Source organism: Shewanella sp. SM74, from assembly GCF_025653725.1.
Classification (GTDB): Bacteria; Pseudomonadota; Gammaproteobacteria; order Enterobacterales; family Shewanellaceae; genus Shewanella; species Shewanella oncorhynchi.
This window is the reverse complement of the sequence record NZ_JAKKRZ010000003.1, coordinates 1-57671: the sequence shown is the minus strand read 5'-3', so window position 1 is coordinate 57671 and position 57671 is coordinate 1. Positions and strand designations below refer to the sequence as shown.

The following is a 57671-nucleotide window of genomic DNA, read 5'->3' as shown; positions in this document are numbered from 1 at the left end:
GAAAGTTTTGGTGATGGATTTGAGCAAATTTGTAAAGCTATTGCTGATAGTGCATTAGCTTTTCCTGACGTTCAATTCGTTTATCCAATGCATTTAAATCCAAATGTACGTGGTCCTGTTAATAAATATCTATCAGATATTCCAAATGTGGTGCTGATAGAACCGCTAGACTATTTACCCTTTGTATTTTTAATGGATCAGTCTTATCTTATTTTGACTGATTCAGGGGGTGTACAAGAAGAAGCTCCTTCATTAGGAAAGCCTGTACTAGTAATGAGGGATACAACAGAACGTCCTGAAGCTGTGGCAGCAGGAACAGTTAAGTTAGTAGGTACCAATGCTTCAAATATTACACATTATTTGAATTCGTTACTTACAGATTCTGTTTCCTATGATGAAATGTCCCGTGCTCATAATCCATATGGTGATGGGTTCGCGTGTCAACGTATTATAGATGCTATTTTGAAGTTTTAATTGTAGCTTATTTATTTAAATATGGTGAAGTTTTGGATAAAGTTAGGATTGATAAAATAATTAGCCCATTTGATTTGGAAGATGCTGCTAGGAGTGTTAACTCAAAGCCAGGTCTATATATCTCTGTTAATTTACAGTCGGTAACAGATCCTGCATTGATGGGGTTATTGTCGTTTGATAACGTTACAGGTTATGTTGATGGTGTTGGTGCTCAATTCTATTTGCGTAAATATGGTGTTAATTTTAATAAAATTCCAGGTTGTGAGTTGTGGCTCAGCTTACTAGAGCAGAGAAGCAACAAGAATTGCTCGATTGCTGTTATTGGTGCTTCTTCTAACGTGAATGACAAAACCGTTAGGCTTCTTAGAGAGCAGTTTCCAATGCATAGTGTTGATTACTATATTGATGGTTATAGTTTTGTGGAAGATGAACTGGTTGATGAGATAGCTAGCCATAATTTCGATTATATATTTATATCCTTAGGCCAACCTAAACAAGAGTTTTTAGGTATGAAATTCGCGAAAGTAAATCCTAATGCTATTATTTTAGGGTTAGGCGGATCATTTGATGTATATTGTGGTAGTGTGAAACGTGCTCCTAAGTTTATGATTTATATGAATTTGGAGTGGTTGTATCGAATTGCATCACAGCCCAAAAGAATACCAAAATTAATCCGAGCTTTTTTAAAAGCAGTTTGAATTTATGTTAAGACATTACTATTAATGATTTTGGACCAACGATTATGAAAATGGCTGTAATTTCTTCAAGATATCCTAGTAAAGGTAATATTTATTCGCACATGTGGGTACATGCGAGAGCTAAAGAATTTGTTAAAGAAGGTGTTGAGGTTTGTGTTTTTGTCCCCTCGAAAACCATTGAAGAATATAGCTTTGAGGGGGTAAAGGTAATAAAAGCGCCAGATTTTTATATTGCAAAACAAATTTTGAATTTTTCGATAGTCTATATACATCTTTTAAGTATTTACCCTTATCCAAAACTAAGTGGTTGGCCTATTTATAAGAGTATAATTAAAAATAAAATTCGTTGCTTTATGTATTTACATGGGAGCGAGGTTCAAAGTACTGAACGATATTCTTTTGATGATACAAAGAGCTTTTATTCTCTCGCTGTTAAATATTACAAGCGCTATATATTCTTACCGAGAATGCGTGAGTTTTGTCAATATGTTGATCAGTCTGGTGGTTTTTTATCCCCTTCTGTATGGATGCGCGAAGAAGCTGAAAATGAGCTAAAAATCAGTTTGAATAATGTGAGTATTTGCCCAAATGGTATAGATACTGATCTATTTGACTTTAACCCAAATTTTGAAAATGTAAATAAAATGCTATGTATCAGGCCTTTATCTAGTAGAAAATATGCCGTTGATACCGCTATTGAGCTTCTTGCATTGCTACCTGAGCATTTTACACTTGATATTTATGGAAAGGGTCATCTTAAAGAAGAACTTCTTACACTTGCTAGAAAACTTCATGTTGAGAATAGGCTTAAAATAACTGAAGAGTTTATAGACCGTGTTGATATACCAAGCTTGATGTCACAGTATGGTACATTTCTGGCTACAACTCGCATGGATGCTCAAGGTGTTATTATGTGCGAAGCTATGTCTGCTGGTTTAGTTACTGTTTCATCAAATAATACTGCTATTCCTGAATTTATTAAAGATATGGAGACAGGTTTGTGTGAAGATAACTTGTTAATTGTTGCAAAAAATCTGGTTTCAATTAGTACGAATAAAGCACAGTTTGACTATATTACTAAATCATCAAGAGACTTTATTCAGACTATTAATATAAAAAATATGACGGAAAAAGAGTTAGGTATTCTTAATTAATTATAAAGGCCCAACATGATTTTATTGGGCCTTTTAATTATAATGATTTATGTCTTTCTTTATGTTCGCAATATACCCAAATCCAATTGTTATAAATTGAATTGGCGATTAATATACATAAAAGCGGTGTGAAAATAGATAGGTAATCTAACTGGAACATTGTTAACGTTGATAGTGTAATAAGTATTCCTGTTATAATGGTTGTTTTAAGGAATGGAATGTAGTTGCTGCAGGAAATAAAGTTCATTGATATAGTTCTTATGCACTCGAATAATGAGTTTATTATGAAAATGAATAGTATTGTATTGGCAGGAAGTTCGATCTTTGAATTTATTAATTTAAGTAGATATGGAGCCAAAGCAACAAAAGCAAGAGAGCCGAATATAAATAAACCTATGCTATAAAAATAAATATTATTTTGTAATTTTATTGCAGATTTAATATCTCTAAGCTGATATAGCTTATTTAATTCGGGTGTTTTTATTGACATATATAATAGGGATAGCGAGATGATAACGCTAAAAATGTTTAGCGCTAGCGAGTAACTTCCGGATATGTTTGGTGGTAAATAATTAGCAACTAAAAGTATTGAAATTTTAGTTGATAAGAAATTGCCTAAACTAACTCCTCCAATTTTAGAAGCATTAGGGAGTATTTTTCTTAAAATTTCTAAGTGAGAGTTATTTTCTAATGCAATAAGATTATTAAATATTTTGTTTTTATATATTTCAATTCTTGCCTGTATGAAATAGGCTGCGGCAGAAGTTAGCCTTGCCACTGCAATAGCTAATAGGCCACAATCCTCCATGATTAGATAAATGGCTATAATAAAGAATGCAATGTTTGAAATGCTGCAGGTTCTATATATGGAATTGATATTGTTAGTGCCAAAAAAAAGTGCATTATAATTTAAGCAGATTAAACTAATCAGAATTGAAAGTGAGTATAGTAGCCACTCCAATGCTATATTCATGTTGGATTTTGCTGCAATTTCGCTTAAATAAAATATGTAGCTAAATAACAATATTCCAGCAGCTAATAATGTGATCGTATTAAATACCATACGTGATGAATAATATAATTCACTAAAAAGTTTTTTATTTACATCTTTTCCTACTCTATCACTTATTCCTTCTTTCTCAATTGTTTGTGCACCTGCTAATATATAATTATATTGTCTGGATAAAGCTGGTGTTAGACCAAAGTCAAATACAACAATAAGTCCAAAGAAAGCTACAAATAGCATCCATATGTTAAACTCCTCTGGGCTAAAATTATGCAGTGCAAAAGGCATAATAATCAGGCTGCTTGCAATGTTTGTGAATCGAGAAAAGTATCCCCAGAAAAGCGTTTTCAATTTTTAGCAATTCCTAAAGTTAATTTATCAAGAGCATATAAGGTAATTCCAGCTATGAATGCTATTGAATAATGGACTGGATATGTAATGTTGGCTTTTAAAATATTAGTAACTTTATTATTTTTCTGATGTAGGCAATATCTAATATAATTACCATAAAATTTGATTTTTGCTTTGCTATCTACCTGAGATAATAAATTTTTATTGTTAATAACTCGTAATAGTGCTAGTGCAGTGCCTATAGGATTTAGCATTGCAAGTTTCGCATAGTTATTACTTATTCCAGAATCTTGATATTCAACAATTTTAAAATTATCATTTATACAATAATAAAAATAGTGTTCATCAAAGTCTAAAGTTACATATCCTTCTGGCATAAATCTTTCCTCACTAATGATGGGGTACTCTTTGTCATGCAAAAGTGAAGTTCTAATGAAGTCAGCTCTATCTCCTTTTAAGTTAAGTTTATAATTGTTATTTAAAATTGTTGAGTAAACAGGAGATGTTGGGAATAAATCGCCTAATATATCGTTGTCGCTGTATTTTATGCAGTGTCCAATAATCCCTGCAATTTTATTATTATCACGTATTGGCAGCCAATAACTTTTAATTTTCGATAATGCATCCGCCGGAAGTAAATCATCAGAATCTAAAATTAAAAATAGCTCCCCTTCAGCCTCTTTGAAAGCATAATTTAAACAACTATGTTTTCCATGATTTTCTTTTTTGATGTATATTATATCTAATCCTTCTGTATGAGGAAAAGACGATACAACTTCTTCTGTATTGTCTTTACTTCCATCATCAACCAATAGCCACTGTATTTTTATTGATTCACTTACATTTTTCTGAAGGCTTGAGTGCAATCTTGATAACAATGGCGCTCTATTGTATGTAGGTGTGCATATTGTAAATAGTAAATCCATTAATAAGTCTCTATCTTAACTTGTGGAAATTATAATTTAGTTGGTATAGCTACAAATTATCTTACAAAATTAAAAAAAGTGGTAGTATTTAGTCTGTAATCTATGCATTTTTACTCTATCTTGCAGCACAATGGGGAAGTTTGTAAAGGATCCGATAAAGGTTATATTTGTTATGGATGTATGTCATACAGTTATGTAATGTCCTGTAAATTTTTTTTTACATTAAGTTCCTTGTAGACTGACCTAAATATTCTATTTTTACCTCTGATAGAGGTTTTCTTACTAGTAAAAATGACACAATGATACTTTTTATTACTCAAAATTACTAATAATACTTTATCAAGACGTTATGAGTGTTTAACTTTTATTTCTGTGCTGAACAGTATATTTATGTATCAACTATAACGCTTTAGTAAAGAAAGAAATTTTGGATACATTAATATTCAAACTATCGTAGAAAATTTAGCATGTATTGGTAATTTTTTTTGTTGCAGTTGCTTTTTTGTATAAAATAGTTAATTTCAAGGCCCGCATTGGTGATGATATTTTTATAATGTATTTGCTTTAATAAAGTTCCCGTATAATTCAATGCGTCTGTTGGAGTGTTTGTGTTTTTTGTGATGAAATGCTCACTCGATGTTGATTTTTTGTAATGCACAAAAGGAGTATTTTAAGAAAGCTAAAAATGTAGAAGTTGGTAAGTTTATTAACTGGTTAATTGTGAAGGGGTTGTTGGAATTCTATTTTTATAGCTATTTTAATTTTTTAAAATAACTTAAAAAGTGATGTTAGTAATATAGTTATATCTCCAAGCTTAAAATTTAAAGAGCTTTTAACTTGCTAGAGATGAAGTTTTTATGACTTATAGGATCTACTTCTAACTCTGAAATATTTTTTTCTAAAATTTAGCGAGCCGACTATATCAATGGCGATAATATTAAGGTTCTCTCATGCAAGGGCGTGACCGTTGTAGAACCTCTTTACTCTTTTTTGATACGGTATCTTTTATGTCGCAACTCACTGAATGTGATGAAATAATTTATTTTTTATACTTTACGACTTATTCTACCTAACTAGCCGTATAATCACAAAGTGTTTTCTTGAATTTTATTGCATTATTTCTTATTTTTTTAGTTCGAAATTGTGTTATATTTTTACAAGAAGACATAGGGTAATAGTAGTGTTGTTAATTGGTCTCTTAATTTTTAATTATTGTTTTTTTCACATTTCTATGTTTTTAATTAAAATTTTTTGTTTATTTAAGTAGAATTAGGATTTTATTGTGGCTATAAAAATACTCATAACAGGTGGAGGGGGATTTATAGGATCTGCATTGCTTCATTTTTTGATTAGACAAACATCATGTATAGTACTTAATTTTGATAAGTTAACTTATGCCTGTAATCTTGACGCTTTAACAGTGCTAGATAGTAACGAGCGATATCATTTTGTTCAGGCTGATATTTGCGATAGAGTAAAATTAGATGCCGTATTTCAGGATTATCGACCAGATGTGGTGATGCATTTAGCGGCCGAAAGCCATGTTGATCGCTCAATTGATGGGCCTGCTGAATTTATCCAAACCAATATAGTGGGCACTTATACATTGCTTGAGGCGTGCCGCTGCTATTTCCAAAGTTTGAATGCGGATAAGCAAAAAGTTTTTAGATTCCATCATATTTCCACCGACGAGGTTTACGGTTCATTAGGGGCTTCAGGATTCTTTTCTGAGACTACAGCCTATGATCCTAGCTCTCCTTACTCAGCCAGCAAGGCATCGGCGGATCATCTTGTTCGGGCATGGCATCGCACCTACGGTTTACCGATAGTTATCACTAACTGCTCCAATAATTACGGGCCTTTTCAATACCCTGAAAAATTGATCCCTTTGATGGTCAATAATGCATTGGCCGGAAAACCGTTACCTGTCTATGGTAATGGTCAGCAAGTACGTGATTGGTTATATGTAGATGATCATGTGCGTGCCTTGTTTCTTGTTATAACACAGGGCAGAGTCGGGGAGACCTATAATATTGGAGGGGCTAATGAGCGTAGCAATCTAGCGGTTGTTTACCAAATTTGCGATTTACTCGAAGAGTTAGTACCCACTCATCCGCAAGCTTTTGTTATTAATGGTATTGGTTTTCGAGGTTTGATAGAACATGTTACAGACAGACCTGGGCATGATGTGCGTTATGCCATTGATGCGAGCAAGATCCAGAGAGAACTTGGTTGGCAACCATTAGAGTCCTTCGATTCTGGGCTCAGAAAAACTGTCGAGTGGATAGTGGCTCGGTATTTTAACGCGCCAAATTGAGTAATATTGGAGCTTAACCTGTAAATACTGTTATAGGGGACAGGCAGTAATAGACACTTTAAGTAGTCTACTTGGTCTTGTTGATTTTAACCTTATACCATCCCCTTGTTGGAAAACGAGAATATCATAGGGCATGATCTTGATAACCTGGCCATTGTGCTCCCATGTCACGGTATCTAAGCAGCAAAGTATTTGGATGATAGGGACGTAAGCTTCAGTTTTTTGCAGTTCATTTGGATAGTTGTTTGAGGTTGCAATCTGTTCTTCGATAAATGTGTCATCAAAGCTAAGTTTTTGCGTATGCGCTTTAAATGCGCCGCGTTTGGTCATGACATTGAAATCAATAACATCACTGCCTAATAATTGACTTGTTATTGAGGTTTCACCAGTAAAGCAGAATGGGCTATCTGTGGGTGTGAGTCGTTTATACTCAGTTGTATCTGTATTTCCTGATATCTTTTCTCCAGCTCCAAGGCCATTTATCTGTTTTGTCCTTTCATGACTATTGATGCTGAGTTCAACACCATCACCTTTCAGAATGACCAGTTGCCTGTCTATGCCAATAAATGATGAAAAAGGTCCGTTGCTGCTAATACTTGCAATGCTGATCCGATAATCAAATTCAGTAAATTCGGCATTGATGGGGGAAATGAGTAGCTGTTTTGTGCTTCCACCACCATTTTTCCATAGCGTTGATGGGCAATCTTGATAGCGGATCAGTTGTATGCTGTTATTCAAAATCACCTCTTTATTGGTTAAGAAGGTTTGATTCGCCTTTCTTAGCTTCACAACTTCTAAAGCATGGCTTTGCGATTGCAGAACATTTCTGTGTGACTTATGGATAACGGTACGGAGGCTTTGCTCTTACGGTCAGTGCAGCGTTCCGTTATCCATAATCTAATACCGCAGCTGAGTGCTAGCTGCCAGCTCTGCTTTTATAGACCTTTCTTTTTCAACACATAATTTGCAGCAAGTTCGCCGGTGATCCGTTTGCCTTCAGTGTCTAACATGATCAACTGATTCTCACCGACCAAATATTGTGTACCATCTTCTAGGGTGATTTTCTGGCCCAGTTCGTCCCATGTCACTTTGCCCATCAGTTTTAAAATCTTTTCATCTTTACCTAAATAAACTGTTTCTTGGACAAAGCTATTATCAGCTTGCAAAGTGATTAGGGTTTGCATTCCTTCACAACTGGCGCAAGGCAATACGCCTTCATAACTACCAGCCCAATCGAGCGAGTTTTGGCTGTTATCACCTACTGGGACGGATTTTGCCGCTTCTGTTTGAGCTTGGGCTGTATTGACTGCCGTTTCTTCTTTTGGGGCTTCTGAGCAAGCCGTGGTGAATAAAGCCAGCAGTGCGATGTAACATAGTGATTTTTTCATAGTAGCTCCAATAGAAATTTTGGGAATTATGCATTAAGTTCACTCATCATACCCGCCAAGACTAGGTTAGGCTAACTTTTGCTATTTCTATTTCTATTTTTATAACAATAACTTAAGTTGTTTTTGTGTGGATTTTAAGTGGCCAGGATGTTAGTTGTTAGTCTTAAGCGGTAATCAACGGGATGATAATTTATCCTTTGAAACTAGTCACTTTCAAGATTGAATCTATACTAAAACGTAACTATTCATCGTAAACGGTGGTTTTGTGGCGTTATTTAAGAAAAGTGCTGATGTTATCGAAGATACATCCCATAAGCCTAAACAAGGCATTTGGAAGGTGGCCATTATTGATGATGAACCTGGGATCCATGATGTCACTCGATTTGCGTTAAAAAATCTGACCTTAGATAATCGAGTCTTGCAGTTCTACTCCTGTTACAGCGCTGCTGAAGGTTTAACATTATTTCAAACTGAATCAGATATCGCCTTGGCCTTTATTGATGTCGTCATGGAAACCGATCATGCAGGTTTAGAGCTAGTCCAAAAAATTCGCACTGAATTAAATAACCACAGTACCCGCATCATTTTACGTACGGGTCAGCCGGGGCAAGCACCTGAAGAGCAAGTCATTCGGGATTTTGATATTAACGATTATAAAGCCAAAACAGAGCTCACCGCGGCTCGGCTTAAGTCTTGTGTGTACACCTCATTGCGCTCCTATCGCGATATAAAAATTATCGAGCAAAGCCAAAAGGGGATGGAAAAAGTGATTGCAGCTTCCACCTCTGTACTTAAGAGCCATACATTGCATAACTTTGGTAGTGCAGTGCTCGAACAGACCTTGCAGCTGCTCAATCTTGAAAGCTCGGCTCTTTATCTCACGAGTTATCATCAAGACCTTTACCTCGATACTCAAATGAATTTGCTGGCTGCCACGGGAGATATGATCAGTTACTTTGAAGGTGGCAGCGTTGAGACTCTGCCAGGGGATGTGCGTGAACATATTATTGAAGCGATAGCGCTAAAAACTTCGCTGATCCGTGACAATATTTATGTTGGATTTTATGAGCTTAGTGGTCATGTCACCAGTATTCTCTATTTACAACACAACACTAAGTTAACGGATTTTCAAGTTAGCATTCTTGAGCTATTTGCGGCAAATGTGAGCTTAACCTTTGAGAACTTGTCGGGCCGCGAAAATGTGCAGCAGACACAAAGGGAGCTAATTTTAATCATTGGAGATGCCATTGAGCAGCGCAGTAAGGAGACTGGAGCCCATGTGCGCCGCGTAGCGCGCATGACAGAAATGCTCGCGATTGCCATTGGTATGAAGGCAGACTTTATCGAAACCATTCGTTATGCGGCGCCTCTTCATGATGTAGGCAAAATCGGTATCCCTGAGAGTATTTTGCATAAGCCCGGTAAACTCGATGCCGAGGAATGGGCGATTATGCAAACCCACGCAGAGAAGGGTTATAACTTGTTGGTTGGCTCAAATCGTATCATTGCCAAAATGGGCGCTAGAATTGCTTATACTCATCATGAACGTTGGGATGGGCAAGGTTATCCCCGTGGGCTATCGCAGGAAGACATTCCTATTGAAGGCCGCCTGATGGCGATTGTTGATGTAATTGATGCTTTGCTTTCCAAGCGAAGTTACAAAGAGGCTTGGTCTGTTGAGGCGGTGCGCGAGTACATCTTAGCGCAATCTGGTAAACAGTTTGATCCCATGTTATGTGAAGCCAGCCTTGATTTGTTAGATGTGTTTGCCTCCCTACATATTCATATTCCGGACGAGCCGCTATGACCCGAATGCTTGATCGAATTTTATTTGATGTCAGTAAGTCTCAGGTTATTGATGAGGGTGATCTCATTCAAGCATCACAACTTATCGTGAGCTCAATTTGTAAGGGATTACTGATCTCTCGGGCGGGCATTTGGTTGTTGAGTCCGGATAATCAGAGCATCACTTGTTATTATTCACTCGACAATCAGCAGCCACAAGAAGCGTTAGTGCTCACTCGCGCGCAGTTTCCCCATTACTTTAGCCTGCTCGACAATGAGCGCACAATTGTCGCCAATAAGGCGCAAACGGATCCCGCCACTAAAGAATTTGTCGAAACCTATCTGAAACCGAATCAGATCAGCTCTTTGTTGGATAGTCCTATTCGTCACCACGGCAAAATGGTGGGGATTATTTGTTCTGAACATCAGGGCGAGGCGAGGGAATGGACTCGGGATGAGAAGGCCTTTGCCTCGGCACTCGCCGACCTTTTTGGTCGAGCCATGAGTGCTAAAGAGATCATTGAATATCAACAACAGCTCAAGCTCATTAATACCGATCTTGAGCATCAAGTTGAGCTGCGCACCGCAGAGCTTGAAACGGCATTATCGACTTTAAAATCAACCCAAAAGCACTTAATTGAAAATGAAAAAATGGCGGCCTTAGGCAGCTTAGTTGCTGGTGTTGCCCATGAAGTGAACACCCCCCTTGGCATAGCTGTCACATCCGTGACCCATTGTTTGGATGAGTTATCCCTATTGAAAGGACTCTTTGAGAAAAACGAGCTCGATGAGGATAAATTTGTCAGCTTTATCAATACAATGCAGGATGGTTTATGCTTAATTGAGCGTAATCTTTCCCGTGCTGCAGAACTGGTGCATAACTTCAAGCGTACTGCTGCAGACCAATCGATACTGGAACGCGAGCGCTTTAATCTGAAGAATTACATTTTTCAAATATTTAGTTCATTAAAACCCTTGATGCGTAAGAAAAATATTACTTTAAAAGTTGAACTTGACGATAATATTTTTATTGATTCTTACCCCGGTGCGATCGCACAAATTTTCACTAACTTAGTCGCGAACAGTTTTCGCCATGCTTTTCCCGATGATTTTGTCGGTGATAAGCAAATTGTGATAGTGGTTGAGAAAATGGCTTCGCAGATCAAGATGATTTATGAAGATAATGGCGTAGGCATGTCCGATGAAGTGAAAGCCAAAGCATTCGAGCCTTTTTTCACCACCGCAAGGCAGAGTGGTGGAACAGGTTTGGGGATGTCGATTATTTATAATCTGATCACACAAAAGCTGAACGGTAATGTGTCACTCTTCTCTGCGCCTAATCAGGGGTTACGTATTGAGATGCTGATCCCTGAAAGTAGTAAGGGTTGAGATGGGTTAGCGTCTTCTTATATGTTTATTAAGTAAAAGACGAATTGAAATCTTACTGAGCCAAAATGGTATTGGCTTTTGCGGTTTACTATTCTGTTGCGTTGTTTTTCCTGCATTAACAGCCAGCAGCCCTGTTATCTGTTCTTCCTGCTCGCGACATTTTGTATGCTACAATCTTGGCACTTCAACATGGCTTATCAATCCTAAATATTTCAATGAGAAAAGGCATTTTACTGGCGGGCGGTACTGGCTCGCGTCTTTATCCTATGACGCAGGTTGTCTGTAAGCAATTACTGCCCATTTATGATAAACCAATGATTTATTATCCACTTGTCACCCTGATGCAGGCTGATATACGGCATATCTTGATCATTTGTACTCCCCACGATTTACCACTATTCCATGCATTACTTGGTGATGGCAGTCATTGGGGGCTTAAGCTGCAATATGCCGAACAAGCCTCTCCGAAGGGGTTGGCTGAAGCACTCATTATCGCCGAGCCATTTTTAGCGGGTGATGCCTGTGCGCTTATTCTTGGGGATAACCTATTCTATGGTCAGCACTTAACGGTAAATTTGCAACATGCTTGGCAAGACCAATCTGGGGCGACCGTTTTTGGTTACCATGTGGCGAACCCTAACGCTTATGGTGTCGTTGAGTTCGATGACACAGGTAAAGTGCTTTCTATCGAAGAGAAACCTCTGCAGCCTCGTTCACGTTACGCTATGCCTGGCTTGTACTTTTTTGACGGCAGAGCTGCAACATTTGCAAAAACGGTTTTACCTTCGGCAAGGGGCGAGTTAGAGATTGTCGATGTTATCACTCGTTACTTAGCTTTGGGAGAGTTACGGGTCGATATTCTAGGACGTGGGACGGCTTGGTTAGATACTGGTACGCCTGATGCCATGGCCGAGGCGACACAATTTGTTGCTGCCATTGAGAAACGACAAGGGCTAAAAATCAATTGCCCTGAAGAGATTGCATTTCGCTGCGGTTGGATCAATGGGCAGCAGTTAGCGCAATTGGCTCAGCCTTTAATCAAGAGTGGCTATGGTGAGTATTTGCTCGGTTTACTCGATAAGCAGGTATTTGATGAAATGTAATGAAACTGAATTAGCCGAAGTGCTGGTGTTTGAACCCCAAGTGTTCGGTGATGAGCGTGGTTTTTTTAAGGAAACGTTCAGGCAATCTTATTTTGATGCTTGTTTTACAGCAAGAGGACTTCAGCCTCCCGTATTTGTGCAGGAAAATCAGAGTCGTTCGCAACACAATGTACTACGTGGATTGCATTTTCAACAGCGTAAGCCACAAGGTAAATTGGTGCGAGTTTGTGCTGGGAGCATCTTTGATGTAGCCGTCGATATACGGGCCGACTCGGCCACCTATGGAAAATGGGTTGGGCGAGTGCTATCGGCAGAGAATCATCTGCAAATGTGGATCCCACCGGGCTTTGCGCACGGTTTTTATGTTCTTAGTGATTATGCAGATGTTATTTATCAATGTACCCAATATTATGATCCTGAAGATGAAAGCGTTTTAGCTTGGAACTGTGCCGAGTTTGCCATTGATTGGCCATTAATCGCCGCACCGATTTTATCCACCAGAGATAGCATCGCCAGCACACCCTCATAAAGCCAATCACTGTTTGTATTAAAAGGAATGACAATGAGTTTATTATTTTCGCCTTTAACCTTAGGTCAACTCGAGTTAGCCAACCGCATTATCATCGCGCCAATGTGTCAGTATTCGGCAGAAAACGGCCAAGCAACCGATTGGCATACGATTCATTTAGGGAGCATGGCGTTATCGGGCGCGGGAATGCTCATTTTAGAGGCTACCGCTGTTCTGCCCAATGGCCGAATTTCCTATGCAGATTTAGGCCTATGGGATGACAAAACGGAGGCTGCTTTAGATAAAACCCTCAAATCTATTCGCAAGTATTCAAGTATGCCAATGGCGATACAACTCGCCCATGCGGGGCGTAAAGCATCAACTCGAAAACCTTGGGAAGGTGGCGGCACTATTGCACCCGATGAACATAATGGTTGGCAGACGATAGCGCCTTCCGCGCAGGCTTTTAACGAAGGCACAGCATTACCGAGTGCAATGACATTGGATGAAATTGATGAGCTTATATTGGCATTTGTCAGTTCGGCGCAACGTGCCGAACGATTAGGGCTTGATGCGATTGAACTCCATGCTGCCCACGGTTATTTACTTCATCAATTTTTATCCCCATTATCGAATCAACGCATTGACCAATATGGTGACAGTTTAGAAAATCGTTTGAGTTTATTGTTGGCCGTGTTCGATGCAATTAAAGCAGTGATATCGCCTAAGATTGCACTCGGTGTGCGGATATCAGCGACTGATTGGGTCTATGGCGGTTGGGATTTAGCTCAAAGCCTAGTATTGGCAAAAGCATTAGAGGCCCGAGGCTGTGATTTTATCCATGTGAGTACCGGTGGATTAAGTCCGCTACAACAAATCCCTGTTGCAGAACACTTTCAAGTGCCTTTTGCCGAAGCCATTAAAGCTGAGGTAAACACACCTGTGATTGCCGTGGGATTAATTACGGATGCCAATAAAGCGGAAACGATTCTGGAACAAGGACAGGCTGATGCTATTGCACTTGCTCGCACTATGCTCTATGACCCACATTGGCCTTGGCATGCGGCAGCAATATTAGGTGCAACTGTGAAAGCGCCGCCACAGTACTTACGTTCATCGCCACATGGGATTAAATCGCCAATAAAGAGTGAAGCGCATAGTATGACTTAGCATGATTTTAGAATGTTAAGGTACCGAATACCTATTGGGAATTTCAGTTATGTCCTTAAGATGATGGATTTTTGTCTAAACCAAAAAACGCTTTAAGTTCATCGATTTTTTCCATGGCATCTTTATAGCCTAAGTCGATTAAAGCGCTGGTATACGTTTTTTCGAAGAGTAGGTAGGACACAATACTTGAGTCTGACTGCCTGTCTATGCCGATGAAGCCGAGTAAGGTTTTAACGGCCCATGGCATGTCGTCATAGAAGCGGGCAGCTATTTTGCTGAGATCTTCGCTAGGTTTGATGACTAGGGCCTTAATTGGATGCAAGGCGAGTTTGTTACGGCTTGACTCAGGAATCAGGCTTAAAGTGTTATTGATCCTTTCAAGTCTCTCAAGGTCGCTGTTTAAGGTATCTGAAAAGATAGTATCGAGTAGATGACCCGCTATGGTTGCTGTTTTTGGGTGATATTCTAGTTCCATAGGAAAGTGCTTGTGCGGGCTCTCTAAGTTAATGACTAAGAGTTTTTCGGCGCCTAAATGAATAGGGCTTGAGAGCGGTGCTAGCTGATGGACTGAACCATCACCATAATAGGCTTGGTTGAGTTTAATGGATGGAAATACCATAGGGATTGCAGAACTAGCGAGTAGGTGCTCGGTATTGAGCATGATACGTTCACCACTGCGACGGGCACGGGTCCAGTTTTCGATTTCTTTCGCGGCTTGGAAAAAGGTCACTGAGCGAGAGTTATTATAACAAGAGGCATCCACACTTAGCGCTGTCAGTGAGCCATTACGGATATTACGGTCGATACGTTTAAAGTCGATTAGCTCATTGAGTAAGCCTCTGAGCGGATCATTATCGAGCAGACTGCCTGCATCGGTATTGACCTTATCATCTTGCATGCCTTTGAGGGCCATTTTCGTTAGATGGCTGAGAACGCCCGTGATCGAAGCTCGGTAGACTTTTCGAGTTTCAAAGTGACGCCAAACCCATTCGAGTTTTCTGACACCAAGGTGAAAGCAAGAGGCATGGGTAGCGATAGCGGTGCCATTGATGGCACCCGCAGAGGTTCCGCAAATAATTTTAAAGGGAATACCATGATTGCGTGGATAAAGCTGGACCAGTGCTTTTAACACGCCGACTTGGTAGGCCGCCCTAGCGCCGCCACCGCCTAAGACTAATGCAGTTGATGTAGGCAATCTTCAGACTCAATTTATTGTTTTAATAGTTTTATTAAAGCAACGCCCCCCTATAAAAAGCAAGTCGGTAGACTCAATTAGTTGTAAATTTCGATTTATCGTTTATTCGATTGCTGGAACATTTCGCTTTAGACAATTAATCCGCAGTAACCTTGGTCGTTTTGCTGAGGCCAAAGCAATGCTCCGATGTTGGAAACTCACCCGTCCTCACTTCTTGGGCATATTGGGCGCAGGCCTTAGTGATCAATGGTCCTAAGTCGATATAGCGTTTAGCAAATTTAGGCGTGTAGTCAGAAAATAAGCCTAAGATATCCTCAGTCACGAGCACTTGACCATCGCAGGCGGGTGAGGCGCCAATGCCTATGACTGGGATTGAGACTCCTGCCGTCACTGTGCGCGCCGCGAGCTCGGATGTGCCTTCAATCAGTATGCTAAAAGCGCCTGCTTGCTCAAAGTCTTTCGCTAAACTAACGAGGGCTTCGATGGCGGCGGCATCCCTTGCTTGGGTTTTAAATCCACCCAATTGATTCACGTGTTGCGGCATTAATCCTATGTGTGGCATCACAGGGATCCCTCGCTGGGTTAAAAAACGAGTGGTGTCGAGCATCTCTGCGCCACCCTCGAGTTTTACCGCCTGCGCGCCTGTGCGTATTAATACTTGGCTGGCATGTCTGAAGGCTTGCTGAGGCGATACTTGATAACTCCCAAAGGGCATATCGATAATAACGCAGGCATGTGCTGCGCCGCGAGTGACAGCAAGACCATGATTAATCATCATTTCTAAGGTAACCCCGAGTGTAGAGTCTTGCCCATAAACCACCATGCCGACGGAGTCGCCGACGATAATCATATCCACATGGGGATCGATAATTTCTGCCATCGGCTTTTCATAGGCGGTGAGAGCAACTATGGGGGTTTTACCTTTCATTTTTTGTAATGTAACGGGCGTTACGCGGTTTTTATCCATGTGGATACTCATGTCATCTCCAATTTATTCAGTCTGATATGACATGTTAGCGTTTGCAGCTTTGGCTTTAGCTCGATAGATTGACTTAATGTCTAGATATAAAGACACTTCTTTGCATAAAGGTACTTCTAAACAAAGAGGCTCGATAATATGAAAAGAAGCTTCGATATAAAAATCACTTTGGGCGATAACACCTTGAATCAAGTCACTGACACGCATTTATCCCAGCAGCATATTACTCAGCACACGCAGGTCGCGCCTTCACGTTTAGCCGCCGCAGGGCTAAGTGCCTCCATCATGTTGCTTAAGCGAACACTCAAGCCGTTTGAACATGTGCAGCGCCATAGTCATTCTTGGGGACAGGTCATTTATGCCAGTCAAGGTGTGCTGAGTGTGATCACGCCTGCTGGGCGTTACATTGTGCCGCCTGAACAAGCGGTGTGGGTGCCTCCCTTTGTCGATCATGAGGTTATCGCGCTAGGTCAGGTGCAATTGAGTAGTCTGTATTTGGATGAAACCCGGATAGGCGGGTTTCCACCCGACAGTACTTGTTTGAGTGTGAAGCCAGTTTTGCAGTTATTACTGCAAGAGGCTAATACCTTAGTGAAGAGTGAGGCTGGGCTAATTGATCCCGATTTTAAGGATCGCGTCATGCGGCTCTTGATGGTGATCCGTGACTTTATGGTACTCGCCCCTAAGGTCGCCTTGGATTTACCTTATCCTAGGGATAAAAAATTACTGCGCATTACCGAGGCTTTGCTTGCCGATCCAAGCGAACAGCGCACTTTGGTTGATTGGCAGCGGGAGGTCGGTGCCTCGGCCCGCACGTTAGCGAGATTATTTAAACAGCAAACTGGGCTGAGTTATAGCCAATGGTTGCAAAGGCTTAGATTGCAGGTAGCGATTCAGATGCTCAGCCGAGGTGAATCAGTGCTCACTACAGCGTTATCCTTAGGTTATGCCTCGGGTTCAGCCTTTGGTTATATGTTTAGGCAGTTGATGGGCGTCGCTCCGAGTCAGTATCTGTTAGCGCAAAATACCTTGCCAAAAATACAGTGCCCAAAATACAGCAGTAAACAGCCACACATAAAAAGTCATGTTGCGAGCCAATGTGAACGATGAAGGTCAATAAAAAGTCCAATAAAAAACGCACTTAAGCTGGGCTCAAGTGCGTTTCGTTTTTGATCTTCAGCTTGTCTACATTTCGCGTTGAGGCTTAGCCTTTAACTGCGTTTTTCAGGAAGTCGAGCAGTTGATCGAATGGAATATCTTGTTTTTCACCTGTGCGGCGGTTTTTGTATTCAAATACGCCAGCATCAATATTGCGATCGCCAATCACCACTGTATGTGGGATACCAATCAGTTCCATATCGGCGAACATCACGCCTGGACGCTCTTTACGATCATCCAATAACACTTCGATACCCGCTTCGTTTAAGTCTTTGTATAACTGCTCGGCGATATCGGTTACGCGGTGCGACTTGTGCATGTTCATTGGCAGAATACCCACGCTAAATGGCGCAATCGCTTCTGGCCAAATGATGCCACGGTCATCGAAGTTTTGTTCGATGGCTGCTGCCACAATACGGCTCACGCCGACACCGTAACAACCCATCAGTAGCACCTGTGACTTGCCATTTTCGTCAAGTACAGTCGCGTTCATCGATTTAGAGTAGTTAGTGCCCAGTTGGAAAATATGGCCCACTTCGATACCGCGTGCCATAGCATAAGTGCCTGAACCATCAGGTGTTGGCTCGCCTTCGACTACGTTACGGATGTCGGCAACTTGCGCTGTCGGCAGATCGCGTTCCCAGTTGATACCAAAATAGTGTTGGTCATCAACGTTAGCACCGGCGGCAAAATCGCTCATGACGCTAACGCTGTGATCGATAACGATAGGGATTTTAAGACCGATAGGGCCAAGTGAACCAGGACCTGCGCCAATGGCGTCACGGATTAGGGCTTCTGGCGCCATTTCCAATGGTGATGCGACTAAATCTAACTTGTCGGCTTTGACTTCGTTGAGTTCATGGTCGCCACGAACGATTAACGCCACTAGCGGAGCGGCTTCGGTTGCACCGACTACGATCAAGGTTTTGACCGTTTTAGTGATATCCAAACCAAACTGCTCAACTAATTCCGCAATGGTCTTCGCATTTGGGGTATCGACTAAACGCAATGCTTCAGTGGCTGCGCCGCGGGGTTCAGTTGGCATAGGTGATTCGGCTTTCTCAATGTTAGCCGCGTAATCGCTGCCCGTTGAGTAAGCAATTAAATCTTCACCGCTTTGTGCTAGAACATGGAACTCGTGTGACATGCTGCCACCGATTGAACCCGTATCAGCTAAAACTGGGCGGAAAGCTAAGCCCATGCGCGATAGAATGTTGCTATAGGCTGTGTACATAGCCTCATAGGTTTCATTCATGGTATCGACGTCAAGGTGGAAAGAGTAGGCGTCTTTCATCAAGAATTCGCGTGAGCGCATCATGCCAAAACGTGGACGAACTTCGTCACGGAATTTGGTTTGAATTTGGTAAAGATTCAGCGGTAATTGCTTGTATGAACTGACTTCTTTACGAATGAGATCGGTGATCACTTCTTCATGGGTTGGCCCCAGTACGAAGTCGCGATTGTGACGATCTTTAAAGCGTAACAGCTCGGGACCAAACTTTTCCCAACGACCCGTTTCTACCCACAAGTCTGCCGGTTGCACCATAGGCATTAGAATTTCAATTGCACCGGCTTTGTTCATTTCTTCACGAACAATGGCTTCGACTTTACGCAATACGCGTAAGCCCGTGGGGAGGTAGCTGTAAAGGCCCGACGCATTACGACGGATCATGCCCGCACGTAACATTAATTGATGACTAATGACTTCTGCGTTGGCAGGAGTTTCTTTTTGTGTTGATAGCAGGTACTTGCTGACGCGCATTACCGATGTCCAAATTTGAGTTGAATGGTCGCCATTTTATCACCTGCTTTGGTGATGTCACCTAGGGATTTAGGTTAAATTCAACTAGCTGGGAGATAAATAGCATTTTTTGATGCTGGATAACGGATAACGGATAACGGATAACGGATAACGGATAACGGATAACGGATAACGGATAACGGATAACGGATAACGAAAGGAAGAGCGCTGTGCTGTTAGAGCGTGACTTCGTCACTGCTAGTATCAAGATTATCCTTACTGCTTACTTATCCCGTCTATCACCAATCACTTTGGCGGGGTTGCCAGCCACTATCGCCCAGTCGGGTACATCTTTCGTCACTATGCTGCCCATACCCACCACAGCGTGATCGCCAATGGTCACACCATCGACTATGCCTGCCTGAGCGCCAATCCACACATCTTGGCCAATAACAATGCCTTTGGAGTTGGCAGCTTGTTGATATATGGGGGTATCTGGCGCCATGCCATGGTTGAAGGCGTAAATAGTGACATTATTGGCGATGCGGGTTTGATTGCCTATCTGAATCCCGACCCTGCCGCCATCGAAGGAGCAGCCATGATTAATCGCCACTTCGTCCCCTAGCGTGATAGGCCCATGCAAAAAACACTCGGCGGCGATCATGCAGCGATTACCCATGCGGATATCACGATTGGGTTCGGCAAATAACTGCGCCTCGGGGGCGATAAAGCATTGCTCGCCGATGTTGATGGTTTCGAGGGCACAAAGTTTTGCTTGAATATCGTCTTGCCAAGGTTTAGCCCAGATTAAATGTTTCTCTTTTAAAGAAAAATACAGCCACGGCATCCAAGAGAGCCGCTTTTTATGCTGGCTTTGATAATCAGGTTTTGATGCAGGCGTTGGCGCAGACATTTAGCCACATTTCCCCGGTTTGAGTTCCAGTACCAAGATGTATTCTTGGTCATTATCATCGACTGCCATTTGCCAAAACACATCTAAATCATAGAGGGCGACTTGGTATAACTTAGGATCGTCCTTGGCTTTTTTATAGGCTGGGCGCGGATCTTGCCCTAAGACTCCGCGGATAAGTACGGCTAAATCTGTGTAGGTTTCCTGCTGGGCGTAACGCTCAATCTGTGTCTTGGCATGGCCAGAATACACCACTGAAATCAGTTTAGGCGCGTCTTGGGCAATGCCACCCACAGCATCGGTAATCGAATCTGAGAAAGGAATGTATGGCTTAATATCAATTATCGGTGTGCCATCGAGCAGATCCATACCGGAAATTTCGAGGCACACTTTGCCCTTGCGCTGCACTACACCGTGCAATTTCACTACAGACTGACCTATACCATTGGGGCGAAAAGTGGAGCGAGTGGCGAACACGCCGAGTTTTTCATTGCCGCCTAAACGCGGCGGGCGCACTGTGGTTTTCCAACCTTGGGCAAGATTCTCATGGAAGCAAAACAGTAACCAGAGATGTGAATATTGCTCTATGCCACGCACCGCATCGATATGATTCACATGGGGCTCGAGCTCGACATAACCACGCGCTTCAACAAGTCCGGGTTGTCTTGGAATGCCAAATTTTTGTTTATAGGGTGTGCGGCATGTTGCCACTGCGATAATTTGGTTGGTAAATGTCATGCAAAAAATTACCTAAAAAGATAAATATAACAACCGCCTAAGCTCATCATTCTAAGCTAATCATTAAGGCCCATCTTTGTGTGCTAATAATGCAGCGTTGGTCATGAAGCGTTAGCCATTAAGCGGTTGATAGGGGCAATCTTAGAACACTATAGGATCACGCCGCGAGCAGTATGCTTAATATGCGTGAGGCTTACTCTGTTGTAGCCGTTTTTACTGCTTGACCAACGCATAATGCGCGGCTGATACAACCTTGGGCAGCTTCTTCAAATATGACACATTGCTTGATGATAATGCCGTTAGCCCCTTTATCTGCCGCATTGCGACGGGCTTCGGTTCTGGCATCGGCAAGCGACGCGGGCGCACCGTTAGCATCGGCCTGACAGGACTCACCTTCGACCAATCCTTTTAACTCATAATGACCTTTAGGCAAGGTATCACCTTCATAAAGGACGACATCGGATGCCTTGAAATAGTCATTAATCGCCTCACTGTCCAAATTACTGTTAAAACTGTAGTCGCTTGCACAGGCACTGAGCAGGAGCACTAATGCACTTGAGAGGATAATTTTCATGGTTTGACCTGAGGTTGAGGAGAAAACTGCGCAGCCTTGGTAGGCTGCGCCGATGCGATATTATTATCTGAGTAAATTCTACCGCTTAAGGTACTTTTGATAAAGCTGCTGATGGCGATTATTCAGATCTATCTGCCGCCCTTCAATCCAGATAGCCTCAATTTTATTGGTCATAGGGTCGAGAATGTCCCCTTCGGACAGCACGACACTGCCTTGGTATCCCACCGCTATCGCACCTAAATCCTCCACACCTAACAGTTTTGCGGCATCTAAGGTGATGGACTTAAGTGCTTGTTCAGGCGTTAAACCATAGGCGGCGCTGTAGCCTGCGGCGTAGGGGAGGTTACGGCTATTCCAGTCCGATGAGAACCCAAGGGCGAAGGGAATACCTGCATTGGCGAGTAAAGATGGGATCTTAAAGGGTAAATCGACTGGCTCATCTTTACGTTTAGGGAGACTCAAGGTATGAGGGTAAATGACCCCAGCTTTAACTTCCCTTAGGCTTGAGTCCAAACGCCATGCATCGTATCCGCCGACAATTACCAGTTTGAATTGGTATTTTTTCGTCAAGGCGATCACTTGCTCAATTTGGCCAACACTGTCGGCATGGGCAAACAGTGTCGCTTTGCCTTGGTATAGCGGCAGCATAGCCTGCCAGCGCAGGTTGTTGGTCGCGGACTGTAGATCTTCATCCTGGTTTTTGTCTTTACCGTTGGCCTTATCACTTAAGAAATAGCGATAGCCATCTTCAAAGGCGATATTGAGCTTGTCGATTGCCTGCTGATTTTTCTCGATGGCCTTGGCTTTCTCTTTTTCATCTTCTGGCATGCGTTTGATTTGCGGCCAATAGACATGGAACTGTCCAGCACTTGGTGTCATCGCATCTTCAATCGTCCATGCATCGAGATCCACCAGTACCGATTGTCCAGCTAACCCATCACCGCTCGGGACGATTTGTGCGTGGGTAATGCCGTTGTAACGTATGGTCGGGATGAGCTCCGAATCCGCATTGTAAGCTGTGGCCGTGCTGATCTGCGGATTGATATAACCTACCTCGGCGTTATCAACCGTTGGGCGGCTCATTTCAATTTCGACTAAGCCTAAACTGGTGTCTAGGGCGATTAAGCCCGGATATAAGTGTTTACCGCTGGCATCGATGATTTGAGTGTTACTGGTTTCTGCGGTTGCATTGTTGATTTGGCTGGTCAGTTGAGGTCCAACGGCCGTGATCTTGCCATTTTCAATTAAGACGTCTGTGTTGCTGAGCACGCCTTGAGTGACTGTGTGCACAGTGGCGTTTTTAATCAGTACGCTGCGGCTTTGTTTAGGCGTAGGTACGATATCATTGGCCATCGCTGGGGCCAGCGTGGTGCAAATCGCGCCCAGTATCGCCACAAACAAAACGGTTTTAGATAAATGTTGCATTATTTGTCTCCCTCATGAGCGTGGCCCCATGCCTGATAGTGAGTGTCGCAGTGCCACTGTGGCTCGTTGAGTGGCGTGACTTTTTCACCCGCTTTAGTTTGGTCATCACTGCTGAGAATTTTTTGGATAAGTGCGGCGCGCTCGTTGACTACTGCTTGCTGGGCGACTTGGTCTTGATCGCGGTCAAAATAGCGTTTTCCTTCAACCCATGCCTGCGTCACTTTGGCGTAAATCGACAATGGCTCTGCGTTCCACAGCACGATATCGGCCATTTTTCCTGGGGTGAGTGAACCCACAAATTCATCGACTCTTAATTGCTTGGCCGGATTAATAGTGACCATGTTCCAAGCATCTTCCTTCGACATATTGCAATACATCATAGACTTAGCCGCTTCTTGGTTGAGTCTGCGCTGCATTTCATAGTCGTCTGAGTTTATGCTGGTGGTCACGCCTTTGTTTTGCATCAGGCAAGCGTTTTGCGGAATCGCGTCGTACACCTCAAACTTATAGGCCCACCAATCGGCAAAGGTCGAGGCGCCAGCGCCATGGGCGGCCAGTTCACTCGCCACTTTGTAACCTTCGAGCACATGGGTAAAGGTTTGCACTTTAAAGTGATAAGCCTCGGCTAAGCGGATAAACATCAGGATTTCTGACTGCACATAGGAATGAATGTGCACATCACGCTGCTGATTTAATACTTCGGCCACTGCTTGCAGACGGTAACTTGGGCGCGGTGCAACGGTTTTTTTCTTATCGCTGGAGCGCAGGTCATCATAGGCTTTTAACGCCTTTTCATAGGCGATGGCGGCATCGAAGGTCTCTTCAAATAACGCTTTGACTCCCATACGCGTTTGCGGGAAGCGTTGTACAAATTTCTCTCCCCAGTTGCTCTGCTTAACGTTTTCACCAAGCGCGAACTTGATACTGGCGGGCGCGTTAGCAAATTTAAGCTGCTCGGCCGTTTCGCCCCATTTCATTTTGATCAGTTGCGATTGGCCGCCAATAGGATTGGCGCTGCCGTGCAGAATTTGTGCGCTGGTGACACCGCCCGCTAAGGCACGATAGATTGAAATATCGTCGGGATTAATCACATCACCAATCCGCACCTCAGAGGTCACAGCATCCGTGCCTTCGTTGGTGCCGCCATTTATGGCGATATGCGAGTGTTCATCAATAATGCCCGCAGTAAGATGTTTACCCGTTGCATCGAGGACTTGATAGCCAGAAGGCGTACTGAGTTGCTGGCCAATTTTTTCGATGCGGCCATTGGCCATCAAGAGATCTGCATGTTCGAGAATGCCTTGCTTATCCGATGTCCACAGGGTGGCATTTTTTATGTGCAGCTTCTCAACCTTAGGCGCTTCGCTCAGTCCATAAGCGACGTTAGGGAAGGTGAGGTGACTCACTAGACTCGTGTTGGCTTCCTCCTTGGGCGCTTGATGGTCATCTTGAGTGGTATTATCAACCGCTGCAGTTTGCGCTATCGCAATACCGGCAACATTTGTGGTGCGACTCTTAGCATCGACTATTCGACCTTGAATACCGTCATCGGCCATCCACAGCGTAAAGCGGCTAAGGCCATTGATGCCTGCGGCGCTCAAATCGGCAGTAAAGCTTAATCGACCGTCATCATCTAACTTAAGTTGGGTGAGCGCGATACTTTGTTCGCCACTGCTTAAGCTGCCTTGGATTTTGGGTTTATCACCTTTGCTCGCATCTTGCAGCGATAAATCCAGTGTGAGGTTATTGAGGCTTAATTGGTAATCCCCCAGTAATCTTGCTTGGGGCAGTGAGCGAAGACTTTGCTGCTGACCTTGCAACCAAACACTGTAGATCTGGCCATCTTTAAAGATATTGCCTTTAGTGATAACAAAGTCTGCCATGTAACCGGGTGCGAGTTTGCCGGTAAAATCTGCGGTGCCTGTCATCTCGGCGGCTTGGGTGGTCAGTGCGGCTAAGGCTTGCTCTTCAGTTAAACCTTGGGCAATGGCTTGGCGCAGTCGCGGCCAGAAGGCATCTGTCTTAATACCAAATTGTGTTAGTGCGAAGGGAATACCCGCTTTGGCAACTTCTGCTGGATTGGTTGGCGCACGTTCCCACTGTCTTAAATCCGCCAGTGATACTTCGCGATCGGCATCATCTGTCCCGACATCAGGTGCTTGTGGATAGTTTAAAGGTAAGATTAACGGGTAGTTCAGCGCCTTTAACTCATTGATGCGTGAGTATTCTTGACCATTACCGAGTAGATTGGCTGGCAATTTATGTTCTTTGAGTAAATGGGCGGCACGTAATTGATCGTTGAGATTTTTGGTTTCAAAGATAATTTGCTTATCGGCCAAATTATCTAAGCGCTCAAAGGCGATATTAAATTCGACTTGATTGTTTATTGCGCCATTGGCAGATTTGTTTTTATTTTGGTTATACCAATTGGCGTCGGCAAAGGTTTGTCTAATAAGCGCAATACTGCCCATTAATGATGAGGGATAATCTTGTTCAGATGAGCCTTTATCAAATGCCATAAAAGGTTGACTACGGGCACGATAAATCACTTCGTTGGTGGTTTTGTCTGCTAATGACAGGCTAACAGCCGTCCCTCGGAAGATTCCGTCGAGTTTGCTACTTTGCACACTCGTAAAGCCATTATTGATCCACTCTTTCGCGCGTTCTTTATTGGGATAAACGTAATTAAACCATTCTTTTTCAGAATGAATTGCGCCATTGTCTGCATTGCCACCTATACGTTTAATATCGTAGACAGGACGAGTGAGCCCAAGTTTTGGATATTCGAACTCAATCCCATAATCGGTGAAAGGATCGATAAATCCAGGGTAAATAGTATAACCATTCAAATCGATTTTAAATGCGCCAGCTGGAATGTCACCGTGCTCAATAATGGCTTTAATTCGATTATTTTCAACCAATAAAGTGGCATCGCTTAAACGCTTACCCGGCGCAATGATTAATTCAGCATGGGTAAAAGCCGTGAGTTTATTGGAGGTTGTCCCTGTATTGATTTGGGCATATGTGGTCGGTGAGACTAAGCTAGCGATTATGCTGCAGCTTATAATTATCTTATTGTTTATCTGCATTATTTTATTCAATCGAGTGAGGGTGAATAAAGAGTAACTGAAAGCAGATGTAAATACTAAGGTTGAATTGTAACGCAATTTGAGCGGGAATGAGGCGTGGGATTTACGCTTGTCGTTTTAGATTGCAGCCAATAATGGATATAAAAAAGCTCGCAATGAATGCGAGCTTTTATGCAAATGTGTGTTGGTTACTCGAACCGCCACACCGAATTGGATTAGATTAAGAAATCTTCCATAGAACGACCTTTGTTGATCTCGTTCTTAAATACGGTTGGCATACGGCCTTGGCCAGTCCATTGAACCATTTCACCGTCAACTTCGATTTGGTATTTAGCTGGACGAGGAGCGCGTTTTTTCGCGGTTGCTTTAACAGCTACGCCACCTAAGTCATCAATGGATAAACCAACGGCTTCCATTTGTTGACGGATTTCTTCAATCTTAGCATTACGAGCTGCCATGGCTTGTTCTTCTTCCTCAGCCATAGACTCGCGTTCTACTAAAATTTTATCTAATTTGTCGGCTAAATCACGTAACTCTTCAACGCTAAGTTCTTTAACTGCTGCTTTAAAACGACGGCCGTGAGTTAATATCTCTAAAAATTCGCTCATATCTATTTTCGTCCCACTCTAATTTTTAATACAGGATAATGGTGAACAACACCTAAATGATAGAAACTAATATAGCTCGAATCAAATAAAATTATGCATTTTAAGTAAATTAAATATTATTTATATTTTGAACTTTTCTTATTTCCTCAAATAAGTGTTCAAAAAAGTAGCCGTTGTTGAGGATTAAAAAATGCAAACAGGCGTTTGACTTTGGTTGACGTTAACGTTAACAGGACGTAAAGTTGCTCTATCCTGCATTGGTATTAACCAATGTTTTGTCCATGTACATGAAAGTGTAGGAAGGAAACCCTATGAAAGTATTGGTGCCCGTTAAGCGCGTTGTTGATGCCAATGTGAAGGTCAGGGTCAAAGCTGACAATACAAGTGTTGACACCGCAAACCTAAAAATGGCGTTGAACCCTTTTTGTGAAATCGCAGTAGAAGAAGCGGTTCGTTTAAAAGAAGCGGGTAGCGCTACTGAAGTGGTTGTTGTCAGTATTGGTAATAAAGCCGTTCAAGAACAATTACGTACTGCGCTCGCATTAGGTGCAGACCGTGCGATCCATATCGATACTGAAGATGAACTGGTGCCAGTATCTATCGCCAAATTGCTTAAAGCGGTACAAGACAAAGAACAAGCTGAACTGGTGATTTTTGGTAAGCAATCTATCGATGGTGATAATAACCAAACTGGCCAAATGTTTGCCGCGTTAATGGATATGCCACAGGCGACCTTTGCTTCAGAAATCAAATTAGAAGCGAATACATTACAAGTCACCCGTGAAATTGACGGCGGCATGCAAACTCTCAAGCTGCCTTTACCTGCTGTCGTGACCGCTGATCTACGTTTGAACGAACCCCGTTACGCTTCACTACCTAACATAATGAAAGCCAAGCGTAAGCCATTAGAAGTCTTTACTGTCGCTGATTTGGGCGTGACGTTAAAGAGTCACCAAACGGTTGTGAAGGTCACTCCGCCAGCAGAACGTAAAGCAGGCATAATGGTAGCGTCGGTAGCTGAGCTAGTTGAAAAGTTAAAAAATGAAGCGAAGGTGATCTAAATGGCCATTTTAGTATTAGCTGAACATGATAATGCCGCACTAAAACTTGATACGGCAAAAATCGTCACTGCCGCTCGCGCCATTGGCGATGAAGTGCATGTACTGGTTGCGGGTCACGAATGTGGCGCGGTTGTCCAAGCTGCACAAGCGCTACAAGGCGTTAGCCAAGTGCTCGTTGCCGATGCCAGCGTGTATGAAGCGCATTTAGCGGAAAATTTTGCCAAATTGCTGGTGGACTTAGCGCCAAACTATGGCCACATTCTGGCTTCTGCTTCGAGCTTAGGTAAGGACACGCTTCCGCGTGTGGCGGCATTATTAGATGTTGCGCAAATCTCTGAAGTCATTACCGTCGTCAATGCTGACACCTTTGTGCGCCCTGTGTATGCGGGTAACGCCTTAGCGACAGTGCAAAGCCATGATGCCATCAAAGTGATGACAGTACGCGCCAGTGCCTTTGATGCTGCGCCAGAAGGTAACAGCGCGGCTGTGACGACACTCGATAAAGTGTTTGAAGCGAGAACTCAGTTTGTTTCTCAATCCTTGACGGTATCAGCCCGTCCAGAATTAGGTAATGCTGGCATTATCGTATCTGGTGGCCGAGGCATGGGCAGTGGTGAAAACTTCGGCATGTTAGAGCAACTTGCTGACAAGCTCGGTGCAGCCGTTGGCGCATCACGCGCTGCAGTTGACGCAGGTTTTGTGCCTAACGATTTACAAGTGGGTCAAACCGGTAAAATCGTTGCGCCAAACTTGTATATTGCCGTCGGTATTTCTGGCGCGATTCAGCATTTAGCCGGCATGAAAGACGCTAAAGTTATCGTTGCTATCAACAAAGACGCGGAAGCGCCTATTTTCCAAGTTGCCGATTATGGACTCGTTGCTGATCTGTTTGAGGCGGTTCCTGAGCTGATTACAAGTCTCGGTTGATTTAATCTGTGATCTAGGTCACATTAAGTGGTTTTGCGGTAGCATCTGCTAAGCCGCTTATGTTTTTATGTGCCTCACGCCCGCGTACGGGCGTTCTTAGAAGTAGAGGCGCGCCAAATATTAGTAGTGATCAGTAGGGTGATTCCGTTGATCGATTGCGAAAGGATTTGGTGCCGAAGTGGTTCGATTTATCACGATCGACTGCTGGGGTTGTACCTAATAGGTGCAGCACTGCCATAGTATTTTCCGATATGGATATTGGGAATAGTTACTATGGAGCGCTACTGATAGGACAGGTGACCTTGGGTATCTATTGCCTTTTCCCACCAGTTCAGTCGCCCTCCATTCGTATTTAACGAAGATAATAATCAATGACTGTTATGAATTATGCCGATTCGGCACTTTCCTTGTTGCCGCCTGCGGTGGCTATCGTGTTGGCGATATTGACTCGCCGTGTACTGCTTTCTTTGGGGTTAGGTATTTTAATTGGTGCTTTATTGCTCAATCAATTTTCACCTTTAGCAACGGGTGAGTTTGTATTTAATGGCGTTAAAGGGCTTTTTTGGACTGATAAAGGTCTAAATTCGTGGAACTTATATATTCTCGGTTTCTTAATTGTATTGGGAATGATCACAGCGTTAATTACCGTAAGTGGCAGCGCGCGGGCTTTTGCCGATTGGGCTCGTTTACATATACGTAATAAACGTGACGCTAAACTATTGACCATGTTTTTAGGTTGCGTAGTTTTTATTGATGATTATTTCAATAGTTTAGTTGTTGGTTCGGTCGCTCGACCTGTTACCGATCGTTATTATGTTTCCCGCGCTAAGTTAGCTTATTTATTAGATTCTACTGCCGCGCCTGTGTGCGTTATTTCTCCAGTTTCGAGCTGGGGTGCTTATATTATCGCACTCATTGGCGGGATATTAACTGCCCATGGTTTTGCTGATACGGGTCATTTGAGTATTTTTATTCAAATGATCCCGATGAACTTTTACGCAATCTTCTCCTTGTTATTATTACTTTTTGTTGTCTTTATGGGACTAGATGTTGGGCCAATGCGTGAGCATGAGCTCAATGCCCAACGTGGTAATTTATACGATGAGTCTAAAGGATTACCGCCTGGGGCGAACGCGGATTTACCTGAAGCCGAAACTGGTAAGATTTTAGGTCTGTTCCTGCCGATTACCGTGTTGGTATTTGCAACCCTCTATTTTATGATTAACAGTGGCGCTCAAGTACTCGCGGCGGAAGGGATTGAATTTAATATTATTTCTGCTTTTGAGAAAACCGATGTCAGTTCATCACTTTTCTTTGGTGCATTAATTGGTCTAGCGGTCTCGCTGATATTGAATTTAGTGCAAGGCGTTGAGAAATTGATGATAGTCAAAGGTATAGTGCAGGGCGCTCGCTCTATGCTGCCGGCGATTTACATCCTGTTATTTGCTTGGACAATCGCAGGTGTGATTGGCCAACTCGAAACCGGTAAGTTTATGGCGAGTTTAGCAACAGGAAATATTCCGTTCGCGTTTTTACCCGCCTTAATGTTTGTGCTAGCAGGTATTACTGCGTTCTCAACTGGTACTAGCTGGGGTACGTTCGGGATCATGTTGCCGATTGCTGCTGATATGGCGATGGGAAGTCACACTGGCATGATGTTGCCTATGCTTGCCTCTGTGCTGGCGGGGGCTGTATTTGGCGATCATTGCTCGCCAATTTCCGACACGACTATCTTGTCGTCTACGGGCGCCAGTTGCCACCACATCGACCATGTGGTGACTCAGCTACCTTATGCACTCATTGCGGCGTTTATTAGCTTAGTGGGTTATGTGGCACTTGGATTTACCGAGTCTGTTGTCGCGGGTTTAGTGGCTTGTAGTGTGGCATTTGTGATCAGTATTATCGTACTTAAAATCAAATCTAAAGGCGCAATTAGCTAGACGTTAATTGAAACCTTTCACTGCAAACGTTCACGACAAATAAGTCAAAATAAATCAGCCAGCATTATGCTGGCTGATTTTTTTTGGTTAAGGCTGAGTTTGTCTTTATCTCTAGCCTATCGCATTAAGGCTATCGACTCTTAGCTTAGCGTGCTTGATCTAGACCGCGGCGTTTAAGTAAGCCTTCTGTGGTTGGCTCTTGTCCGCGGAAGTTTTTGTAGGCGTCCATTGGCGCTATGCTATTACCCACTTCACGAATCGTTTTGCGGTACTTCATGCCGATTTCACGATTGAGCCCGCCTTGGGTTTGTACATAGGCAAACGCATCCGCCGCTAAAATCTCACTCCACATATAAGCGTAATAACTTGCCGAGTAACCGCCGGGGAAGGCGTGGGCAAAATAGGTCGACTTATAACGCGGAGGTACGGCACTAATGTTTAAGCCGTGCTTTTTCAAGGCATTGGATTCAAAGGTTGGTACATCTTGCAACGGCGTATCTGGGCTTAATGAATGCCATTCCATGTCTACTAATGCGGCGGCCATGTATTCCAGAGTGTCAAAGCCTTGGTTGAAGCTGCCTGATTTCAGCAGTTTTTGCAGCAGTTCATCGGGAATGGTTTTGCCCGTTTCGTAGTGTTTCGCGTAGTTCGCTAACACTTTTGGATGGGCGGCCCAATCTTCTTCAAACGTCGATGGGAATTCGACAAAGTCGCGTGAAACCGAGGTGCCCGCCAGACTTGGATAAGTCACTTTAGAGAACATGCCGTGGGTGCCGTGACCCATTTCATGGAACATAGTGGTGACTTCGTTATAGCTGACGAATGTGGGTTGACCTTCGGGCGCTTTCTTTATGTTCATCACGTTGACGACCACAGGTTTAGTGCCTTCGAGGAAGGATTGACCGACGAACGAACTCATCCAAGCGCCACCACGTTTACCTTCACGGGCAAAATAGTCGGCGTAGAAAATGGCCATGCTTGAGCCATCGGCATCAAACATTTCGTAGGCTTTCACATCGGGATGGTAAACCGGTAAATCTGGGCGTGGTTTTAAGGTGACGCCATAGAGTTCTTTGAGTGTGTAGAATACGCCGTCTTCGAGCACGCGGTTAAATTCGAAGTATGGGCGAATGCTATTGGCATCGAGAGCGTATTTTTCTTGGCGGACTTTTTCTGCGTAAAACTCCCAGTCCCACGGTGCCAGTTCAAATTGCCCACCGGTTTTAGTGATCATGGCTTGAATGTCGGCCGCTTCTTTCTCTGTGTTAGCAACTACCGCAGGCACCATTGAGCCAAACATGCTGTAAACCGCTTCGGGTGTTTTGGCCATTTGCGGTGCTAATCGATAACTTGCCCAGTTTTCATAGCCTAATAGTGTTGCGCGCTCGGCTCTGAGTTTCGCTAAACGAGATACGAGTGACGCAGTTTCGTTTTCACCAGTTAAGCCACGGTTCGCTGAGGCTTCCCAAATACGCTGGCGTAGCTCACGGTTTTCCAGTGATGCCAACACAGGTTGGCGAGTGGTGTTGGTGATGTTAATCAGATACTTGCCATCGTGACCTGCCGCCTTGGCATCGTTCGCGGCTGAAGTGATTTCACCGTCGGTTAATCCAGCAAGTTCATTTTTTGAATCCACCACAACGGCGATTTCTTTGGTTAAGCGTAATAAACGCTGAGAGAACTCATTCGTTAGTGTTGATTGTTCTTCATTTAACGCGCGGATTTTAACTTTTTGTTCATCGGTAAGTTTAGCGCCAGCCATGATAAAGCGTTGGTGATATACCTCAACCAAACGCACGGCTTCTGGGGTTAACCCTAAGTTAGTGCGGTCGTTATAGATGGCTTCGATACGGGCAAATAGCGCTGGGTTTAAGTTGATATTATCTGAGTGGGCCGCCATTTTTGGCGCCATTTCCCCTTGGATTTTACGCAGTTCTGGATTGCTGTTTGACCCTGCTAAATTATAAAACACGCTTGATGCACGGTTGAGTAGGGCGCCGCTTTTCTCCATAGCCACAATCGTATTATCGAAGGTTGCTGCTGCCGGATTATTGGCTATTGCGAGAATTTCTTGATACTGCTCTGCCATGCCTTGCTCTAAGGCTGGCGAGAAGTGCTCATTCTTTATGAGGCTAAAATCGGGTGCTTGATATTGCAGGTTACTGGCTTGGAACAGCGGGTTTTGGGTTGGTACCGAGATAACGTTAGGTGCTTTAGTTTCTGTGCTGCTGCAACCTGCCATGAATCCGGCGGTGAGAGTGGCGCCGATGGCGATGGCAATAAAACTTTTACGCATAATTGAGTGACTTCCTTTGAATTGTTGTTTTTTTAGGACTGTAACGTTAGTAACTTAAATAGGACTGAAAATGGCTTGTTATCGGGAATGTCTAAGTAAAAAAGGAGCCTCGCATTAGCGAGACTCCTTTGGCTATTTCCTTGCAGGGAAAATAGGTACCGCTTTTTACTTACTTCTTAATCACGCGATGATGAGATGATTAATTAGCGAGTAAACTTGTGGTATTTATCAATACCAGAACTTCTACCTGTGTCATGACATACTGCACAGGATTCAGAGGTCGGTTGTTTAAACCAGTCAGCAACCTTTGGTATGCTGATTTCACCACCGTTGCTTGCCATATGCGCCTTAGCTGAATCGCTAGTGTGGCAGGCATAACAGTTAGCGGTGACTGGGCTTGTCATTTTGCTACCTGGCTCAGCGATGTATTGATTTGGCACTTTGCTTAAATCAATCGCTTTTTCATGACAGGCAACGCAGCTAGTAGAGGCTTCAATCGCGCCTGCACCGTTAGCGGTTTGCGCTTGAGTTCCATCAGCTTTAACTTCACCGACTTTAGCGCCATTACCCCAGTGCCAGCTGTGCACCATAGGACCAAAACCTGCGCCTAAGGCTGCTGAAGTACGTTCCATGCCGTTGTCATGGCAGGCGATACAAGCTTTACCACCTTCATCGAAGGCACCATTTTTGTGGAACGCAGTGGCATCGTTGTGACAAGTAGTACAGCTGTTAGTACTCGCAATCTCACGACGTTCGAAGCCAGAGACCTTTTGAGTGGTGACAGGGTTAACGACATCTGAGTAAGCCGTAAAGGATATGCCCATAGAACCATCATAACCTGTCGTTCTTAGGCTGCCATTACTTTGGTAGCGTTGCTTACCATCATATTCCATCCAACCAGCGGTACTGAATGTCACGCGGGCAGAATAAACATAGTTAGCATTCACTGCGCTGATATCCGTCAGTAAATGACAGATATTTTTAGTGCCGTCAGTGTTGTAACCATAGTAGTAGTTAGTACGGTTACCTGGGCGACCCACTAAGCTGCCATTTTCATAGGAATGTAAATAAGCGCCCGCATAAACTACGGGTTTCTTAGCGTCATATACTAGCGGGCTAGAATAGTTAAAGTTGTCTTTAATGCTAAAGACGTTACCATCGGTGTCTTTCACTGTCAGCGTTGTACACCAGCCTGGGGCGGTTACTGCAGCCGCAGCACCTGTTGGCGCATAGTGGTCTGTCTTGGTAGAAATATCATCTACTTTAACAGGTGTTGATAGACTCAATTTATACTTAGCGCGAATCGCTTGGCGTTCGGTTATACCCGCTTTGCTTTCGTGCATAATGCGCAGATCCGCACCATTACTTGGGATAATAGCCCCAGGTACGCCACCACTGTCATGGCAATCAATACAACCGGGTCCAGCTACGTTGATGTTTTTAGGTGCTTCAACGTGACAAGATGTACAGTTTTGTACTGAAAAGTCTTTAGTAAAATCTTGGTGATTGATATGACCAATTTTAGATAGGGTGTTTGTCGCATAGCCACCCGTAGAGAAACCTTCAGCATTGACAACTGCGCGGCTAACTGAGCCGTGACACACTAAACAGCCTTCCACGAAGGTGACTTCGCTGTCCATGCCGGTAGCGACATAGCTTGCATGACGACGAGGGCTTGTTGAATAGTCGATATGGCAAGAGTAACAACTATCAGTTGTAGTTGAATGGGTGCCTTCAGGTTTGTTAACGACCAGAGGTTTAGAGGTCGCAATACCATTATTACCACCGACACGTAACCAAACAATACCTTCAGTGCTTGGATTAACCCCTTTCATTGGTACTTTAAATTGGTAATGACCATCAGCTAAAGCGGTCAATTCAGCGCCGACGGTTGCTTGAGTTGCTTCACCGCCAATATGGACGTTATCTGCAACACCATTTTTATCAGCTTCGGTGCGGTTAGTGATGAAGCCTTTATCTGTTAGTGCCGCCACTTTGGCTTGAGCATTTAACAGTCCGTTGATTAGGTTATTGTTTTCATCTGTAATTTCAAATTCGTAAGTGATACTGCCTTCGCCAAAGCTATAGTTGATCACTTTGACGTTAGTCATAGTAGAACTGGTGACAGGGGGCGGTGTTCCAGGCTCACCGGGTGTTCCAGGTTCACCAGGTGTTCCAGGGATACCGGGCGTTCCTGGTGCTCCATCTACACCATCTTTACCATCATCGCCGCAGCCAACAAGGGCGCCAGTTAGTGCTAAGGCAACTAAATATGCCAGTTTTCTAGAGGTGAAAATTCTCATCATAATCTCCATTTGATCCAATATGCGAATAAAGGACGGAGTGGAGCACTAAAGTTTGCAGGGTAGATTAGTGCTTTGACCGTTGGTCTCAATTTGCAAGCTATCGAATACTTTTCTTTTTTTAATTGAGCACGTTTTGTCTCGAATGAAATATTACTGTTAACGCTATGTTTATTTTTTGAGCGCAAGCCCATTTATACCTATTACTTTGGAGGTAGATCGCACTTTTTAAATTTAACTTTTACTAATTTTTCCTTATGAAACAACATTTAAGTTTCAGTTAAGCTTTCATTAACAATTGAACGGCATTGGGGCGTTTTTTATGTTTTTTGCAGGGAAGAGTATTAAATGAAGTGGACTCGAAATATTTCAGGAGGCGATTGGGGATTAAAATGATTGATAAGTTGGTGTCATTGCAGAATTTCATGATAAAAGCTTAGCGGCTGCTAGTGTTCTGATGTGAAGCGCAATGTTAGACTAGCGCTCAATTTGGCTCTGGTAGCAGACGCGTAAGCGCTAACGTTTTTAAAGGGTATAAGTCTTGGCTCAATTGTATTTTTATTATTCGGCAATGAACGCGGGTAAATCCACTTCCCTATTACAGTCATCCTATAACTACCGTGAACGCGGTATGAATACTTTGGTCATGACAGCCTCCATAGATGACAGGTATGGCAAAGGTAAAGTGGCCTCGCGTATTGGCATTGAAACCGAAGCACAGGTATTTAGTAGCCAAGATGATTTAACTCAAATGATTAGCGATGTGCATCAAGCTACGCCATTAAGTTGTGTGCTGGTGGATGAGTGTCAGTTTTTGAGTAAAGAACAGGTTAAGCAACTGACGCATGTGGTCGATAATATTGATATTCCTGTACTCTGCTATGGCCTAAGAACGGACTTTCAAGGCGAACTTTTTAGCGGCAGTCATTATTTATTAGCTTGGGCCGATAAATTAGTTGAGTTGAAGACTATTTGTCATTGTGGCCGTAAGGCTAACATGGTGGTGCGTCTTGATGGTGAAGGCAAGGTGATGCGCGAGGGTGAGCAAGTGGCGATTGGCGGTAATGAAAGTTACGAGTCTGTCTGTCGCAAGCATTTTCGTGAATTTATCTGGGATGCGCATGAATATGTGGGATGAGGCTTCGTTAATCACGTGTGATTATTGAGCGACTCATTCTTTTTATGCGACTTAAATTAGCTCGTTTTGTTTTTAAGTCATACTGTCTGTTGCCTTAATCGCTGAAAATACCTTGATATCAACAAATTAATATTTGGCAAAATGTACTATCAGCTTAACATAAGTATTGATTAGTGGCGGTTGTGGGTCACAGGCACCCTTCTTTACAGTGAAGTTAGGTTTGATAAAGTGTGGAACATAATGGGTACTAAGACTAATTAATAGAGCCGGATAATGGCTAGATGAGTTTGATATCTTGCTTTACTGAGTGGCAACGGATTTGCTGAGTTGCATGAAAGATGAATATTTTAGTGTTTTTTTGGAGCTGTTTTGCCTAATTCCACATCAGAGATGAAGTTCGAAAATTATCGTCCTCGTCCACCACAACCTGAGCCTAAAGCTAAGGTTAAGCCGCCGCGTAAAGCCAGATCAAAGGGCAGGGTCTGGTTCTTATTTTTTATTCTGATTTGCTGCGCTGCATTGCTGATTGGACTTGAGGTTAAAACTTCGTTTTACCAAGCAAAATTCATCAATCAATATGCTAAGACGCTCACCTATGAATTAGAAAGCTCACCGAGCCAAGCGGTTATTTATCCTAGTTATGGTCCTTTTGATGAGCGCCATGGCTACAGTAAGTTACCTCAGTATATTGATAGGTTATTGCAACGGAATTTTCAGGTAACGCAACAAGTGGCGTTTTCGCCAGCGTTGCAGGAATACGCTCAACTTGGATTTTTTCCGCCTTACCATGAAAAGGCTCAATCTGGGTTGACGCTGCTCGATTGCCGCAATACTGATTTATACGAATTTGCCTATCCTAAACGGGTTTATCAGGACGACGATAAGATCCCCAATGAAATCGTTAATACTTTACTGTTTATTGAAAACCGCGAGTTATGGACGACGGAAGAGAAACTCAATCCGGTGATCGACTGGCCACGTTTTGTGGTGGCAGGCATGAGCCAAATTGCTGAAATGGTTGGTATGAATGTCTCTACCGCGGGTGGCAGTACACTCGCGACTCAGATTGAGAAATTCCGCCATTCTTCCCAAGGTTTAACCTTGAGTATTAAAGATAAGTTACTGCAAATTGGCTCGGCCAGTGTGCGCGTGTACCAACAAGGTGAAAACACTGAACCTGCTCGTAAGCGCATCGTTCAAGATTATCTGAATACCGTGCCATTATCTTCGGCGCCAAATCATGGTGAAGTTCATGGTATTGGTGATGGACTGTGGGCGTGGTTTGGTACCGATTTCGATACTGCAAACAAGCTGTTAGCATCGCCGCAGATCAAAGGTAATGCCACCAAGCGCGGACAAGTATTCCGACAAGTGGTTGCCTTGATGATCGCCCAACGTCGTCCGTCCTACTATCTATTACAAGGTCATGAAGATCTTGAAAACTTAGTCGATAGCCATATCCGTTTACTCGGCCAGTATTATTTGATTGATCGTGGTCTACGTGATGCTGCACTCGCGCAGAAATTGCAGTTTAAGGTCGCCAAGCCGCAGCGTAATACCCAATCTGGCGCAGATAAGGGCGTGAACACAGTTCGCATTCGCACCGCTGGCATGTTAAATGTGGGGCTGTATGATTTAGACAGGCTTGATTTGACGGTCAATAGTAGCTTACACAGTGACTTACAGCAGAAAGTCAGTCACTACTTACGCAGTCTGGCGCAAGTGCCTACCGCGGAGCAAGTGGGTCTGCTTGGCGAACGGTTACTCGACCCAAGCCAACTGCAAAACGTGCTGTATAGCTTTACGCTTTATGAGCGCACTGATACCGCCAACCGAGTTAGAGTGCAGACGGATAGTACTGATCAGCCTTTTGATATTAACGAGGGCAGCAAGTTGGAATTGGGCTCAACCGCTAAATTGCGGGTGATGGCGACCTACTTAGAAATCATTGCCGAGATCCACGACAAGTATTCCAAGAAACATGGGATTGAATTGGAATCCATCATTATCGAACCTAGGGATCATTTAACCCGTTGGGCGATTGATTACTTGATTTTGAATCCCGACAGACGTTTAGACCGCATGTTAGATGCGGCGTTACAGCGAGAATATTCGGCCTCAACCAGTGAACAATTTTTTACCGGTGGTGGGTTGCATGTGTTTAATAACTTTAAAAAAACAGAAGATTTAAAAACGCCAACACTTTACCAAGCCCTGCAGGATTCGGTTAACTTGCCGTTTGTGCGTCTCATGCGCGATATCGTGAATTACAGCAGTAGTATGCAAAACGAGGGCAATATGGCCCAGTTGCTGCGTAATGATAAAGATCCGCGCCGTGACGAATATCTGCGGGTATTTGCTGATAGAGAAGGTAATACCTTCGTTACTAAGTTTTATCGCAAGTACAAAAAAGTGGCTGCGAATGAGCGTTTCGACATGTTTTTTGACGGTTTGTCCCAGTCGGAGCAGCAGTTGACGGCGGCGTATCGCTATTTACTGCCCGATGAACCTATGGCGGCATTTAAGGCTTTCTTGAAGCAAAGACTGCCACAGGTAAGCTATACCGATGGTCGTATTAAGAGCTTATATAACAAGTACGGTCCGGATAAATATAATTTGCCAGATCAAGGCTATATCGCACGGGTGCATCCCTTGGAATTGTGGGTGCTGGATTACCTTAATCATAATCCTGATGCCAACTTGAACGATGTTAAGCAGGCGAGTGAAGCACAACGTCAAGAGGTTTACCGTTGGTTGTTTAGGACGCGGCATAAAAACGCCCGTGACGTACGAGTGCAAGTGATGCTTGAAGTTGAAGCCTTCCTTGACATACATCAACGTTGGGCGCGTTTAGGTTATCCCTTTGATTCTATGGTGCCATCCTTAGGCTCAGCACTGGGTAGCTCGGGTGACCGACCCGCAGCCTTAGCCGAGCTGATGGGCATTATTCAAAACGACGGCTATCGTTTGCCCACAGTGCGTATCAATCAGCTGCATTTCGCCGCAGATACGCCCTATGAAGTGAGATTGCAGAATCAGAACACCCAAGGTGAGCGGGTAATGCGCCATGAAGTAGCACAAGCCTTAAAAGCAGCGCTGGCGAACGTAGTGCAAAACGGCACCGCACGTCGTTTAAAGGGCATTTTTACCGATGAAAAAGGTGGCATGTTAGCCATAGGCGGGAAAACCGGCACCGGTGATAACCGTATTGTGACTCAGATGCAGCAAGGTAAAAAAGTGGCGACTACGGCGATGAACCGCACTGCGACCTTCGTGTTTTATCTAGGTGACAAATACTTCGGTACTTTGACCGCCTTCGTGCCCGGCAGTAAATCTGATGATTTTAGTTTTACTTCGGCGCTGCCATTGCAGGTGATGAAGGGCATGATGCCTATTTTAGCTCCCTATGTACAAACCGAGCAGGGCATGTGTGTGGTGAACGAATAAAGGCATGAATTAATAAGTGCCACGCCAACGACAAAGAGTGTTCCAGATGAACACTCTTTGTCGTTTTAAGGCTTACATTCTCTATCGATTGAGTTTATTGCTGTGGTTAACATGGGTTAGTTAAAGCACTGTGATAAAAGTGCAGCGATTAAGATTACTGCGGCGATAACTGGTAAATTTTTGATTTAGCTTCATCGGTTACGAGATAAATCAGTCCATCTGGCCCTTGCACGACTGAGCGTAATCTTTGCCCTAATTCAGTTTTCAGCAGCCGTTCTTCTTTAATTATCTTGTCGCCATCAAGCACTAAACGCACCAGTGTTTTTTCCTTTAGGCTGGCGAGTAACAGATTATTTTGCCACTGTGGAAATTTATCACCTGTGTAAAACATAAAGCCCGCCGTGGCAATCGACGGAACCCATTTGTAGACGGGTTGCTCCATTCCCGTTTTATGGGTACCTTCGCCGATGTTGCCGCCGCCATAATTCTCACCATAGGTAATCACTGGCCAGCCATAGTTTTTAGCCGCTTGGTCGATATTGAGTTCATCGCCGCCCTGGGGGCCATGCTCGCCCGTCCACAATACTTTGCTGGTGGGATTAATGGCCGCGCCTTGCATATTGCGATGACCGATAGACCAGATCTCGGGTAAGGCGCCAACCGTATTGGCGAAGGGGTTATCCTTAGGCACTGAGCCATCGGCATGAATACGCACCACTTTGCCTAAATGATTGTCTAATGTTTGTGCGCTATCTTTTTCGCTATAGCGATCACCGAGTGTGATAAACAGTGTGCCATCAGGCGCCCACACTAAACGAGATCCAAAATGGTGGCCGCTGTTGACTTTAGGTTGTTGACTAAAAACGCGGGTGAGATTTTCAAGCTTGTTACCATTGAGCGTGGCAAAACTGACCGCTGTGCTATTGAGCGTATCACCTTCAGCGGGTTCTGAATAACTGAAATAGATTTTTTTGCTGCTTGCAAAATCGGGCGCAAGCACTACATCAAGTAAACCACCTTGACCTTTGGCATACATAGGCGGTAAACCCGTTAAGGGTTCACCCACTTTGCCTGCGGTGCTGACAATGCGCATTCTGCCGGCGCGTTCAGTCACGAGCATACTGCCGTCGGGTAAGAATGCCATACCCCAGACATTCTCTAACCCTTGGGCTATGGTTTTTACCTGAATATTACCCGTTTCCGTTTTGACGCTAATGGTCGCTGCGCTAGCGGTTTCGGTGTAAATAGCCGGTGAGCATGCAATAAGACACAGGGCAAGATTTAAGGTGCTTAGCTTCAAGGTCTTTGGCATTAATTTACTCAGTCTTAAGGTCCTCAGCTTCAAGGTCATCAGTTTCATCGCTATCCTTAATCACAGTGTTCTCCTATAGGATGGATCAGAGTAACAAGTCAGTCACATAAGGGCAATTTATCGGTGAGACCTTGTATCGAAAACTCGCCTGTCCAGCTTTTATGAGTTTAAGCTTCACAAATCAAAAGCCTAACGTATGAAAACTAACGCATGAAAAACTAGCGCATGAAAAAGCCTAAAGCCATCGCTAAACCGACGATCACAATAAAGCCGCGTAGCAAGGGCTGTGAAATACGGTAGGCCAGCGCCGCCCCCACATAACCACCGACAATCGCCATAACGGCAAGCAGCAACAGATATTGCCCATCGATAACATTGCCCGCGGCATAAACCACAACGGCAATGGCGGTGAGCAGGGCTGAAATCAGATTTTTAAGTCCGTTCATCCCATGTAGATTGGTTTGCCCCATCAGGCCAAAACTTGCGAGTAGTATGATGCCTAAGCCACCATTAAAATAACCGCCATAGATACACACAGCCGACAGCATTATCAGTGCCGTTATCGGACTTAACATTGGCGTAGAGGTGTTTTCGCCTTGCTCTGCGATTCTTCGTTTGAGCAACCAAGGGCCAACAATAAAGGCCGCGGTGGCCAGTAGAATCAGCCAAGGGATCAGCTTTGCGAAGACTTGCTCGCTGGTGGTCAGCAAAATACCCGCGCCAATACTGCCGCCAATTAAAGCAATTAAGATCAGATTCTTAAGGCTAAGACTCGCCGGATATTCGATATCCTTTCTAAAACGCCATGCGCTGGCGATATAACCAGGCAGCAGCGCGGCTGTCCCCGTGGCATTCGCCGCAATCGGTGGAACCCCGACAAACACTAACGCTAATAGGGTAATAAAACTGCCTCCACCGGCAACTGCATTGAGCATGCCGCCTAAAAAGCCCGCGAGTGCAATAATAAGCCAGTCCATAGATACCGCTCCTTTGGACAATGAGAGAGTTAAACAGAGCGCTAAAAATGTGTCTGTTATTATGAGTCAATCTAAGCACTCACCCTAACAGGATGATTTCGATATTGAAAGTCGCGTAATGATTCGTTACATATCGCCATTCGTGAAGGTGAAGATATCGGATGAGTGAGCAGGCTTTTACTTGCTTAGTGCTAGGGGACTTGATCCCAAATGCCTGACATAAAAATAACCGCAGCTATGGCTGCACTTTGCTCGGTAAAAACATCTTCTCCCCAGCAGTTTTGTCCACGTTCTTGGTAATAAACATGAAAGGTACCGAGCATAGGTGTTCGAATGCAATACCAACCATCGAAGGTATTCTTAGCAAAATTGACCCAATGCTGCGCATCAGCAGCTTGGATTTGCTGAATGAGTAATTCATTTTGCGATAGCAAAGCCACAAGCTCATTCTGGGTGGTTATTTGATGCTCGGCTTTTATAGCCTCGAGAAGATTTTTAAGTTTTATCATGGGATCCTTTTCATTCATCGAGAGTATCTACATCACTTTTAACGAATGGCCGCGGAGATGGAGGATTGGATTAATGCTTCAAAAATATCTGTTTGCCCCGCTGGAATAAGCTGCCTGTGAATTTCGCGGCGTTTCGCACTGTCGAATAAGCGCTCCGCAACCCAGCCGGTTAAATAGAGTGAGGACAAGCAGCCACCCGCAGTGGCAATATTGCCATTAATCACGAGGGCGCAGTCTTCTACATCGACGCCCATGGCAACTAGGGCAGGTTTTGCATCGGGGTGAGTCGTTGCTGAAAGATTGTCGAGTAGCCCTAATTTGGCAAAGAAGAATGACCCAGCGCAGATACTGCCAAGCAATTGTCGTGTGGGATCTAATTTAAGGGCGGACATAAACTCAGTATCAGCAAGTGCCGCAGGTACGCCTTTGTAACCACTGCTGAATAATACCACGTCGGCATCAGCGACTTCGGCCACATGACCATCGGTTGCAACCGTCATCCCTAAACTCGATCTGTGGCTAGGTTTGGTCCCGAGTACTTTTACTGTCCAATCGGTTTTTGTACGGCCGAGAATATCGCGCATTAAGAAGAAATCGATATCGGTAAATTCATCAAATATCACAATCGCAATCTGGTACATAAGCTTTCCTCTGGCTTGTATTGTGGATGACTTAAGGCTTGAATATGCTCAACCTTAAGCCTTGGGTCCTCAATATGAATAGAATCATGATTTTATTGGTTATCCATTTTTTATGAAAATTTGGTTAATCAAAATATTAACCAGCACTAAACGATGGCAGTCGCTTGGCGAAAATAGCATGGGCATCAAAATCTTGGCTTTGCATTCTGGTTAATGTGTTGGTTAACACTTCATCGGCTGCATCTTCAATCCGCAGGATCTTCTCTGCTGCGACATAGTCGCTAAACGCTGTGCAGACTTGTTCAAACAAAGCTGTGATATCGCCAAAGGCCGGATGACTGAACTGCGGATTAGGCAAGCCCCTGAGGTCACGAAGCTTTAGCAGCATTAACGCCGTCAACGGTATGTATGATAGATGTCCATTGTGGAACTCAAAAAAACACTTTTTATCCCCAATAACTGCTTGTTCTACCTGATGATCACACAGGGTTTGCAGCATAGTGCTGATGAATTCGATATCCAGTGTGTCCCAGTTATCTAAAAATGGCGCATAGGGGAAAGGAGCCGTTTTTCGCAGTGTCACTTGCACTTCAGTGGTAAAAGGCGGCTCGATATGCCCCAGATAACGGCCATACAGCAGCACCAAAAAATCGCCAATAAAGCCATGGGAGCGAACAATCCAGCCCGAACGCCGCGCGGTTGCATCAGCGTGGTACAGCTCGTCCGCCTCGCGTTTAAGCCCAGCTAACAGCATCAGCACAAGCCGAAACACGCTGATTGTAGACCACATAGCGTTTGCTATCCCGCCAGTTTTTTCTATCGACGAGCAATATTTATAGTAATCAATGGCGGTTGCAAAATAACCGTAAGCGAGCGAGCGCATCAGCGGCGCCGCCTCAAGCCTGCCAGATTCTATATACGCAAGTTGCGCCACATCGGCCAAATAACATTCGGGCACGCCGAATTCGGCACCAAACAACTCCCACTGGCGAAAGTCCTCATCAAACTCGCGGTATGGCTTAATTCTCTCAAAACCTTCTGTTACCCCGCTGTCAATATAAAGAGGTAGTAAATACTGGTCATATTCAAAGACGTTTTTGGCATAATCGCGCATATGTTTACGACTGCGACTGCGCTTATTGAGAAATTTGGCTAACATCTTGAGCATCCTTATTATTTAGGCTGCGGCAAGTTTACCGCAACGGCGCTAAATATGACTATCTGTAGCATTTTTGAAGCAAGCATTAAGCGACTCCGTTGTAGCGATGGTGAACACACATTCGCCAGCAAAGAACCTTGCTAACATATGGTGTTATCAGTTTAATGCGCGACATTGTTCATTATTGAATATGCTGGGATGGGGAGTAAACCGCACTCTTGCGTTGGCGACCATCGGGAAAAGGGACTTTTTCGTTGAGCCCCCAAGGATGGGTTTACGGCGAGTCGCCAGAGCAGAAGGGCTGTTTATGGCGATCAGCATTCAAAAAGTACATAGTGCAAAACACTCAGTAGAGCAGGCTTGTTCACCGAAAACACGGTTTGTAGTGGACAATCTGGCGGTGAATTTACTTATGGTTCCCCGCCTTCGCGGGGATGACAAAAGCAATAAGATGCCCAAAATCAACAAAAAGCCCAGAATCATCTTTTGGGCCTTGTTGGTATCGTAAAACGTCGGTTAACGCTCAAAATTCTTTAGGTTAAAGCTTCAAACTAACTTGAGTTTCAACCTTAGCCGCTATACGTTACTTGCGCATTTTAGAGAACGCTTAAAACACCATTTCTGGTACATGCTCTGGCACGATTAACTTGCCAGCAGTTTTGCTGACGATTTCTTCGACGCTCACGCCTGGTGCGCGCTCGAGTAAATGGAATGCGCCATCTTTGATTTCGATAAAGGCTAAATCTGTGACGACACGTTTAATGCAGCCGTAACCTGTTAGCGGCAATTCGCACACGGGTAGCAGTTTAGAATTGCCGTATTTATCGGCGTGCATCATAGTCACTATAATGTTTTCGGCGCCCGCGACTAAATCCATCGCGCCGCCCATGCCTTTGATGAGTTTGCCGGGGATCATCCATGAGGCGATAGAGCCGTTCACATCGACTTCAAAGGCGCCGAGCACGGTTAAGTCCACATGGCCGCCACGGATCATGGCAAAGCTTTCCGCCGATGAGAAAAACGAGGCGCCTTTCACTGCGGTAACGGTTTGTTTGCCCGCATTGATTAAATCCGGATCTATGGTGTCTTCGGTGGGGAATTCGCCCATGCCGAGTAGACCATTTTCCGATTGCAACATGACTTCCATGCCTTCGGGAATGTAGTTGGCCACCAGTGTTGGAATGCCAATGCCGAGGTTAACGTAGTAGCCATCTTTTAATTCTTTGGCGACGCGCTGAGCCAGTTGTTCTCTTGATAATGCCATGATATCTATCCTTTCTATTTGGCTTTGACGCTTTGGCCTTTACTCTTAGGTTTTACCCTTAGTTTTTACTTTAGGGAGCTAAGTGCCAATTGCGTTAACTGTGTTTCAAGGTTTTTGCCTGCGTCTTTTATTTCGCGGCTTTTACCGTGCGCTGCTCGATACGTTTCTCGAACTTGCCTTGAATAACGCGGTCAACATAGATGCCCGGCGTGTGGATATGATCTGGGTCTAGCTCGCCCGGCTCAACAATAAACTCGGCTTCAACCACAGTGATTTTGCCCGCGGTCGCCATCATAGGGTTAAAGTTGGCGGCGGTTTTACGGAATACCAAATTACCCATGGTATCGGCTTTCCATGCACGCACTAAGGCAAAATCTGCGGTCAGCGACTCTTCTAACACGTAATGGCGACCTTTGATTTCGCGGGTTTCTTTACCATCAGCGACTGGCGTGCCGTAGCCTGTAGCGGTGAAAAATGCCGGAATACCTGCGCCACCTGCGCGGATTTTTTCCGCCAGCGTGCCTTGGGGCGTTAAAATCACGTTCAGTTCGCCAGAGAGCATTTGCTGTTCAAAGGTGGCATTTTCACCCACGTAAGAAGCGATCATAGTGGCGATTTGGCGATGTTTTAACAGTAAGCCAAGGCCGAAATCGTCAACGCCAGCGTTGTTTGATATCGCCGTTAAGCCGTTAACGCCCATCTTAACCATTTGATTGATTAAGCCTTCTGGAATGCCGCATAGGCCAAAGCCGCCGACCATAATGGTCATGTCGTTTGATAAGCCTGCTAACGCTTCTTCATAGCTGCTGACGACTTTATTGAGTCCTGCCATTGTGATGTCCTTTTATGCTTTAGAAAACGCGCGGGAAATAACGCGCGTTTTTAATAACGGTTGTTGGTGTCGTTAATGGTTTTTGTTCTATTTTGCTAACAGGGCTGTGGCCACTTTCGAACCGTTGTTGCGATTCAGCTGTGTGCTGATGGCTTGCCCTGCTAACGCGAGTTTTTGTAAATCGATACCCGTTTCGAATCCCATGCCGTGCAGCATATACACTAAGTCTTCGGTGGCAAGATTGCCCGATGCGCCTTTGGCATAGGGGCAACCACCAAGACCCGCAACCGAGGAGTCAAACACCCGCACACCTAAGTCTAAACAGGCCAAAATGTTGGCTAATGCTTGGCCATAGGTGTCGTGAAAGTGTAGCGCCAGTTTTTCGACTGGGACGCGCTCAGCCACTGTTTGCAGCATTCTACGGGCTTTTTGCGGTGTGCCTACACCGATAGTGTCGCCGAGCGATATTTCGTAGCAGCCCATTTTGTAAAGGATTTCAGACACACGGGCCACTTCACTGACCGCTATCTCACCTTCGTAGGGGCAGCCGAGCACGCAAGACACATAACCGCGCACCGGAATATTGTGTTTTTTTGCTAATTCCATCAAAGGGATAAAGCGTTCAATCGACTCTTCTATCGAGCAGTTGATATTGCGCTGACTAAAGCTTTGTGAGGCGGCGCCAAATATTGCCACCTCACTCACTTTTGCATCCAGTGCCAGTTCAAAGCCTTTGACGTTGGGTGTGAGCGCGCTATACACCACGCCGCTTTGACGCTGTATTTGCTTGAGCACATCGGCAGAATCGGCCATTTGTGGCACCCATTTAGGTGACACAAAGCTGCCGGCTTCGATACGCTTAAGCCCCGCACCTGCCAGCGATTCAATCAAGGCGATTTTAGCTGCCGTCGGCACGGCGACTTCGTTTTGCAGGCCGTCGCGTGCGCCCATCTCGAAAATGCTGACCGTGTCTTTGGCGTGTAGACTTTGGCTCATATTGACGAAAGACATCTTAGGCTTCCTTGGTCGCAGTGGGCTCAGCCTCAATCCCATTTAATGGCGCTAGGTTTAACGGATCTACGTTAAGCAAGGTTGCGCCATCGGTTACTAGCTCGCCCGCCTTAAAGTAGAACTCAGTGACTATGCCGTCAAAGGGGGCTTCGATTGTGTATTCCATCTTCATGGCTTCCATCACCAGCAAACCTTGGCCCGCTTTAACTTGTGTGCCGATATCGACTAAATGGGTCACTACCGTGCCGTTCATGGGCGCTTTTAACTTGTCAGCATTGCTGGCTTGTTCTTCGACCACGAGTGTTTGCACTGCTTTAAAGTGGTAACTGCCGGAGGATAAAAACAGCGTAAAGTCATCACCTTGGGCGCTAACGGGCACTTTACTCTTATGGCCGTTGATTTCGGCGAGCAGTAAATCTTGTTTCAGCTCGCCATTTAGCAGCCAATCTTGACCGTGCAGTGGCAACTGATACATGCCGCCTAAATCGAGCATCACTAACTGCTGCAATTCATGGGCATCATCGAGCAGGGCAATATTGTGCTGACTGCAACTGTTGAGTCTAAAGCCGCTCACTTGACCCCAAGGCGAGTAAGGATCGGCGCTGTTGATCGCCTGTGCTTTAGCGGCTTCTTTACGGGCAAGCACTTGATACAGCGCGGCAAAGGCAAGCGCAGTGTCGGCTTCGCTCGAGGTTGTGCCAATCAGGGTGTCGCCATAACGGCCAATAAAGTCAGTGCTAAAGTCGGCATTGGCAAAGGCTGGGTGCTCGGCAATGTTCGCCAAAAACTCAATGTTGTGCTTAAGACCGCTGATTTGATACGACTCTAAAGCATGCACTAAACGCTGCAGGGCGCGCGGGCGCGATTCATCCCAGACGATAAGCTTGGCAATCATAGGATCGTAGAAGTTACTGATCACATCGTTTTCGCGAATGCCAGAATCGATACGCACGTATTTGCTTTGCTCGGGTTCACGTAAAAAGTTGAGCTTACCGCTGGCGGGTAAAAACTCATTTTGTGGATCTTCGGCGTAAATACGTACTTCAAAAGAATGGCCGTGGATCCGCACTTCATCTTGCTTAAGGGGCAGTGGCTGACCGCTGGCGACCATCAATTGCCATTTCACTAAGTCTTGGCCTGTGACCATTTCAGTCACGGGATGCTCAACCTGCAGACGGGTGTTCATCTCCATGAAATAGAAGCGATTGTCTGTATCTAACAGAAACTCCACAGTGCCTGCGCCAACATAATCGATGGCTTTGGCTGCCGCGACGGCTGCTTCACCCATTTGGGCACGCAGTGCATCGCTTAAACCGGGCGCAGGTGCTTCTTCGACCACTTTTTGGTGGCGACGCTGAATCGAACAATCGCGATCCGATAAGTAAATCGCGTTGCCAAAGGTGTCGGCAAACACTTGCACTTCGACGTGGCGCGGCTGGCGTAAATAACGCTCCATCAATAACTTATCGTTACCAAAAGAAAAGGCCGCTTCACGGCGCGCCGAGTTTACGGCTTCCATGATTTCGCCTTCATTCTCGACGATACGCATGCCTTTACCGCCGCCGCCATAAGCGGCTTTAATCAGCATAGGGAAGCCGATTTTCAGTGCCTCCGCTTTTAAGGTCGCATCGGTTTGGTCATCGCCGTGATAACCCGGGACTAAGGGCACGTTTGCCGCCGTCATAATAGATTTAGCGGCGCTTTTGCTGCCCATTGCATCGATAGCGTCGCTACCTGGGCCCACAAAGGCGATGCCTGCGGCTTCACATTTACGGGCAAAGTCGGCATTTTCAGATAAGAAACCATAACCTGGGTGAATCGCTTGTGCGCCCGCTTTTTTGGCGATGTCGATAATCAAATCGCCCTTTAAATAGGAGTCTGCCGGCGCACTGCCGCCTAAATAGAAGGATTCGTCGGCCATGGCGACATGGCGCGCTTCTTTATCGGCATCGGAATATAGGGCAACGGTGCGAACGCCCATGGCATGGGCCGTTTTGATGATGCGACAGGCGATTTCACCGCGGTTAGCAATCAATAGTTTGGTAAACATGTGCTTGGTCAACATCAAAGGGCTCCTTGGGTATCACTTGGCTTTTGCATGGGCTTGGAGGGCGTTGAGTGTGCTTGTTGCCAGTTAGGCTGACGTTTCTCAAAAAAGGCGTTTAAGCCCTCTTGGCCCTCGGTTGATACCCGAATGCGGGCGATACGCTCGCTAGTGTAATCAATGGTGTTTTGGTCTATCACGCCATCTTCAAGATGCGACAGCAGTGTTTTTACCCATGCCATGCCTTGCGGGCTATTGGCTCGCAGCGCGTCAATCATAGGCTTTGCGGCGGCGTCTAAGTCATCGCTGATCTCATGAATGACGTTAAGTTTTAATGCGGTTTCTGCACTAAAACGCTCGGCGGTCAGCATGTAGCGGCGCGATGCACGATTACCCATGGCGCGGGCAACATAAGGGCTAATTACTGCTGGAATTAATCCGAGTTTTACTTCGCTCAAGCAAAAGCTGGCGCGCGTCGTGGCGATAGCGATATCGCAGGCGCAAATCAGCCCCAGTGCGCCGCCAAAGGCTGCACCTTGCACTAGTGCAATGGTGGGCTTAGGAAAGGTATCAAGATCCTGCATCAGTTTTGCTAAGGCTTTGGCATCATTTAGATTTTGCTCAAAGTCCATTTTGGCTTGTTTGCGCATCCAATTGAGATCGGCGCCGGCGCTGAAGTTTTTGCCGTTCGCTTTGAGTACCAGCACTTGGCATTGCTTGTGCTCAGCAAAATAGCTAAGGACGCTAATCATCTCGCTAATCATCACTTCATCGAAGGCGTTGTGTACTTCTGCTCGGTCAAGAATAAGCTCGGCAACGCCGTTATTGAGCGCGTAAGTGACGTGCTGCAAGTTGCTTAAATCCTTTGTGCCGCTAGTGCTGTTTAATGTATCTGTCATTATTCTTTTCCCTATCTTCTTGTGTGACATATGTTTTTCACATATGCCTTTACATACGGAACACACCAAAGCGGGTGTCTTCGATAGGGGCGTTTAACGCCGCCGATAGGGCAAGGCCGACCACATCGCGGGTTTGCGCTGGGTCGATAATGCCGTCATCCCATAAACGGGCGCTGGCATGGTACGGATGACCTTCTTTATCGTATTGGGCGACAATTGGCGCTTTAAAGGCTTTTTCATCCTCAAGTGACCATTCTTCACCTTTACGGGCTAAACCGTCGCGGCGCACTGTGGCGAGTACGCCAGCCGCTTGCTCGCCGCCCATCACAGAGATACGGGCGTTAGGCCACATCCACATCATGGTCGGTTCGAACGCGCGGCCACACATGCCGTAGTTACCCGCGCCGTAGCTGCCGCCGATAATCACAGTAAATTTAGGCACATTGGCACAAGACACCGCGGTTACCATTTTGGCACCGTGTTTGGCTATGCCTTCGTGTTCGTACTTTTTACCCACCATAAAGCCGGTGATATTTTGTAGGAACAGCAGCGGAATTTTGCGCTGGCAGCACAGTTCAATAAAGTGCGCGCCTTTTTGCGCAGACTCAGAGAACAGAATGCCGTTGTTAGCGACAATGCCGACGGGGTAGCCGTGAATACGGGCAAAACCGCATACTAAGGTTGCGCCATAGTTGGCTTTAAACTCATCAAAATCAGAATCATCGACGATACGGGCGATCACTTCCTTGACATCAAAGGGCTTTTTCAAGTCGGTGCCGACAATGCCATACAGTTCGCTGATATCGAATTTTGGTGGTTTGACAGGGCACAGCAGGCTTTTGATTTCTTTTTGATGATTCAGGCGTGATACCGCGCGGCGGGCAAGCTCTAACGCGTGCTCATCGTTTTGGGCTAAATGATCGGCTACGCCGGAAATTTTTGTGTGCACTTCGGCGCCGCCTAACTCTTCGGCGCTGACTTCTTCCCCTGTGGCCGCTTTGACTAATGGTGGGCCGGCTAAGAAGATAGTGCCTTGATCTTTTACGATAATCGATTCATCCGCCATGGCTGGCACATATGCGCCGCCTGCGGTACATAAGCCCATCACCACAGCAATTTGGGGGATGCCCTTAGCGGACATTTGCGCTTGATTGTAAAAGATGCGGCCGAAATGGTCGCGGTCGGGGAAGACTTCATCTTGGCGAGGCAGGTTAGCGCCGCCAGAGTCGACTAAATAGATACAAGGCAAGTGACAACGGCTGGCAATATCTTGGGCGCGAAGGTGTTTTTTAACGGTAATCGGGTAGTAAGTGCCGCCTTTAACTGTAGCGTCGTTGGCGATGATCATGCATTCGACACCACTCACACGGCCGATACCAGCGATAATGCCCGCTGCGGGCACTTCCTCGTCATAGACTTCAAACGCCGCAAATTGCGATAGCTCTAAAAAGGGCGAGCCCGCATCGAGCAGCTTTTCAACCCGTTGACGTGGCAATAATTTACCGCGGGATAAATGACGCTCCAGCGCCACAGGGCCGCCGCCGAGTTCGATTTTATTGAGTTTAGTTTTGAGATCGGCCACTAGGGCGGCCATATCGTCTGATTTTGCTTTAAATTCATCGCTACGGGCGTTGATACGACTGCTTAATTGCGTCACTTTGATTGTCCTTATAAAGCGGAAACTCGGTATCACCTTGCTCGAATGGGTGGCGCAAACTGTAAGTTACAGTGAGGTGCTACCCATTCACTTGTGAGAGATTATTTGAACACGCGTTATTTCGACTCATTGAACAGTTCGCGGCCAATCAGCATGCGGCGAATTTCTGAGGTGCCGGCGCCGATTTCATACAGCTTGGCATCACGCAGTAAGCGGCCAGTGGCGTATTCGTTGACATAGCCATTGCCGCCTAGCAGTTGAATGGCATCCAGTGCCATTTTGGTGGCAAGTTCTGCGCTATAAAGAATGGCGCCTGCGGCATCTTTACGGGTGGTTTCACCGCGATCGCAGGATTTTGCGACGTTATAGACATAGGATTTGGCGGCATTCATGCCTGTGTACATGTCGGCTAACTTGCCTTGCACTAGTTGGAATTCACCGATGGATTTACCAAATTGCTCACGCTCGTGGATGTAAGGCACAACGATATCCATACAGGCATTCATGATCCCTAGCGGGCCGCCAGACAGTACGACGCGCTCGTAATCGAGGCCGCTCATCAGCACTTTTACGCCGTTATTGAGGCCGCCTAAAATGTTTTCTTCTGGTATTTCTACATCTTCAAACACCAGTTCGCAGGTGTTAGAGCCGCGCATGCCGAGTTTGTCGAGCTTTTGCGCTTGGCTAAAACCTTTCGAATCACGTTCAACGATAAAGGCGGTAATACCGTGTGCGCCTTTGGTTAAGTCGGTTTTCGCGTAAATGACATAGGTATTGGCATCGGGACCGTTGGTGATCCACATCTTGTTGCCATTAAGGATATAACGGTCGCCTTCTTTACGGGCATGTAGCTTCATCGAAACCACGTCAGAACCAGCGTTTGGCTCACTCATGGCCAGCGCGCCAATATGCTCACCGCTCACCAGTTTTGGCAGGTACTTGGCTTTTTGCGCTGCATTACCGTTACGGTTGATTTGATTGACACACAGGTTTGAGTGGGCGCCGTAACTTAGGCCGATAGAAGCGGATGCGCGGGAGATTTCTTCCATTGCGACGACGTGGGCTAGGTAGCCCATGTTTGCGCCGCCGAACTCTTCGGGTACCGTTACTCCGAGCAGTCCCATTCCTCCAAGCACAGGCCAAAGTTCATTGGGAAAGGCATTGTCGTGATCCACTTTCGCGGCAATTGGGGCGATTTCATTCGCGGCAAAATCCTGCACTGCATCGCGCAGCATATCGACGTCTTCGCCTAGGCCAAAATTCAGACTTGTGTAGAGAGAGTTCATTGCTTGTGTCCTTTCAGATGTTCTAATTTCAGATTGTTATCGTTTTTATGATTTTTAGGTGCTTGAGTCTTTTAAATCTTGTATTTAAATCCGTAGTCGTTATCGCCATCAAATTGATTTGATTTTGTGTCAACGTGGATTTAGGTTTTTGCCGTTTTGTTATCTTCTAAGGCTAAACGGCACTGCTGCTCGGCGGAATTGAGTTCCATTAATACGACTTTGATGTCGTCCATTTGCTGTTGTAGTGCGGACTTCTTTTCTTCCACTAGCGCCAGCATGGTATTGAGCTGTGAGGTGCTGCTCTTGTCGGCATCGTATAATTCGAACAAACGACGGGTTTCTGCCAAAGAAAAGCCCAAGCGTTTACCGCGAAGAATGAGCTTGAGACGCACCCTGTCTTTGAGGCTATAAATACGGGTTTGGCCGCGGCGTTTAGGTTTAAGCAAACCTTGGTCTTCGTAAAAACGAATACTACGAGTAGTGATATCAAACTCTTTTGAGAGATCACTGATCGAGTAAGTCGTTTGTGGTGTGTTCGTTGCGCTCATTCATGCACCCTAAATAATCAGTTTTAAGCAAGATATATGAAGTTTACGTAAAGGTAAAGATTTTGGCTTTTATTCTGTTGGCAAAAAAGTGTCAATCCCAATTGCCATCAGCCTGTGCATCGAGATTAAAACGTGTGCTTTAAATTAGTGTTCTCACATAAAACCACAAATATCTTCTGGTTATAGGCTAACGTCTAATAGTGGGCTTTAGACCTCCTTGCTAATAATAGAAGCAGGAAGGGGTAGTTATTGCGGCTGACGATGTGAGTCGCAGTCCTGATTGGAGGACATATGTTGACCGAACAGCAAAATGCATCTGTAGCGCAAGCCACAAATCAAAAACAGAACCAACAAAAACATCAAGCGTTGCACCAAGCATCCTTGCTTAATAAAGCCGAATTCTGGGGAGAAGCGGCGAAGACGCTCGATTGGATTAAGCCGGCGCAAACTGTGCTCGATGAATCGCAGGCACCGTTTTATCACTGGTTCGCCGATGGTGAGATGAACACTTGTTATAACGCCGTTGACCGCCATGTGTTGGCTGGACGCGGTGACCAAGTGGCTATCCAGTATGTGAGTCCTGTTACTGATACTGAATACGGCATTAGCTACGGGGAGTTACAGGCTCAAGTGAGCCGACTCGCGGGCTTTATGCAATCTATTGGTATAGGGAAGGGCGACCGTGTGGTGATTTATATGCCTATGGTGCCGGAAACCACCTTCGCTATGCTGGCCTGTGCCCGCATAGGTGCGATTCATTCGGTGGTTTTTGGTGGCTTTGCCGCCAATGAACTCGCGACTCGGATCAATGATGCTAAGCCTAAATTGGTCTTGTCGGCATCCTGTGGCATTGAGCCTTCGGGCGTGATCCCTTACAAGCCTCTGTTAGATAAAGCGTTAGCTCAGTCAGTGCATCAGGTTGATCACTGCCTAATTTTGAATCGTAGCCAGTATCAGGCTGATTTGCTTGAGGGCCGTGACTTAGATTGGCAAGCCGCATTAGCAACTGCACCTAAGGCCGACTGTGTCGCGCTTAAGGCTACCGATCCCTTGTATGTGCTTTATACCTCAGGCACCACGGGTCAGCCTAAAGGTGTGGTACGCGATAATGGTGGCCATGCCGTGGCTCTGGCTTGGTCGATGCAGCATATTTACGATATTCAAGCGGGTGATGTGTTTTGGGCTGCGTCTGATGTGGGTTGGGTTGTGGGTCATTCTTACATTGTGTACGGACCGCTGCTGGTGGGCGCTACAACCTTAATGTATGAAGGCAAACCTGTCGGTACGCCAGATCCCGGCGCATTTTGGCGCACGATTGCCAAATATAAGGTCAAAAGCTTCTTCACCGCGCCGACGGCTATTCGCGCAATCAAGCGTGAAGACCCTGATGGTGAGTATCTACAAGGTGTTGATTTAGCTTGTCTTAAATATGTTTTTTTGGCGGGGGAGCGTTGCGATCCCGATACCTTAGTCTGGGCACACACTAAACTCGCTAAACCTGTTATTGATCACTGGTGGCAAACCGAAACGGGCTGGCCTGTCGCAGCAAATTTGATGGGTACAGCACCAGTTACCATTAAACCGGGTTCGCCAGCTTTACCTGTGCCAGGTTATGCGGTTGAAGTGCTGGACGAATTAGGTGAGCAAGTTGCGGCCAATACTTCGGGTAATGTGGTGATTAAATTGCCTCTACCGCCGGGGACATTGACGACACTGTGGCAAAATGATCAACGCTATCAAGATAGTTACTTGTCTATGTATCCGGGTTACTACTTAACTGGCGATGCGGGTTATACCGATGAAGACGGCTATCTCTACATTATGAGTCGTATCGATGACATCATAAATGTAGCGGGGCACAGGCTATCGACGGGGCGTTTCGAAGAAGTGTTATGTCAACACCCTGATGTGGCCGAAGCCGCGGTAATTGGGGTAGATGATGCGCTTAAGGGCCAAGTTCCCCTCGGATTAGTGGTACTCAAGAAAGGCGTGACGATTAGTGATGAAGAGCTGCATAAACAGTTAATAACCCTAGTACGCCAAGAAATTGGTCCCGTCGCCTCCTTTAGGTTAGTGAGTGCGATTCAAAAATTACCTAAAACGCGCTCTGGTAAAATTTTACGCGGTACTATGCGAAAAATTGCCGATAATCAGCAATATACCGCGCCAGCGACTATAGAAGATCCACAGACCTTAGAGTTAGTGCGTACCGCGCTCACTCGCATGGGTTATGCCGATGCTTTAGTGTAAGAAATAGAGCGTAAAGGCTTTTATAGGAAGAGTGTAAAGGTCTTATAGAGAGTTGAAATATTAAGGCGATAGTAAACTGACCAAGCTTGCTATCGCCTTTTTGCGCATGGCATTTCTTATTTCGGCAAAATCAAAGATTGAAATTTTCACCTCAAATTTGCTAGTCTTGCATTCTCATCACGTACAGCTATATCACCTACAGTTTTACTGTAATCAAATGGCTTAGGGACGACCCTAAATACGCCTAATCTAACATGGGGACGACCCCTTTATGGGAGTTCACTATGAGTTGGTTCTTATTAGTTCTTGCGGGTTTATTTGAAATTGGTTGGGCTATAGGGCTTAAATATACCGACGGTTTTACGCGTTTGTGGCCAAGTATCTTTACAGTAGCGTCGATGGCAGTGAGTGTGTTGCTACTAGGACTCGCGGTTAAGCATTTGCCTATTGGTACGGCTTACGGCGTGTGGGTCGGCATTGGTGCTATGGGTACGGCGATTGCGGGAATTATCCTCTTAGGAGAAGGCGTTAGCTTACTGAAAATCACCAGTTTGATACTGATCTTACTGGGGGTTTTAGGGCTTAAACTCGCCCATTAATTGACGCTTATATTGGATAAAATGAGACCTAAACGATTGGTACTTTCGGCACAATCGAAATTGCCAATCGTATGTCTCTGGTAATTAAGTTACAAAGATCGGTATAATTACGCCTCAAAATTGGTTAGCTCTAACCTCTGTGACCCGTGGGAATAATATAATGCAAAACCACAGCAATCTTAATGATATCGGCGTAATTGGCCTTGGTGTTATGGGTAAAAACCTTGCGCTAAACATCGCAGATAACCAATATCACGTCAGCGCGTTTGACCTCGATCCTGTTAAAGTTAATGGTGTAATACAGCAAGAAAAACAGGAACGTGCTGGACTCGAATCTCGCATTCTTGGCTGTGCTAATCTTACCGAAATGTTAGCCAGTCTCACAAAACCCCGTATTCTTGTGCTTTCTGTTCCTGCTGGTGCCCCCGTCGATGGTGTCTGTAGTGCCTTGATTTCTGCCGGAATTGAGTCCGACGATATTGTTATCGACACAGGAAACAGTTTATGGACTGACACTGTTGAGCGTGAAGCGCGCTACAAAGGGCAGTTTGTATTTTTCAGCTCTGCAGTTTCGGGCGGCGAAGTCGGTGCGCGTTTTGGACCCTCACTTATGCCTAGCGGTGATATCGATGCATGGCACTGAAGAATCCCCTGATGATTTACAAATAAATCATCAAATTAGGGTGGAAGCGCATCTTGTTGCATGATCAAATGGTTTCGCTAAAAACTACACTTGGACAACAAGATGCGCGAAGCCAATATCCTACAACATTCTTTACACCAATACTGCCCAGAACTTCACCTAAAACGATTAAACAGCTTGATGCTGGCCTCTAAGGCACTGATTGAATGTAAGACACTGACCTTGACTGAGTTAGGTCGAAA

At 44.9% G+C, this 57671-nt stretch carries 47 protein-coding genes, 2 pseudogenes and 1 riboswitch (1 of these 50 running past the window's edge); of the genes and pseudogenes, 20 read left to right on the top strand and 29 right to left on the bottom strand.

Annotated elements, in window-relative coordinates; all coding sequences use genetic code 11:
* The 3 genes in view from wecB to L5M49_RS04125 are tightly spaced (at most 44 nt apart) and all read left to right on the top strand, a layout consistent with a single transcriptional unit that may run on beyond the window.
* A protein-coding gene (wecB, locus tag L5M49_RS04135) for a non-hydrolyzing UDP-N-acetylglucosamine 2-epimerase (RefSeq protein WP_263265504.1) crosses the window boundary here: on the top strand, nt 1-474 show its 3' end. The gene continues 645 nt to the left of window position 1, outside the view; 474 of the gene's 1119 nt are visible here — the last part of the coding sequence; its start codon lies beyond the left edge, outside the window; it ends in the stop codon at nt 472-474.
* Complete coding sequence (locus tag L5M49_RS04130) at nt 438-1172, top strand: WecB/TagA/CpsF family glycosyltransferase (protein ID WP_263207671.1); 735 nt, start codon at nt 438-440, stop codon at nt 1170-1172. The genes wecB and L5M49_RS04130 overlap by 37 nt, the downstream gene beginning before the upstream one ends.
* A gap of 44 nt (nt 1173-1216) precedes the next feature.
* Complete coding sequence (locus L5M49_RS04125) at nt 1217-2326, top strand: glycosyltransferase family 4 protein (RefSeq protein WP_263207669.1); 1110 nt, start codon at nt 1217-1219, stop codon at nt 2324-2326.
* A 37-nt stretch (nt 2327-2363) separates the two neighbouring features.
* Here the strand turns inward: L5M49_RS04125 and L5M49_RS04120 are convergent, their stop codons facing one another.
* Entirely contained in the window at nt 2364-3620 is a 1257-nt protein-coding gene (locus L5M49_RS04120) for a hypothetical protein (protein ID WP_263265503.1), read from the bottom strand.
* Between the two features lie 59 nt (nt 3621-3679).
* Nucleotides 3680-4609, bottom strand: a complete 930-nt coding sequence (locus L5M49_RS04115; protein ID WP_263207663.1) for a glycosyltransferase family 2 protein — start codon at nt 4607-4609, stop codon at nt 3680-3682.
* 1288 nt (nt 4610-5897) lie between these two features.
* Here L5M49_RS04115 and rfbB point away from each other — a divergent pair.
* Nucleotides 5898-6926, top strand: a complete 1029-nt coding sequence (gene rfbB, locus L5M49_RS04110) for a dTDP-glucose 4,6-dehydratase (RefSeq protein WP_263265616.1) — start codon at nt 5898-5900, stop codon at nt 6924-6926.
* 30 nt (nt 6927-6956) lie between these two features.
* Here rfbB and L5M49_RS04105 read toward each other — a convergent pair whose 3' ends face one another.
* Together L5M49_RS04105 and L5M49_RS04100 are read right to left on the bottom strand one after the other, a co-directional pair.
* Complete coding sequence (locus L5M49_RS04105) at nt 6957-7664, bottom strand: HutD family protein (protein ID WP_263265502.1); 708 nt, start codon at nt 7662-7664, stop codon at nt 6957-6959.
* Between the two features lie 197 nt (nt 7665-7861).
* A complete protein-coding gene (locus tag L5M49_RS04100; protein ID WP_173243888.1) occupies nt 7862-8314 on the bottom strand; it encodes a copper resistance protein NlpE in 453 nt (150 codons plus the stop codon).
* A 265-nt stretch (nt 8315-8579) separates the two neighbouring features.
* On the opposite strand from L5M49_RS04100, the gene L5M49_RS04095 reads away from it, so the two are divergent.
* The 5 genes from L5M49_RS04095 (at nt 8580) to L5M49_RS04075 (ending at nt 14269) form a co-directional block, all read left to right on the top strand.
* Nucleotides 8580-10121, top strand: a complete 1542-nt coding sequence (locus tag L5M49_RS04095; protein ID WP_105251973.1) for a DUF3369 domain-containing protein — start codon at nt 8580-8582, stop codon at nt 10119-10121.
* Nucleotides 10118-11488, top strand: a complete 1371-nt coding sequence (locus L5M49_RS04090) for a GAF domain-containing sensor histidine kinase (RefSeq protein WP_113940967.1) — start codon at nt 10118-10120, stop codon at nt 11486-11488. Before L5M49_RS04095 ends, L5M49_RS04090 begins: the two co-directional genes overlap by 4 nt.
* A 215-nt stretch (nt 11489-11703) precedes the next feature.
* Nucleotides 11704-12591 (top strand): glucose-1-phosphate thymidylyltransferase RfbA, encoded by an 888-nt coding sequence (gene rfbA, locus L5M49_RS04085; protein WP_263265501.1) that lies wholly within the window; start codon nt 11704-11706, stop codon nt 12589-12591.
* Nucleotides 12581-13120, top strand: a complete 540-nt coding sequence (gene rfbC, locus L5M49_RS04080; RefSeq protein WP_263265500.1) for a dTDP-4-dehydrorhamnose 3,5-epimerase — start codon at nt 12581-12583, stop codon at nt 13118-13120. Before rfbA ends, rfbC begins: the two co-directional genes overlap by 11 nt.
* 33 nt (nt 13121-13153) lie before the next feature.
* Nucleotides 13154-14269, top strand: coding sequence for an NADH:flavin oxidoreductase/NADH oxidase (locus tag L5M49_RS04075; protein WP_263265499.1), 1116 nt, complete (start codon nt 13154-13156; stop codon nt 14267-14269).
* Between the two features lie 55 nt (nt 14270-14324).
* On the opposite strand, the gene L5M49_RS04070 is transcribed toward L5M49_RS04075, so the two are convergent.
* Together L5M49_RS04070 and panB are read right to left on the bottom strand one after the other, a co-directional pair.
* On the bottom strand, nt 14325-15464 hold the full coding sequence (locus L5M49_RS04070) for a patatin-like phospholipase family protein (RefSeq protein WP_263207648.1): 1140 nt from the start codon (nt 15462-15464) through the stop codon (nt 14325-14327).
* 136 nt (nt 15465-15600) lie between these two features.
* Nucleotides 15601-16443 (bottom strand): 3-methyl-2-oxobutanoate hydroxymethyltransferase, encoded by an 843-nt coding sequence (gene panB / locus L5M49_RS04065; protein ID WP_263265498.1) that lies wholly within the window; start codon nt 16441-16443, stop codon nt 15601-15603.
* 168 nt (nt 16444-16611) lie between these two features.
* Between panB and L5M49_RS04060 the strand changes: the two genes are divergently transcribed.
* Entirely contained in the window at nt 16612-17553 is a 942-nt protein-coding gene (locus tag L5M49_RS04060; RefSeq protein ID WP_317629993.1) for a helix-turn-helix transcriptional regulator, read from the top strand.
* Nucleotides 17554-17647: 94 nt separating this feature from the next.
* On the opposite strand, the gene L5M49_RS04055 is transcribed toward L5M49_RS04060, so the two are convergent.
* From L5M49_RS04055 to L5M49_RS04020, 8 genes are all read right to left on the bottom strand, one after another.
* Nucleotides 17648-19363 (bottom strand): proline--tRNA ligase, encoded by a 1716-nt coding sequence (locus tag L5M49_RS04055; RefSeq protein ID WP_263176958.1) that lies wholly within the window; start codon nt 19361-19363, stop codon nt 17648-17650.
* Nucleotides 19364-19424: 61 nt separating this feature from the next.
* The gene (locus L5M49_RS04050) at nt 19425-19610 is read right to left on the bottom strand and encodes a hypothetical protein (RefSeq protein ID WP_263265497.1); all 186 of its coding nucleotides are present in this window, start codon (nt 19608-19610) and stop codon (nt 19425-19427) included.
* A 15-nt stretch (nt 19611-19625) separates the two neighbouring features.
* Nucleotides 19626-20255 (bottom strand): acyltransferase, encoded by a 630-nt coding sequence (locus L5M49_RS04045; RefSeq protein WP_131523129.1) that lies wholly within the window; start codon nt 20253-20255, stop codon nt 19626-19628.
* The gene (tsaA, locus tag L5M49_RS04040) at nt 20256-20990 is read right to left on the bottom strand and encodes a tRNA (N6-threonylcarbamoyladenosine(37)-N6)-methyltransferase TrmO (protein ID WP_263265496.1); all 735 of its coding nucleotides are present in this window, start codon (nt 20988-20990) and stop codon (nt 20256-20258) included. It abuts the gene before it with no gap.
* A 193-nt stretch (nt 20991-21183) separates the two neighbouring features.
* The gene (gene rcsF, locus L5M49_RS04035; RefSeq protein WP_263173654.1) at nt 21184-21564 is read right to left on the bottom strand and encodes an Rcs stress response system protein RcsF; all 381 of its coding nucleotides are present in this window, start codon (nt 21562-21564) and stop codon (nt 21184-21186) included.
* Between the two features lie 78 nt (nt 21565-21642).
* A complete protein-coding gene (locus L5M49_RS04030) occupies nt 21643-22989 on the bottom strand; it encodes an amidohydrolase family protein (RefSeq protein WP_263265495.1) in 1347 nt (448 codons plus the stop codon).
* The gene (locus L5M49_RS04025) at nt 22989-26078 is read right to left on the bottom strand and encodes an amidohydrolase family protein (RefSeq protein WP_263265494.1); all 3090 of its coding nucleotides are present in this window, start codon (nt 26076-26078) and stop codon (nt 22989-22991) included. The genes L5M49_RS04030 and L5M49_RS04025 overlap by 1 nt, the downstream gene beginning before the upstream one ends.
* A gap of 215 nt (nt 26079-26293) precedes the next feature.
* Nucleotides 26294-26686: an H-NS family nucleoid-associated regulatory protein gene (locus L5M49_RS04020; protein ID WP_006082339.1), complete on the bottom strand. Its 393-nt coding sequence runs from the start codon at nt 26684-26686 to the stop codon at nt 26294-26296.
* Nucleotides 26687-26997: 311 nt separating this feature from the next.
* On the opposite strand from L5M49_RS04020, the gene L5M49_RS04015 reads away from it, so the two are divergent.
* The 3 genes from L5M49_RS04015 (at nt 26998) to L5M49_RS04005 (ending at nt 30614) form a co-directional block, all read left to right on the top strand.
* Nucleotides 26998-27747 (top strand): electron transfer flavoprotein subunit beta/FixA family protein, encoded by a 750-nt coding sequence (locus tag L5M49_RS04015; protein ID WP_220776697.1) that lies wholly within the window; start codon nt 26998-27000, stop codon nt 27745-27747.
* Nucleotides 27748-28674 carry an electron transfer flavoprotein subunit alpha/FixB family protein gene (locus tag L5M49_RS04010; RefSeq protein ID WP_263265493.1) on the top strand — a complete coding sequence of 309 codons (927 nt, stop codon included), beginning with the start codon at nt 27748-27750 and terminating at the stop codon, nt 28672-28674.
* 95 nt (nt 28675-28769) lie between these two features.
* Nucleotides 28770-28966: riboswitch (Lysine riboswitch) on the top strand.
* Nucleotides 28967-29045: 79 nt separating this feature from the next.
* The gene (locus L5M49_RS04005) at nt 29046-30614 is read left to right on the top strand and encodes a Na+/H+ antiporter NhaC family protein (RefSeq protein ID WP_028761122.1); all 1569 of its coding nucleotides are present in this window, start codon (nt 29046-29048) and stop codon (nt 30612-30614) included.
* A gap of 145 nt (nt 30615-30759) precedes the next feature.
* Here L5M49_RS04005 and L5M49_RS04000 read toward each other — a convergent pair whose 3' ends face one another.
* A complete protein-coding gene (locus tag L5M49_RS04000; protein ID WP_263265492.1) occupies nt 30760-32910 on the bottom strand; it encodes a M3 family metallopeptidase in 2151 nt (716 codons plus the stop codon).
* 203 nt (nt 32911-33113) lie between these two features.
* Nucleotides 33114-35213 carry a multiheme c-type cytochrome gene (locus tag L5M49_RS03995; protein WP_263265491.1) on the bottom strand — a complete coding sequence of 700 codons (2100 nt, stop codon included), beginning with the start codon at nt 35211-35213 and terminating at the stop codon, nt 33114-33116.
* Between the two features lie 541 nt (nt 35214-35754).
* Between L5M49_RS03995 and L5M49_RS03990 the strand changes: the two genes are divergently transcribed.
* Together L5M49_RS03990 and L5M49_RS03985 are read left to right on the top strand one after the other, a co-directional pair.
* Complete coding sequence (locus L5M49_RS03990) at nt 35755-36351, top strand: thymidine kinase (protein WP_028761119.1); 597 nt, start codon at nt 35755-35757, stop codon at nt 36349-36351.
* A 369-nt stretch (nt 36352-36720) separates the two neighbouring features.
* Nucleotides 36721-39798, top strand: coding sequence for a transglycosylase domain-containing protein (locus L5M49_RS03985; protein ID WP_131523137.1), 3078 nt, complete (start codon nt 36721-36723; stop codon nt 39796-39798).
* A gap of 154 nt (nt 39799-39952) precedes the next feature.
* Here the strand turns inward: L5M49_RS03985 and L5M49_RS03980 are convergent, their stop codons facing one another.
* From L5M49_RS03980 to L5M49_RS03960, 5 genes are all read right to left on the bottom strand, one after another.
* Nucleotides 39953-41158 (bottom strand): PQQ-dependent sugar dehydrogenase, encoded by a 1206-nt coding sequence (locus tag L5M49_RS03980; RefSeq protein ID WP_263265490.1) that lies wholly within the window; start codon nt 41156-41158, stop codon nt 39953-39955.
* Nucleotides 41159-41328: 170 nt separating this feature from the next.
* The gene (locus L5M49_RS03975; protein WP_105252043.1) at nt 41329-42087 is read right to left on the bottom strand and encodes a sulfite exporter TauE/SafE family protein; all 759 of its coding nucleotides are present in this window, start codon (nt 42085-42087) and stop codon (nt 41329-41331) included.
* A 191-nt stretch (nt 42088-42278) separates the two neighbouring features.
* Entirely contained in the window at nt 42279-42596 is a 318-nt protein-coding gene (locus L5M49_RS03970) for a cytoplasmic protein (RefSeq protein WP_263265489.1), read from the bottom strand.
* 38 nt (nt 42597-42634) lie between these two features.
* Nucleotides 42635-43237 carry a DJ-1/PfpI family protein gene (locus tag L5M49_RS03965; RefSeq protein WP_263265488.1) on the bottom strand — a complete coding sequence of 201 codons (603 nt, stop codon included), beginning with the start codon at nt 43235-43237 and terminating at the stop codon, nt 42635-42637.
* Nucleotides 43238-43373: 136 nt separating this feature from the next.
* Complete coding sequence (locus L5M49_RS03960) at nt 43374-44396, bottom strand: hypothetical protein (protein ID WP_263265487.1); 1023 nt, start codon at nt 44394-44396, stop codon at nt 43374-43376.
* 73 nt (nt 44397-44469) lie between these two features.
* On the opposite strand from L5M49_RS03960, the gene L5M49_RS03955 reads away from it, so the two are divergent.
* Nucleotides 44470-44904 carry a hypothetical protein gene (locus L5M49_RS03955; RefSeq protein WP_263265486.1) on the top strand — a complete coding sequence of 145 codons (435 nt, stop codon included), beginning with the start codon at nt 44470-44472 and terminating at the stop codon, nt 44902-44904.
* A 99-nt stretch (nt 44905-45003) separates the two neighbouring features.
* Here the strand turns inward: L5M49_RS03955 and L5M49_RS03950 are convergent, their stop codons facing one another.
* The 8 genes from L5M49_RS03950 to L5M49_RS03915 all read right to left on the bottom strand — a co-directional run bounded on the left by L5M49_RS03950 (nt 45004) and on the right by L5M49_RS03915 (nt 53937).
* Nucleotides 45004-45660, bottom strand: a complete 657-nt coding sequence (locus L5M49_RS03950; protein WP_105252045.1) for a CoA transferase subunit B — start codon at nt 45658-45660, stop codon at nt 45004-45006.
* A gap of 127 nt (nt 45661-45787) precedes the next feature.
* Entirely contained in the window at nt 45788-46492 is a 705-nt protein-coding gene (locus tag L5M49_RS03945) for a CoA transferase subunit A (RefSeq protein ID WP_198573826.1), read from the bottom strand.
* A gap of 87 nt (nt 46493-46579) precedes the next feature.
* Nucleotides 46580-47503: a hydroxymethylglutaryl-CoA lyase gene (locus L5M49_RS03940; protein ID WP_263265485.1), complete on the bottom strand. Its 924-nt coding sequence runs from the start codon at nt 47501-47503 to the stop codon at nt 46580-46582.
* A 1-nt stretch (nt 47504) separates the two neighbouring features.
* On the bottom strand, nt 47505-49568 hold the full coding sequence (locus L5M49_RS03935; protein WP_263265484.1) for an acetyl/propionyl/methylcrotonyl-CoA carboxylase subunit alpha: 2064 nt from the start codon (nt 49566-49568) through the stop codon (nt 47505-47507).
* Nucleotides 49568-50446: an enoyl-CoA hydratase-related protein gene (locus tag L5M49_RS03930; protein ID WP_263139220.1), complete on the bottom strand. Its 879-nt coding sequence runs from the start codon at nt 50444-50446 to the stop codon at nt 49568-49570. Before L5M49_RS03930 ends, L5M49_RS03935 begins: the two co-directional genes overlap by 1 nt.
* Before the next feature lie 49 nt (nt 50447-50495).
* The gene (locus L5M49_RS03925) at nt 50496-52103 is read right to left on the bottom strand and encodes a carboxyl transferase domain-containing protein (protein WP_263265483.1); all 1608 of its coding nucleotides are present in this window, start codon (nt 52101-52103) and stop codon (nt 50496-50498) included.
* A 116-nt stretch (nt 52104-52219) separates the two neighbouring features.
* Nucleotides 52220-53389, bottom strand: coding sequence for an isovaleryl-CoA dehydrogenase (locus L5M49_RS03920; protein WP_263265482.1), 1170 nt, complete (start codon nt 53387-53389; stop codon nt 52220-52222).
* A gap of 140 nt (nt 53390-53529) precedes the next feature.
* Nucleotides 53530-53937, bottom strand: a complete 408-nt coding sequence (locus tag L5M49_RS03915) for a MerR family transcriptional regulator (RefSeq protein ID WP_263265481.1) — start codon at nt 53935-53937, stop codon at nt 53530-53532.
* A gap of 291 nt (nt 53938-54228) precedes the next feature.
* Here L5M49_RS03915 and L5M49_RS03910 point away from each other — a divergent pair, with 291 nt between their 5' ends.
* From L5M49_RS03910 to L5M49_RS03895, 4 genes and pseudogenes are all read left to right on the top strand, one after another.
* The gene (locus L5M49_RS03910) at nt 54229-56187 is read left to right on the top strand and encodes a propionyl-CoA synthetase (protein ID WP_263139208.1); all 1959 of its coding nucleotides are present in this window, start codon (nt 54229-54231) and stop codon (nt 56185-56187) included.
* Between the two features lie 284 nt (nt 56188-56471).
* Entirely contained in the window at nt 56472-56786 is a 315-nt protein-coding gene (gene sugE / locus L5M49_RS03905) for a quaternary ammonium compound efflux SMR transporter SugE (RefSeq protein WP_173497693.1), read from the top strand.
* A gap of 160 nt (nt 56787-56946) precedes the next feature.
* Nucleotides 56947-57426 (top strand): annotated as a pseudogene (locus L5M49_RS03900) (NAD(P)-binding domain-containing protein); the annotation flags it as partial.
* 105 nt (nt 57427-57531) lie between these two features.
* A pseudogene (locus tag L5M49_RS03895) lies at nt 57532-57671 on the top strand (IS4 family transposase); the annotation flags it as partial.

Coding starts and splice junctions, on each gene's coding strand:
- L5M49_RS03910 (WP_263139208.1), top strand. CDS start 54,229: ATGTTGACCGAACAGCAAAATGCATCTGTAGCGCAAGCCACAAATCAA.
- L5M49_RS03980 (WP_263265490.1), bottom strand. CDS start 41,158: ATGAAACTGATGACCTTGAAGCTGAGGACCTTAAGACTGAGTAAATTA.
- L5M49_RS04125 (WP_263207669.1), top strand. CDS start 1,217: ATGAAAATGGCTGTAATTTCTTCAAGATATCCTAGTAAAGGTAATATT.
- L5M49_RS03930 (WP_263139220.1), bottom strand. CDS start 50,446: ATGACAGATACATTAAACAGCACTAGCGGCACAAAGGATTTAAGCAAC.
- L5M49_RS03960 (WP_263265487.1), bottom strand. CDS start 44,396: ATGTTAGCCAAATTTCTCAATAAGCGCAGTCGCAGTCGTAAACATATG.
- L5M49_RS04005 (WP_028761122.1), top strand. CDS start 29,046: ATGACTGTTATGAATTATGCCGATTCGGCACTTTCCTTGTTGCCGCCT.
- L5M49_RS03920 (WP_263265482.1), bottom strand. CDS start 53,389: ATGAACTCTCTCTACACAAGTCTGAATTTTGGCCTAGGCGAAGACGTC.
- L5M49_RS03915 (WP_263265481.1), bottom strand. CDS start 53,937: ATGAGCGCAACGAACACACCACAAACGACTTACTCGATCAGTGATCTC.
- sugE (WP_173497693.1), top strand. CDS start 56,472: ATGAGTTGGTTCTTATTAGTTCTTGCGGGTTTATTTGAAATTGGTTGG.
- L5M49_RS04090 (WP_113940967.1), top strand. CDS start 10,118: ATGACCCGAATGCTTGATCGAATTTTATTTGATGTCAGTAAGTCTCAG.
- L5M49_RS03975 (WP_105252043.1), bottom strand. CDS start 42,087: ATGGACTGGCTTATTATTGCACTCGCGGGCTTTTTAGGCGGCATGCTC.
- L5M49_RS04025 (WP_263265494.1), bottom strand. CDS start 26,078: ATGCAGATAAACAATAAGATAATTATAAGCTGCAGCATAATCGCTAGC.
- L5M49_RS04030 (WP_263265495.1), bottom strand. CDS start 22,989: ATGCAACATTTATCTAAAACCGTTTTGTTTGTGGCGATACTGGGCGCG.
- L5M49_RS03940 (WP_263265485.1), bottom strand. CDS start 47,503: ATGTCTTTCGTCAATATGAGCCAAAGTCTACACGCCAAAGACACGGTC.
- L5M49_RS03995 (WP_263265491.1), bottom strand. CDS start 35,213: ATGAGAATTTTCACCTCTAGAAAACTGGCATATTTAGTTGCCTTAGCA.
- L5M49_RS04115 (WP_263207663.1), bottom strand. CDS start 4,609: ATGGATTTACTATTTACAATATGCACACCTACATACAATAGAGCGCCA.
- panB (WP_263265498.1), bottom strand. CDS start 16,443: ATGAGTATCCACATGGATAAAAACCGCGTAACGCCCGTTACATTACAA.
- L5M49_RS03965 (WP_263265488.1), bottom strand. CDS start 43,237: ATGTACCAGATTGCGATTGTGATATTTGATGAATTTACCGATATCGAT.
- L5M49_RS04055 (WP_263176958.1), bottom strand. CDS start 19,363: ATGCGCGTCAGCAAGTACCTGCTATCAACACAAAAAGAAACTCCTGCC.
- L5M49_RS03945 (WP_198573826.1), bottom strand. CDS start 46,492: ATGGCAGGACTCAATAAAGTCGTCAGCAGCTATGAAGAAGCGTTAGCA.
- rfbC (WP_263265500.1), top strand. CDS start 12,581: ATGAAATGTAATGAAACTGAATTAGCCGAAGTGCTGGTGTTTGAACCC.
- L5M49_RS04075 (WP_263265499.1), top strand. CDS start 13,154: ATGAGTTTATTATTTTCGCCTTTAACCTTAGGTCAACTCGAGTTAGCC.
- L5M49_RS04045 (WP_131523129.1), bottom strand. CDS start 20,255: ATGTCTGCGCCAACGCCTGCATCAAAACCTGATTATCAAAGCCAGCAT.
- L5M49_RS04015 (WP_220776697.1), top strand. CDS start 26,998: ATGAAAGTATTGGTGCCCGTTAAGCGCGTTGTTGATGCCAATGTGAAG.
- tsaA (WP_263265496.1), bottom strand. CDS start 20,990: ATGACATTTACCAACCAAATTATCGCAGTGGCAACATGCCGCACACCC.
- L5M49_RS04000 (WP_263265492.1), bottom strand. CDS start 32,910: ATGCGTAAAAGTTTTATTGCCATCGCCATCGGCGCCACTCTCACCGCC.
- L5M49_RS04120 (WP_263265503.1), bottom strand. CDS start 3,620: ATGCCTTTTGCACTGCATAATTTTAGCCCAGAGGAGTTTAACATATGG.
- L5M49_RS03970 (WP_263265489.1), bottom strand. CDS start 42,596: ATGATAAAACTTAAAAATCTTCTCGAGGCTATAAAAGCCGAGCATCAA.
- L5M49_RS04010 (WP_263265493.1), top strand. CDS start 27,748: ATGGCCATTTTAGTATTAGCTGAACATGATAATGCCGCACTAAAACTT.
- L5M49_RS04100 (WP_173243888.1), bottom strand. CDS start 8,314: ATGAAAAAATCACTATGTTACATCGCACTGCTGGCTTTATTCACCACG.
- L5M49_RS04020 (WP_006082339.1), bottom strand. CDS start 26,686: ATGAGCGAATTTTTAGAGATATTAACTCACGGCCGTCGTTTTAAAGCA.
- rfbA (WP_263265501.1), top strand. CDS start 11,704: ATGAGAAAAGGCATTTTACTGGCGGGCGGTACTGGCTCGCGTCTTTAT.
- rcsF (WP_263173654.1), bottom strand. CDS start 21,564: ATGAAAATTATCCTCTCAAGTGCATTAGTGCTCCTGCTCAGTGCCTGT.
- L5M49_RS03950 (WP_105252045.1), bottom strand. CDS start 45,660: ATGGCATTATCAAGAGAACAACTGGCTCAGCGCGTCGCCAAAGAATTA.
- L5M49_RS03935 (WP_263265484.1), bottom strand. CDS start 49,568: ATGTTGACCAAGCACATGTTTACCAAACTATTGATTGCTAACCGCGGT.